The sequence below is a fragment of the Hyphomonas sp. TMED31 genome (assembly GCF_002172815.1).
GTDB lineage: Bacteria > Pseudomonadota > Alphaproteobacteria > Caulobacterales > Hyphomonadaceae > Hyphomonas > Hyphomonas atlantica.
The window spans coordinates 1-48,752 of record NZ_NHCK01000010.1; the positions used below are offsets into that span (position 1 = coordinate 1).

37 protein-coding genes are annotated in these 48,752 nt (G+C 56.3%); 25 read left to right on the plus strand and 12 right to left on the minus strand.

Features of this window, described 5'->3' with window-relative positions; genetic code table 11:
• Positions 1-130: 130 nt before the first annotated feature.
• The 3 genes from phnE to CBB91_RS01245 all read right to left on the minus strand — a co-directional run bounded on the left by phnE (position 131) and on the right by CBB91_RS01245 (position 2,881).
• Complete coding sequence (gene phnE / locus CBB91_RS01235) at positions 131-1,144, minus strand: phosphonate ABC transporter, permease protein PhnE (protein WP_273011263.1); 1,014 nt, start codon at positions 1,142-1,144, stop codon at positions 131-133.
• Positions 1,145-1,918 (minus strand): phosphonate ABC transporter ATP-binding protein, encoded by a 774-nt coding sequence (locus CBB91_RS01240; RefSeq protein WP_273011266.1) that lies wholly within the window; start codon positions 1,916-1,918, stop codon positions 1,145-1,147.
• A gap of 27 nt (positions 1,919-1,945) precedes the next feature.
• The gene (locus CBB91_RS01245; protein WP_273011269.1) at positions 1,946-2,881 is read right to left on the minus strand and encodes a phosphate/phosphite/phosphonate ABC transporter substrate-binding protein; all 936 of its coding nucleotides are present in this window, start codon (positions 2,879-2,881) and stop codon (positions 1,946-1,948) included.
• Positions 2,882-3,044: 163 nt separating this feature from the next.
• Here CBB91_RS01245 and CBB91_RS01250 point away from each other — a divergent pair, with 163 nt between their 5' ends.
• Positions 3,045-3,947 carry a MurR/RpiR family transcriptional regulator gene (locus tag CBB91_RS01250; protein ID WP_345906696.1) on the plus strand — a complete coding sequence of 301 codons (903 nt, stop codon included), beginning with the start codon at positions 3,045-3,047 and terminating at the stop codon, positions 3,945-3,947.
• Here the strand turns inward: CBB91_RS01250 and CBB91_RS01255 are convergent.
• A complete protein-coding gene (locus CBB91_RS01255; RefSeq protein ID WP_273011275.1) occupies positions 3,944-4,720 on the minus strand; it encodes an HAD family hydrolase in 777 nt (258 codons plus the stop codon). The two genes, CBB91_RS01250 and CBB91_RS01255, sit on opposite strands and share 4 nt — an antisense overlap.
• 259 nt (positions 4,721-4,979) lie before the next feature.
• Between CBB91_RS01255 and CBB91_RS01260 the strand changes: the two genes are divergently transcribed.
• Together CBB91_RS01260 and CBB91_RS01265 are read left to right on the plus strand one after the other, a co-directional pair.
• Positions 4,980-7,601, plus strand: a complete 2,622-nt coding sequence (locus tag CBB91_RS01260) for a TonB-dependent receptor plug domain-containing protein (RefSeq protein WP_273011277.1) — start codon at positions 4,980-4,982, stop codon at positions 7,599-7,601.
• A gap of 127 nt (positions 7,602-7,728) precedes the next feature.
• Positions 7,729-9,261 carry an alkaline phosphatase D family protein gene (locus CBB91_RS01265; protein ID WP_273011280.1) on the plus strand — a complete coding sequence of 511 codons (1,533 nt, stop codon included), beginning with the start codon at positions 7,729-7,731 and terminating at the stop codon, positions 9,259-9,261.
• 63 nt (positions 9,262-9,324) lie between these two features.
• Here the strand turns inward: CBB91_RS01265 and CBB91_RS01270 are convergent, their stop codons facing one another.
• The 3 genes from CBB91_RS01270 to CBB91_RS01280 form a co-directional block, all read right to left on the minus strand.
• A complete protein-coding gene (locus CBB91_RS01270) occupies positions 9,325-10,710 on the minus strand; it encodes a sulfatase (protein ID WP_345906697.1) in 1,386 nt (461 codons plus the stop codon).
• Positions 10,711-10,822: 112 nt separating this feature from the next.
• Positions 10,823-13,108 (minus strand): TonB-dependent receptor, encoded by a 2,286-nt coding sequence (locus CBB91_RS01275; RefSeq protein WP_273011286.1) that lies wholly within the window; start codon positions 13,106-13,108, stop codon positions 10,823-10,825.
• Positions 13,109-13,236: 128 nt separating this feature from the next.
• Positions 13,237-13,893, minus strand: a complete 657-nt coding sequence (locus CBB91_RS01280; RefSeq protein ID WP_273011288.1) for a TetR/AcrR family transcriptional regulator — start codon at positions 13,891-13,893, stop codon at positions 13,237-13,239.
• Between the two features lie 188 nt (positions 13,894-14,081).
• On the opposite strand from CBB91_RS01280, the gene CBB91_RS01285 reads away from it, so the two are divergent.
• The 3 genes from CBB91_RS01285 (at position 14,082) to CBB91_RS01295 (ending at position 19,046) form a co-directional block, all read left to right on the plus strand.
• The gene (locus CBB91_RS01285) at positions 14,082-15,017 is read left to right on the plus strand and encodes a formylglycine-generating enzyme family protein (protein WP_345906700.1); all 936 of its coding nucleotides are present in this window, start codon (positions 14,082-14,084) and stop codon (positions 15,015-15,017) included.
• 153 nt (positions 15,018-15,170) lie between these two features.
• Entirely contained in the window at positions 15,171-17,414 is a 2,244-nt protein-coding gene (locus tag CBB91_RS01290) for a glycoside hydrolase family 3 C-terminal domain-containing protein (protein WP_273011293.1), read from the plus strand.
• 21 nt (positions 17,415-17,435) lie between these two features.
• Positions 17,436-19,046 (plus strand): sulfatase, encoded by a 1,611-nt coding sequence (locus CBB91_RS01295; RefSeq protein WP_273011295.1) that lies wholly within the window; start codon positions 17,436-17,438, stop codon positions 19,044-19,046.
• Between the two features lie 134 nt (positions 19,047-19,180).
• On the opposite strand, the gene CBB91_RS01300 is transcribed toward CBB91_RS01295, so the two are convergent.
• Both CBB91_RS01300 and CBB91_RS01305 read right to left on the minus strand, forming a co-directional pair.
• A complete protein-coding gene (locus tag CBB91_RS01300; protein WP_035554652.1) occupies positions 19,181-21,952 on the minus strand; it encodes a bifunctional aconitate hydratase 2/2-methylisocitrate dehydratase in 2,772 nt (923 codons plus the stop codon).
• A 331-nt stretch (positions 21,953-22,283) separates the two neighbouring features.
• Positions 22,284-23,699, minus strand: a complete 1,416-nt coding sequence (locus tag CBB91_RS01305; protein WP_273011297.1) for an amidohydrolase family protein — start codon at positions 23,697-23,699, stop codon at positions 22,284-22,286.
• 153 nt (positions 23,700-23,852) lie between these two features.
• Here CBB91_RS01305 and CBB91_RS01310 point away from each other — a divergent pair, with 153 nt between their 5' ends.
• Positions 23,853-24,800: a DMT family transporter gene (locus CBB91_RS01310; protein ID WP_273011298.1), complete on the plus strand. Its 948-nt coding sequence runs from the start codon at positions 23,853-23,855 to the stop codon at positions 24,798-24,800.
• A gap of 10 nt (positions 24,801-24,810) precedes the next feature.
• On the opposite strand, the gene CBB91_RS01315 is transcribed toward CBB91_RS01310, so the two are convergent.
• Entirely contained in the window at positions 24,811-25,404 is a 594-nt protein-coding gene (locus CBB91_RS01315) for a malonic semialdehyde reductase (protein ID WP_199285773.1), read from the minus strand.
• Between the two features lie 295 nt (positions 25,405-25,699).
• On the opposite strand from CBB91_RS01315, the gene CBB91_RS01320 reads away from it, so the two are divergent.
• From CBB91_RS01320 to CBB91_RS01330, 3 genes are read left to right on the plus strand one after another with little or no spacing between them, the layout of a single operon-like run.
• Positions 25,700-27,106 carry a peptidase M20 gene (locus tag CBB91_RS01320; RefSeq protein WP_273011299.1) on the plus strand — a complete coding sequence of 469 codons (1,407 nt, stop codon included), beginning with the start codon at positions 25,700-25,702 and terminating at the stop codon, positions 27,104-27,106.
• Positions 27,103-28,455, plus strand: coding sequence for an MFS transporter (locus tag CBB91_RS01325; RefSeq protein ID WP_051602863.1), 1,353 nt, complete (start codon positions 27,103-27,105; stop codon positions 28,453-28,455). Before CBB91_RS01320 ends, CBB91_RS01325 begins: the two co-directional genes overlap by 4 nt.
• Positions 28,456-28,514: 59 nt before the next feature.
• Positions 28,515-29,540 (plus strand): bile acid:sodium symporter family protein, encoded by a 1,026-nt coding sequence (locus CBB91_RS01330; RefSeq protein WP_273011303.1) that lies wholly within the window; start codon positions 28,515-28,517, stop codon positions 29,538-29,540.
• Between the two features lie 25 nt (positions 29,541-29,565).
• Here the strand turns inward: CBB91_RS01330 and CBB91_RS01335 are convergent, their stop codons facing one another.
• Positions 29,566-30,366 (minus strand): class III extradiol ring-cleavage dioxygenase, encoded by an 801-nt coding sequence (locus tag CBB91_RS01335; protein WP_345906698.1) that lies wholly within the window; start codon positions 30,364-30,366, stop codon positions 29,566-29,568.
• A 228-nt stretch (positions 30,367-30,594) separates the two neighbouring features.
• On the opposite strand from CBB91_RS01335, the gene CBB91_RS01340 reads away from it, so the two are divergent.
• The 15 genes from CBB91_RS01340 to CBB91_RS01410 all read left to right on the plus strand — a co-directional run bounded on the left by CBB91_RS01340 (position 30,595) and on the right by CBB91_RS01410 (position 48,352).
• On the plus strand, positions 30,595-31,686 hold the full coding sequence (locus tag CBB91_RS01340; protein ID WP_273011307.1) for an acetamidase/formamidase family protein: 1,092 nt from the start codon (positions 30,595-30,597) through the stop codon (positions 31,684-31,686).
• A gap of 198 nt (positions 31,687-31,884) precedes the next feature.
• The gene (locus tag CBB91_RS01345; protein WP_273011309.1) at positions 31,885-34,227 is read left to right on the plus strand and encodes an acetamidase/formamidase family protein; all 2,343 of its coding nucleotides are present in this window, start codon (positions 31,885-31,887) and stop codon (positions 34,225-34,227) included.
• Positions 34,228-34,331: 104 nt separating this feature from the next.
• On the plus strand, positions 34,332-35,537 hold the full coding sequence (locus CBB91_RS01350) for an SRPBCC family protein (RefSeq protein ID WP_273011312.1): 1,206 nt from the start codon (positions 34,332-34,334) through the stop codon (positions 35,535-35,537).
• A gap of 101 nt (positions 35,538-35,638) precedes the next feature.
• Positions 35,639-36,589, plus strand: a complete 951-nt coding sequence (locus CBB91_RS01355) for a helix-turn-helix domain-containing protein (RefSeq protein WP_051602864.1) — start codon at positions 35,639-35,641, stop codon at positions 36,587-36,589.
• Between the two features lie 51 nt (positions 36,590-36,640).
• Positions 36,641-37,132 carry a VOC family protein gene (locus CBB91_RS01360; RefSeq protein WP_345906699.1) on the plus strand — a complete coding sequence of 164 codons (492 nt, stop codon included), beginning with the start codon at positions 36,641-36,643 and terminating at the stop codon, positions 37,130-37,132.
• A complete protein-coding gene (locus CBB91_RS01365) occupies positions 37,129-38,418 on the plus strand; it encodes an MFS transporter (protein WP_273011315.1) in 1,290 nt (429 codons plus the stop codon). Before CBB91_RS01360 ends, CBB91_RS01365 begins: the two co-directional genes overlap by 4 nt.
• The gene (locus CBB91_RS01370) at positions 38,418-39,350 is read left to right on the plus strand and encodes a ribokinase (RefSeq protein WP_273011317.1); all 933 of its coding nucleotides are present in this window, start codon (positions 38,418-38,420) and stop codon (positions 39,348-39,350) included. The genes CBB91_RS01365 and CBB91_RS01370 overlap by 1 nt, the downstream gene beginning before the upstream one ends.
• Positions 39,347-40,180, plus strand: coding sequence for an oxidoreductase (locus CBB91_RS01375; RefSeq protein WP_273011320.1), 834 nt, complete (start codon positions 39,347-39,349; stop codon positions 40,178-40,180). Before CBB91_RS01370 ends, CBB91_RS01375 begins: the two co-directional genes overlap by 4 nt.
• Positions 40,181-40,300: 120 nt before the next feature.
• Positions 40,301-41,380, plus strand: a complete 1,080-nt coding sequence (locus tag CBB91_RS01380) for a TauD/TfdA family dioxygenase (protein WP_288145207.1) — start codon at positions 40,301-40,303, stop codon at positions 41,378-41,380.
• Positions 41,381-41,404: 24 nt separating this feature from the next.
• Positions 41,405-41,719: a 2Fe-2S iron-sulfur cluster-binding protein gene (locus CBB91_RS01385; RefSeq protein ID WP_273011326.1), complete on the plus strand. Its 315-nt coding sequence runs from the start codon at positions 41,405-41,407 to the stop codon at positions 41,717-41,719.
• A gap of 112 nt (positions 41,720-41,831) precedes the next feature.
• A complete protein-coding gene (locus CBB91_RS01390) occupies positions 41,832-42,950 on the plus strand; it encodes an LLM class flavin-dependent oxidoreductase (protein WP_035554677.1) in 1,119 nt (372 codons plus the stop codon).
• Positions 42,951-43,613 (plus strand): isochorismatase family cysteine hydrolase, encoded by a 663-nt coding sequence (locus tag CBB91_RS01395; protein WP_273011329.1) that lies wholly within the window; start codon positions 42,951-42,953, stop codon positions 43,611-43,613.
• 129 nt (positions 43,614-43,742) lie between these two features.
• Complete coding sequence (locus CBB91_RS01400) at positions 43,743-44,993, plus strand: MFS transporter (protein WP_273011332.1); 1,251 nt, start codon at positions 43,743-43,745, stop codon at positions 44,991-44,993.
• A 212-nt stretch (positions 44,994-45,205) separates the two neighbouring features.
• Positions 45,206-47,479 carry a TonB-dependent receptor gene (locus CBB91_RS01405; protein ID WP_273011334.1) on the plus strand — a complete coding sequence of 758 codons (2,274 nt, stop codon included), beginning with the start codon at positions 45,206-45,208 and terminating at the stop codon, positions 47,477-47,479.
• A gap of 36 nt (positions 47,480-47,515) precedes the next feature.
• Positions 47,516-48,352: a TauD/TfdA family dioxygenase gene (locus tag CBB91_RS01410; protein WP_035554683.1), complete on the plus strand. Its 837-nt coding sequence runs from the start codon at positions 47,516-47,518 to the stop codon at positions 48,350-48,352.
• A 19-nt stretch (positions 48,353-48,371) separates the two neighbouring features.
• Here CBB91_RS01410 and CBB91_RS01415 read toward each other — a convergent pair.
• On the minus strand, positions 48,372-48,752 hold a 381-nt coding region (locus CBB91_RS01415), incomplete at its 5' end, for a DUF2083 domain-containing protein (RefSeq protein WP_273011338.1).

The following is a 48,752-nucleotide window of genomic DNA, read 5'->3' on the forward strand; positions in this document are numbered from 1 at the left end:
AGGGGAAGGCGGCAATTGCGCGATTGGGCCATTCGATCGATGAAATCACACAGAGCATGCGAATTGTTCCCATTGTTTGTGAAGTGCCAGGCCCTATTCAACGAGGTCAGGCGAGGTGGCAGGCGTGGAGTTAGACCAAGCGTTTTCGGAAGCGTGCCGAGATGATGTCAAGCGCGACGACAGTCAGAAAGATCACAAGAAGAATCGTTCCGACTCGGTCGTATTGGAACATATCGAACCGGCCCTTGAGCTCTTGACCGATCCCTCCCGCGCCCACCAGGCCGATAACTGTAGCCATCCGTATGTTTCGGTCGAGTATGTAGAGAGACANGCCGATATAGCTCGGCAACACNTGNGGCAGCACNGCGATTCTCAGAATTGTGAACGTTCCCGCTCCGGCGGCCTTCATGGCGTTCTGAGGGCTNACATTCGCTGCCTCGACGTCCTCGGCGTAGAACTTTCCAAGGAACCCAATACTGTGGAANGTTAGCGCCAGAATTCCGGCGATTGGGCCGAAGCCAAANGCGAGNACAAGAAACAGTGCACTGATGAGTTCAGGTATCGAACGAAGGAACGAGACAAAACCTCTTGCGCATGCATAGACGAGAGGGTGGGGAGAGTAGTTCGATGATCCAAGCCAGGCGAGCGGAAGGCTAAATATAATGGCGATCAGGCTTGCCCATATGGCAATCTCGATTGTTTCCAGCATTTTGCCCAGAACAAAGACGAGGTATCCAATTGGTTGGACAAGAAAACGTTGCTCTTCAGTGATGATGCTCATCTGAAGAGTATCCGGATCAAGGGTTGTTGTCTCTACGTACTCTGTCTCTATGCGGGCCCAAAACGGGAGAGCGTTCGCGTCAAAATCTTCGACCAGATCGAGTGGTCTTTTTTCCGATATGGCGATCGGAAACATATCGCGCGTCACACTTTCCACGCCGCGACCAATCTGTGATCCTTCAGAAAGACCTGCCAGCTCCAGCGAGAAACTGCCTATCTCGATAGCCATACGGTCCAATTGAACCCGTTCTGCCGAAAGGCAGGCCACAAAAAGTATGGCGAGCAGGCCGACAACCGATTTCCATCCGAAAGGTTGCCTGAGACGCCAATCTGGTACGGAAGTCCTTGTGGTCATCATCGACATCTAGGCGATCTCCAGCTGTCGTTCAGGTGCGCTGGCTTCGATGTCGAAAATCGAACGGATCGTATCGTGTGTGAGCGCGTCCGGCGGTCCGTCGAAAACAATGNGTCCATGCTTGAGGCCAATGATGCGGTCCGCATATGCTCGCGCGAGATCAATCTGGTGCAGGGAGCAGAGTACGGACGCGCCGCGTTCATTTGCTGCATTCTTCAGCAAGCTCATGACTTCGGCAGAGGATCTGGGGTCAAGGCTCGCAACCGGTTCGTCGGCCAAGATAAGACGTGGATCTGAGATGAGCGCACGCGCGATACCTACTCTTTGCTTCTGACCGCCAGATAGCTTGTCCGTGGTACGATTGGCATGCGCTTCGGTAAGTCCCACGCGCTCCAACAAAGCGCATGCTTTTTGTTGTGTTGTGCGAGAGTAGAGTTGAAGCGCGACGCGCCACCAACTGACCGAAGGGGCGGTGCCCGACATGACATTTTGCGCAGCGGTCAAACGGTCTGACAGCCCAAAATCCTGGTGCACCATTCCCATGTCTTGCAAGCGCTTTCGTGAAAGTGGTGTGCCGTGCAGCCGAATATCTCCGGCATCCAGCGGTGTCAGGCCAGCAATACACTTTAGCAGCGTAGACTTTCCCGATCCCGAGGCCCCTAACAGGACGCAGAAAGATCCTGGTTGGATGGCGAGATTGAAATNGGAGAGAACATTGGTGCCAGTCTCGTACGATTTGAATACACCTGAGAGGGCGAGCGCCGGGGTGACTTGTTCTGTCATTTGAATTCCAGGTTTGGAGACAGGCGNTTAGCCGCGTTTTGCGGAATCGGCCTTGCGCAATAGTGCCGCCATGTAATCGTCGTTCAGAAACGACGTGGCGTCGACGACGCTATCGAACAGTGCTTCTCCCGTCTCTACGTTATATCGGTCCACGCGTTTGCCGCCATATCCGCGAATGGCTTCCGGATTGATATCTTTGTTCGTGTGGACATTGCCAATCGCCTGCTTGAGTTTCATTTTGATGTCGCTGGGAAGTTGAGTGTGCATTGCGATCGGCGGATTTGGAATGGGNGCGGACTTTGCAAGTATCTTGAAGCCGCGCGCGTCCAGGCCACCCTGGTTTACCGCGCGCTCGAATGAAATGAAGGANGCACCTGCGGCGTCTACGTGTCCGTTNTTTAGTGCTAGCAGGCTGTTNGTATGACTTCCGGTAATTCGAATGCTCGACAAGTCNCTGAGCGGATCAATATTGACCTTNCGAAGCATNGCGAGCGGGTAGGAAAAACTGCTGGCCGAGTGGCTGGACCCGAGCGCGATGGAGTGTTCCTTGAGGTCTGCTGTTTGTTCGAAATCCGAGTCTGCTGAAACGAACAGTCCCGCGAAATAGGTCGAAGAACCGTTTCTCTCTTCGACCGCGAGCAACTCGGCGCAGCCGCGGTCCCTCGCTTCGATGTAGGAGGCGGGGCCAAACCAGGCGATGTCTGTCAGTCCGGCGCACATTCCTTCAATCACGGCGGCATAACTTTGCCCCGTACTGACTTGAAATTGCAANCCGCTTGACTGCGTGATGGCGTCGAACAATGGCTGAAAATCTGCCTTTGTCCCATCCTCGGTCCCGCCATCGGCAGGGATCAGCATGACTCGGATTGGCTTTTTGTGACTTCCAATTTGGTCAGCTTGCGCTGTGACGGGCAGTATGAAGACAATACAGAGGAGCGTGAAGATNGCGGGTAGACTACGCATCTCGATAACCCAATTCTCGCTTGGTGAGGCGCGTTCAGACCGCGCGAAGTTGATGTNGGATTGAGTAGCAGTCCGACATGACATTGGTGTTACGGAATTCATATATCTTTGATAAAATTTGAGTAGTATTCAACTCAAACGCTAACGATCTCGAGGAATGCGCATGGCGCAGAGCAAAACAAAACGTAAATCGGCCCCTAAGAAGCGTTCCGATGTCGCGATAGTGGACAATGTGATGACTCGTATCCGGGTCAGGCATCCGTCNCTGGGTCCGAGTACGCGGTCCATTGCTGACTATGTNTTGGAAAANCCTAGAAAAGTGGTCGGNATGTCTGTCACCGAACTTGCTGAGGCGACGGGGGCGAGTGATGGGAGTGTAATCAATTTCTGTCGTCAGCTGGATTTGTCCGGGTTTCAGCAGTTGAAACTGAGCCTGGCGCAGGAAGTTGTGCAGCCGGTTCAGTTCATTCATGANGACCTGCAGCCGGGCGATGATACGGGCACGGTTTGCCGCAAGATGTTTCATGCGGGCGTGCAGGCGTTGAAGGATACGATGTCGATCCTTGATGCGGATGCGGTNTCGGCGGCGGTCGACATCATACGATCTGCGAAANGGGTCGAAATCTATGGAATAGGGTCTTCCGCACCGATTGCCGAGGATGCCCAGTATCGCATGTTGCGCATCGGCCTGGACGCGCGCGTCGTGGTGGACAGNCATGTTCAGGCGATCAGCGCATCCCGCACCGGTCCCGANGTGGCCGTNTTGACCATCTCCCATTCGGGGTCGACGCATGAAACNNTGGCGGCGACACGCCTGGCGAAGGATGCGGGGGCGAAGACGATNATNGTGACGAATTTCTCAAGCTCGCCATTGCAGGCATATGCAGATGTGAAGCTGTTCACGATGGCGCGGGAAACCAAGTTCCGCACCGAGGCCATGACCAGCCGCATCGCGCAATTGTGCGTGCTGGATGCCCTGATCGCAGCGCTGGCACTGGCTGATTATGACCGTGCGACCGACACATTGCGCAAGACCTTCGACGTGTTGTCGCTGAAGCGGTTCTAGCGCGCATCGACGCCCATCAATGCCTCGAACACATCCGGTGACCGGGCGGAGGTGAGGATCGCCTGCATGCCAAGGGCCCTCGCGCCAGCGATGTCGGTCGCGGGATTGTCCCCCAGCATGGTGACCTTCTCTGGTGGCAGGCNGAGCGCGCGGCAACCTTCGTGAAACATNAGCGGCGAGGGCTTGCCAACGATGTCGATTTTTGTCGCGTCCAGTTCCACACAGGCGCGAATGGCCGCGAGAAGTGAGCCGGTTTCGGGTTTCAGGCCGCCATCCTGAGCCGGGTGAGTCAGGTCCGGATTGGCAACGATGAGGTGGGCGCCCTTCGCGAGCGCGTTCACCGCGCGCTCCAGCCGGCGGTAAGTAAAGCGCCGATCTCTCAACAGGACCACGACATTGGCGTCTTCCTGTGTGAGGCCCAATCCGAGCTTCCTGGCGACTCCGCGCATGTGTGGATCCCCGAGGACCATAGTGTCGCCTTTGTCGAATTGTGTCGCGCGATGTAGCGCCTCGATGCCGGCAAGTCGTATTTTGTCGCGCGGGAGTCGTATTTCGTCGCGCTCCAGAATCTCCTGGAAGTCTTCCTGCGTGCAGGTTGAGTTGTTGGACACGATGGCGACGCGATCCTGATGAGCGCGGAGGAAGGCTGCTGCTTCCGGGGTGAGCGTGTTGCCAAGNGCGCANCAGCCGTCCCAGTCGACGAGATACCCGGCGGTGGTCTTGCTGATATTGATTATTTCCTGAAGGCGCGAGGCAGCATTCTCGTAGGCCATAGTCAACTCCGGTGACGGCATGATTGTGATGAGTTTTCCTCAATTATAAAACCATCACGATGTAAATATCATTCATACAATGTTTTCTTAATCTTCATGTAAGTGTCGCGTTGCGGCTCTAGAGCAGCCTCGTGGCAGAGAGCGCCCACCAGCGCCCGGCCACAACCCGCCGATGGTGGCGGTCCCTGGGGTTAGATGAGAGAGACCAGCGATGAGAATTGAGACAAGCAGAAGTTTGAGAGTGGGGTTGAGTGCCCTGATGGCGACGGCAGCGATTCCCGCTGCACTGGCGCAAGAATCTGAGACGGGGGAGAACTCCCGCCGCCTTGAAACCATCCGCGTTGAAGGTCAGGCCGTTGATGCCTCCGTATCCGATATCGCCGTCGATTTTGCCGAGTTCGGAACGCAGGTTCAGCTGATCAGCTCCGACGAAATCGAGACCGGCGGCTTCACCAATTTCGGTGAACTTGCATCGGGCCTGATCCGTGGAGCGAATATCGGTTATTCGCCGGATGAAGGCGAATTTACCATCCGTATCGATGGCGGTACTGATCGCGACACGCTTCTCCTCGTGGATGGCGCGCCTTTCTTTGATCGCTCTTCGCCACTGGAAGACCTTTGGCCAGCCACGGCAATCGATCCGCGCATGATCGAAAGTGTTGAAGTTTATCGTGGCGGCAACAGCCTGTATTTCGGATCAAATGGTGGTCTTGGTGTCGTCAGCGTGAAGACGAAGCGTCCGGATGGCACACTGAAGGGTGAGTTCGGTGTCTATGCCGGTTCGTTCAAGACGCGCGAGTATTACGGCAATATGTCCTTCCCGCTAGACAAGGATGGCAAGCATTCCGTTCTGGTTTACGGGCGTTCCTACGAAACCGACGCGCACGAACTGTTCGATGAGTCCGCCTATAGCGACAANGTGCTGGCACTCGGCGGNCGCCACGAATTCCCTTACAGCTTCAACAGCCTCGGCATCAAATACCTCTGGGACATCGCCCCAGAGACCGAGTTGCTGCTGGGCGCATCCTACACCACGATCGATTTCCGGGACTCCTTCCCGCAAAGCACTGTNTTCCAGCCGAACTTCACNGAGTTCCCGATCTATACAGGTGAGTTCAAGCATCGCTTCAGTGACAAGCTGAAGCTGAATGTTGAGGCCCACTATCAGGACCCNCAGCTGAANAATAACGAGATNGACGCGCAAATCTGTCAGATCCCGCGCCTGCAAGACTTGCCGGCCGACATTCAGACGCTTGCCGCNGATCAAGGGATCNCAGGCTTCTCGACAGCATCTGCGTTTGAAAGCTTCGCTGCCGGTATTCCTGGCCTCTCCGCCGGGTGTGTCACCAATCCTGTCGGCAGTGCAGGTGGCGCATCGGATGATAACTGGAATGGCGGTAGCTCATTCTACATCAATCAGGANCCGGACAGCCCATTCTACGGTCAGCCNTATGGNACCCATGANAACCCGTTCCCGATTGGNGCGCCGATGGGATACGTCATCCAGTCCACGGCTGGCTTCGGCGATGGCGGCCTGACAAAGGGCTTCGGTACCACGGACCAGCGNGAATCNGGNTATGTCGANTACGGCATCAATGCNCGCGCGACCTATACNGTGAACGAGTACCTTGAAATCGTGGCCGGTATCCAGAACACCAGCTACACGGATAATTCCGACGACTCCTTCGGTGTTCGTGATGTGACGCTGACCAGCACAGGCATCTATGGTGACCTGCGTGTCTCCATGCCGGTACTGGACGGCTTCAGCGGCTCATTCGCGGCCCGTCAGGACTTCAACGACAATTTCGATGATCAGGCCGTCTGGAAAGTTGGTCTGCGTCAGGATTTCGGCCGTGGCATTTATGCTCGCGGGTCGGGTGGTACATCCTACAGCCTTCCCAAGATTGACGAGATCGGGGCGTTTGGTGCCGGGTCCAACATCAACCCGGGCCTGCAGCCGCAGGAAGTCAACGCATTCAACATCGGTGCAGGTATCGACGGCGAAATCTTTGGCGGCACGTACAATGTCGAGATCGGTTACTTCGAAACGGAGATCAAGAATTTGTTCTCCAGCCGGGCCGTCGGCGCGGTATGTTTTGAGTATGCCAATGATGTCGCCAATCCGCTGTTCAACAATCTGATCAACGATACGGCGACCATTGAGCGGAACCGCAACAACATTGTTGCGCCCGATGAGTTCTGCGGAACCGCAGCCGCGGGCCTGAGCGATCCGGGTGAAACGGTTGCAGTGAATACGATCCGCCAGCAGGACATTGAGGGCATCACCCTGGATGTCGCCTTCGACTTCGACAAGTGGCAGGCAGATTTCAGCTTCACTGACATGGAATCGCTCGAGCCGAACCCGGTCTACGGCGTTTCGGCACGCCTTGACGGCACAACCACCGATCTNGGCTTTGTCGTGCCGGGGCGGGCAGGGAGCGCTGAGTTCCGTCAGTCGTCCGAGCGTCCGGAGTGGACATTGTCTGGTCTGGTCTCCTACACACCAACCGACCGCTGGATCTTGTCACTCAACCCACGCTGGCAGGGGCCGGAATGGGCTTATGCCGGAACCAGCCTTGCCCGCATGGTGGACGAGGATGGCAACCGTGTCGTGGAAGACCTGAACTTCGGTGATTACTTTGTCCTCAACGGATCGGTTCAGTACTTCATGGGTGATGAGAAGCAGCACCGCTTCCTGATCCGCGGCGTGAACCTTCTGGGTGAAGATTACTTCGAACGTGCNTCAGGCGGATCTGGCTATAGCCGTGATCGCGCGGTCGTGCGTGGGGAAATCGGACCGAACGACAGCGCTTATTACCGCCAGTACGGATGGAATGGTAAGCCGCGTTCCTTCTGGATCCAGTACGAGTATTCGTTCTAACCATTCGATGGCCGGACCCCGCGAGGGCGGGGTCCATGTCCANCCCCGATCGAATGGTTCTGGTCACCGGCGAAATAGTCCCCTGCCGGTGACCACCCCTTTTCGAACTCAGATGAAAGGAAGTGCCATGTTTTCCCGTAGACTGTTTCTGGCGTCGTCTGGCGCTGCNCTCTGGTTGCCCAAGATGGCGGTCGCGCAAGGCGGCAAGCCTCATTTCACATTGGGGGTGGCATCCGGTTCGCCGCGCCCCAACAGCGTCATCCTCTGGACGCGCCTGGCCCCGGAGCCCCTGCAGGGGGGCGGTATGCCGGTTGGCTCCGCACAAGTGCGCTANCGTGTGTGCTCAGATGAAGCCATGCGAAACACGTTGCAGGATGGTGTGGCAGAGACATCTGATGCCAAGGGGCATTCGGTGCATGTGCGNATTGAAGGCCTGAAGCCGGGTCGGGAATACTTCTATCAGTTCTATTATGGCGATGAGGAAAGCCCGGTCGGCCGTACACGCACCTCAAGCCCCGACGATGCGTCTGCCAAGATCGCGCTGGCCTATTGCCAGCACTATGAAACGGGTCGCTATGCGGCCTATCGCGACATGGCNGACTGGTTGCCCGACTGTGTGATTCATACGGGTGACTATATNTATGAAGGCGGCGTCAGTCCGCTTGGCGCGAAGATGCGCGATGTCGGCGGNGGCGAGCGCCGTCTGTTCGAGATTGTCCGCCAGCATGATGGCAACGAGATCACGTCGCTGTGGGATTATCGCAATCGTTATGCGCTCTATCGGTCAGACCCGCATCTCCAGGCGGCCCATGCCTGTGCGCCNTGGATCGTCGCGATGGACGATCATGAGGTCGACAATAACTGGGCGGCACAGATTCCGCAGGACCCGGAAAAGCANACGCCGCTGGAGTTTCAGGTCCGGAANTACATGGCGTTCAAGGCGTATTATGAGCANATGCCGATTGAGCAGCCGCCAATCCTGCGCAACATGGAACCGGCCTTGCAGATGTATGGCAAGTACGTGTTCGGGCCGGCGCAGGTTCACTTGCTGGACACGCGGCAATTCCGGTCAGACCAGCCGTGTGGCGACGGGCGCAAGCCCTATTGCGCGGANGCGCTCGATCCGTCCCGGACCATGCTGGGCAAGACTCAGGAGGCGTGGCTGACACAAGAGCTGAAGCGGTCCGATGCGCCATTCAACGTNATNGCNACGCAGATCTGGTACACGTCCTATCGCTACAATGCGCCACCCGAGGGAGCCGTGACCAATCTCGATTCCTGGGACGGATACCCGGCAGCCCGGGAGCGGTTGAACTCGGTTCTGGCCAATGATGTGTCCAACCCCGTGTTCCTGACCGGGGATTGGCACACGGCCATGGCGTCCACCATTCACGAGGACCCGTTCGATACGGCCTCAAAACGCATTGGCCACGAACTGGTCGGAGGGCCGATCTCGTCCTACTGCCCGTGGGCCCGTGANATGGAAATCATGCGCGACGCCAATCCGCACGTGGCGCACCTGAANGGGAAGCAGCNNGGCTATCTGCGCGCGACCTTCACGAAGGACAATTGCCGCGGCGAGTTCCGGGTAGTGGAAGATTCCGGGCGTGCGGACTCTCCGGTTTCGACGGATATCGACATCCGCACCAGCGATATGTGACGGGCATGATTGAGCTGAGGCTGGAGTGAGCGTCTAACGCGATCATTCCAGCCTCANCTTACTTTATTCGTCGCCGAATTGAGGGCCGTGCAGCGCACCGGGCGGTGGCATCATGGGATTTGGNTCCCTGTGCAGCTCNGCCGTGGCCTCTGTCATCTCGGTGATTTTCTCCAGGAGTTCTGCCACGACCTCCGGGTTTCGGCTCGCCATCGAATAGCGNTCNGCNGGGTCGATTTTCATNTCAAAGAGCAGCGGCTCCAACCATTTCAGATANGGGTTGTTGCGAAACTCTACCGGATAGTTCCGATAGAACGCTTTCACGACGAGNCGATAATCTNCNTTCCGTGCAGCAACAATGTCGTTGCCGTCAAAGAAGAACAAGACATCATGAGGCGTTGCTGCTCCGGCTTCGAGAACGGGGAGGATGTCGCGTCCATCGATGGTCCGGTCCGTTGGGGCGGTTGCTCCAGTCGCTGTGGCGATCGTCGGGAGGAGATCAATCGACATCGCCATTTCGCTGGTTTCCGAGCCCGCTGGCAGTCTGTCGGGCCAACGAACCAGCATGGGAACCTGGAAACCACCCAGATACGTGCCTCCCTTCCGGTCGCGTAAATCTCCTGAGCTTCCTTCAAACCACGGGCCATTGTCGCTGGTGAAGAAGATCAGGGTGTTATCTTCAATCTCCAGACGTTCGAGCGTATCGAGAATGTCTCCAACAGCATCATCAATCGTCTCTACAACGTCGCCATAAGTTCCGGCCTCGGACCGACCGGCATTTGCCGGCGGGTGGAACAGGGGAATGTGCGGAAAGGATTCTGCATAATACAGAAAGAACGGCTCATCCGCATTTTGCTCAATAAAATCGACCGCTGCGTCAGCATACCTGGCAGTCAGGGTCGTCTGATCCACGGGGCTTTCGATACGCTTTGTCCCGTCAAAAAGATCAAAGGGGAACATGTCGTTCGAGTAGGCAACGCCATAGAAATCATCAAAGCCTTGATTGGTTGGCCAGTGTTCCAATTGGTGGCCTAGATGCCACTTGCCAACCATGCCTGTTGCGTAGCCAGCTTCGCCGAGCATTTCCGCCAAGGTGACTTCACCTGGCTCCATGCCATCATCGAACTGAGCGCGGAAAACATGCTGTGCACCTGTGCGAATCGGATAGCGGCCGGTCATCAAGGCGGCGCGAGACGGCGTGCAAACGGCGGCGCCTGCATAAAAGGACGTCATCTTCACGCCTTCCGTCGCAAGCCGATCAATATTGGGGGTCTTTATCAATTCAGCCCCATAGGAAGACAGGTCTCCATAACCGAGATCGTCCGCCATTATCACGATGATGTTCGGACGGGATTGGGCCTCAGGGGCAGTCATTGTCATTTCAGTGTCTGCAGTTGCGCATCCGGCAAGCATCCCCGCGGCAAGGGTAACCAGAAAGGCTTTGGCGGTCATGGCGTGTCTCTTCCTTTTTATCTCTCATCGTTTTCCGGATCATAGCTGGCACTGCCGAATTTGGCAGCACCAGCTATTCCCGGACAGCAGCATATGGGGGAGGATGGCTGCCCTAGAAATTCGCGCCGAAGCGGATGCCCGCATAGCGCTGATGGTCTCTCGGAACAGTCTGGAAGACTGCATTTCCGAAGAGATTGAACGGTGTGATGGAGGTTACGTAGAACTCGTCAAATACGTTGTTGACGAATAGGGATGCCTGATACCGACCAGACTTGTCGGTGATGCCGATAGACGCGTTTATGATGGCGCGCGAGTCTGCCTGGGCGATTGGGGCTTGGCTGAGACCGAAATTCATTTCGTCCTGCCAATAGCCGCTGGCCTGAACATAACCGTCAAAAGGCAGGCTTTCGAACGGTACGGTGTGGCGACCATAGAACGTTACCCGGAAGTCTGGCGAGTATGGAAGTTCACCGCCAGACACGTCCTGAACGCCGCCGACACACCCCTGTGCTGCGGTCTGTCCGGCATAGCAAGGCGCGCCGGGGAATTCGTCAATCTTGGCGTCGATCCAGGCCAGGCCGATATTCAGATCAAGCAGGTCTGTAGGTGACGCGGCAAACTCAGCCTCAAGCCCTTGCGTGGATACGACACCCGCATTGGTCAGTTCAAAGGTGATGTCGCCCGGGCGTTGGGCCTGCGCCTGGAAATTCTTGTACTCGGTGTGGAAGGCCGCAAAGTTGGCGCTGAGATTTCCGTCCGAAGACACAAATTTCAGGCCCGCTTCGAATGCATCGGATTCTTCCGGTTTCACCGGGTCAGCGTCGGGAACAGTACCGAAGGCCACTGTATAGGCGCCGCCCTTGTATCCCCGCGAATAGCTGACATAGCCATTGAGAAGCTCTGAGAACGTATGGCGAAGTCCGATGTTTCCGACGACAGCGGTATCTTCGATGCTTCCATTGAAGTCAGCATAGGTTCCGAGCGGCCCGCCAAATGGGAAGTCTCCCGGTTGAAGGACGTTGGCCGGATCACGGAAGGCATCCCATGAAATTTCCTCGTTGAGCACGCGCACGCCACCAAACAGAGAAGTTTGATCGTTGAAGTAATAGTTGCCGCTTGCGAACACAGCGAGGTTCTGTGTTTCAACGTTTCCAAAGAATTCAGCGGACTGAGCGAGGCTGAAGGATGGCAGTGCGATCTCCAGGCGACGCTCGAAAAAGCGGTCTGCATTCAGGAAATAGGCAAATCCGCCGACAATGAAGTCCACCTTGCCCATCACAGGTGACGATAGGCGAACCTCCTGGCTGAACTGATCCAGATTGGTAATCCCGCGATTGAGATCGAATGTCAGCAAATTGCCAACTTCCGGATCTTCCAGCGCCAAGCCATCAACATCGAGATTATTCTCGAAATCCCACTCACGATAGGCGGTGATGGACGTCAGCGTGAAGTCATTGTCGAAATCATACTCGACTTTTGCCGAGATGCCGCTTTGTTCAGACAGGCTGTAATTGCGGCCATTGATGTTCACGGCGGTATTTTCGACCCCGGGAACAACTGGGGCAATCGCGGCAATATAGGCGGGGTCTTCGCTTCCGAGCACCGTCAAGGAGGGCGTCGATTCCAGCTCCCGATATTCGGCGATGAAGCTCAGCAGCAATTTGTCTGTCGGTTCCGCTTCCAGCTTTCCGCGAATGCCCCAGGATTCGTAGCCATCCAGACGCTCGCCTGTCGCAACATTTCGTGTGTGTCCGGCGTATTCTTTCGTGAATCCGGAAAGGCGGAATCCGACAGTGTCGGAGATGGGGCCGGATACCGTTCCGCGGACGGCATAGGATGTATCCTCTTCTGCGATCTCTGTATCAAAAGCACCAGTCAGCGTGTCAGAAGGGCCACGAGTCGTAACCGACACAACACCCGCGGACGCGTTCTTCCCGAACAATGTGCTTTGTGGGCCGCGCAGAACTTCAACGCGCTGAACGTCGATCAGATCCTGAAAGCCCTGGCCGGCGCGTGCCATGACGACTTCGTCCACCACAACCGAAACGGAGGGTTCAACCGCAGCAGAGAAAACCGATGTCCCAACACCGCGAATGCTCAGCGAGCTGTTGGTTTCGTTGCTACCTTTGTTGAAGGTGAGGCTGGGGGTCAGGTCGGTCAGCGCTTCGACGGATCCCGTTCCTGTAGAATTCAGGACTTCATCCGAGAGGACGGAGACAGCGACAGGAACTTCCTGCAAGGTCTGCTCTCTCTTTGTCGCCGTGACAGTGACCGTTGACAATTTGCGCTCCGACTCTGCGCCCGCATCCTGAGCATGGGCGACAGACGTGATTGCGCCAATGCTGATCAAGCTGGCGACGCTAACGCAAGACATAAGTGTGGTGGTAATTCTGGACATTCCTTTATCCTCCCTGGAGCAGCGCTGATGGCCGAATTCTTCCAATCGGTAAAATTCAGTGGGCGCGCACCAAAGTCAACAGAAAACTTTCCAAAGGGTAAGTTTTGTTGTGAGGCGTGTCTCGAAAACTATGCGTTCAGATAATCCGCGGCGGACTCACGGAAGATCATCTGGAAGACGGCTTCCGTCTGGTTTGCGATCATCTCCTCGCTCTTCATGTCGACTTTGAAGGCCAGTTTGGCTTCGGGCGCGAGGACGAAGGCGAGTTGTGACATGCCAACGAGTGAGTAGAGAAACGATGTGACGGACATGTGGGGGATGACGCCCCGATCCATCATGCTCTGGCACAGGGGTACGAAATTGCCGTGCCCCGTTTCCACGAAATTCTTCACCATCCATTTCAGGCGTTCTCCGCCGCGAACAGTTTCTGCGATCGTGATACGCGCGTGCTCCGGGTGGCGGGCGCAGTATCTGACATAGCGGGCAATCATGATCTTGAACCGGAGGACAGGATCTTCCGGTTCCGGCTCTTCAAAGGTGAAGGCTTCCTGATCCAGCCTATGAAACATGTTCTCGACGGCGGCTCGCCAGAGTTTGTCCTTGCCGCCGAAATGATAGGTGATCATGGGGTGGGTGGTGCCGGCCAGTTCCGCGATGTCTCTGATCTTGGCCGCGCTAAAGCCCTCAGCAGCGAAGACTTTCAGGGCGGCATCAAGGATGTTGGCGCGCGTCTCGAAAGAGCGTTCCTGTTGAGGCTCCCTTACTTTATCACGTGTCTTTGGCATGGGATTTCCTGAGTTCGAGACGGGATATTCTTCCAATTGGTAGTTTATCAGGGTAGTAAGCCTGCATGTCCAGTCATCAGCTTCATGAGAATCGTCGGCGTCCGCGTATTGGTCGCCTCGCGCGCGGCCGGACCACTGCGGTGTGCGCATTGGTCGGGTTGGGCGTTTTCGTTTCCGTGCAGAGCAGCGTGTTCGGCCCGGCGGCCAGCGCTGAGTCGTCGCCTACATCGTGTCAGCCGACGCAATCCAGGGTCTGGATCGACGGCGGGAGCTTCGTGATGGGCAGCAACAACACCTATCGTGAAGAAGGCCGCGCACGGGCGGTCTATGTGGATGGTTTCTGGATTGACTCGACAGAAGTGACGACGGGCGAGTTCCAGGAATTTGTGGATGCAACGGGGTATGTAACCGTTGCGGAGCGGCCATACTATGATGGTGAGACACCGTCAGGCGAGCCGATGAAGGTGTCGGAACCCGGCGGGGCCGTATTCGTTTCCGATCCCGGAAAGATGGTGGGGCATGCGAATTGGTGGGCCTGGGTGCCATCGGCCAGCTGGCGCCAGCCGCAAGGGCCAGATGCCAACCAGGCCGACACGGATATTCCAGTCACCCAGGTCGCATTCGAAGATGCCGCGGCGTTCGCCAAATGGGCGGGTGGGCGCCTGCCGACAGAAGCCGAGTGGGAGTTTGCAGCGCTTGGCGGGCGGGCAAATGATACGTACTCTCCAGACACGCCACAACAGGCCAATACCTGGCAGGGCATTTTTCCGGTTATGAATACCGCTGATGATGGTTTTGAAGGAATCGCGCCCGTGGGGTGTTTTGAGCCGAATGGCCACGGCCTCTACGACATGCTCGGCAATGTCTGGGAGTGGACTACAGATTGGTATGCGCCCGCGCATGGGGATGAACACTCAAACCCCAAGGGTCCGACCAAAGATGCGAGCGGCGACCCGGCGAACCCCGGCGTGCCGTCCCGTGTGATCAAAGGGGGAAGTTTTCTGTGTGCTGAAAACTATTGCCGCCGTTACAGGCCTGCTGCGCGCCACCCACAGGAAACCGGCCTTGGCACGAACCATATCGGGTTCCGTGTCGTTTACGACGATCCATCGCCAAGCGAGTAGGGTCTTCCAAATTTCGTAGCGGACTTCTCAAAACGCGCTTGACAGAAATTTACCGGCGTGAAAATTTACCAACTGGAAAAATAATCCATGACGTAAACCAAAGGGAGGCATTCTGGCCGCTTTCACGATGAAGGCTGCCGTTTGTGCAACGATATGACGCCAACAAAACAGACGCTTCTGACAAGCGCTTCATTCATGTTCCTCGTGGCAGGCTGTGCCAGCGCCGAGCTGGTTGAAAAACCGAACCTGAACCCGGATGCATTGGAGCGGGCCGAAGACATCAATGCGCAAATGACGGATGAGGAGCGCGTGACGCTGACACTTGGTCATCTCGCCATGCCATTCTTCGATAGTCCGCCGCCAGAGGAAGCTCGACCTGGTGCGGGCTATATTCCAGGTATCCCTCGCCTCGGTGTGCCAGCCTTGTACGAAACTGATGCCAGTCATGGCGTGACTTGGCTCGGCGGCTCAAGAGGCAGTGGCGGCACCGCATTACCGTCCGGTATTGCCCAGGGAGCGACGTGGAATACGGATTTGATTGAAACAGGCGGCCAGATGATTGGCGGCGAGGCGCATGCGAAGGGGTTCAATGTCTTGCTCGCGGGAGGCATCAATCTGATGCGTGACCCGAGGAATGGTCGCACATTCGAGTATATGGGCGAAGATCCCCTTCATTCCGCGCTGCTGGGCGCGGCAGCGGTCCGGGGTATTCAATCGCAGAATGTTGTTTCTACACTGAAGCATTATGCAATCAATCCCCAAGAGACCGGGCGACATTTCATGAATGTCGTAATCGACGAGGGAGAGCTGCGCGAAAGTGATTTGCTGGCATTCGAGATCGCAATCGAGGAATCCGGTGCCGGATCACTTATGTGCGCTTACAATCGCCTGAATGGCCCGCTGAGCTGCGGTAGTGAGTTTCTGCTGACCAAGGTCTTGCGGGAAGACTGGGATTACAAAGGGTTCGTCATGTCTGATTGGGGGGCGGTTGAGGCGTTGGACTTTGCACTCGCCGGTCTCGACCAGCAATCCGGTGCGGCGCTCGACGAGGGTCTGTTCATGGGAGAACCTTTGCTGGAGGCCGCAAAGACCGACCCCGCCTACAAGAAACGTCTTGGCGAGATGGCCACCAATATCCTGTATGCCATCTATGACAACGGGCTGGATCGATCCCCGCCTGTCATCAAGGATGTTGATCGCGATACCAGTGAAGCCGTTGCTCTGGCTGCCGCGGAAGAAGCCATAGTTCTGTTGAAGAATGCAAACTCGGCTCTTCCGCTGTCGAAGGGAATGTCTTCTGTTGCGGTGATCGGTGGACTGGCAGACGCCGGAACGCCTGTGGGTGGTGGCTCCTCCCGTGTGCATAGTGATGAAGGTCCCTCTGCTACGATTCCGTTCTTGCCGATCGAAGGCGGGCCGTTCGGAGCGTTCCTGGGAGAAGAGTACAATCATGCCTCTCCTCTGAAGGCGATCCGGGAAGCGCTGCCGGATGCAAAAGTCTCCTATCGGGATGGACGTTATCCTGAGGACGCGGCCGTTATTGCGGCGTCTGCAGATGTCGCCATTGTTTTTGCCACCCAATACCAGACGGAAGGATACGATGTTCCGACTCTGTCGCTGCCGAACAACCAGGATGAGCTGATCGCCGCAGTTGCCGCCGCAAATCCAAACACGATTGTCGTGCTCGAAACAGGCGGGCCGGTTCTTATGCCTTGGCTTGACGACGTGGCAGGCGTTATTGAGGCCTGGTATCCGGGCGCCAAAGGCGGGGAAGCAATCTCGAACGTTTTGTTTGGCGACGTCAATCCATCGGGCCATTTGCCGGTCACATTCCCCGCGTCTACGGAGCAGTTGCCGCGTCCGGAACTGGACGGGCTCTACACTGTGCCGTTGAGCATGTTTGGTCGGGGAGAGCCCGGCGCAGAACTGAATGTTGACTACAATATCGAAGGGTCCGACATTGGCTATCGCTGGTTTGCACGGAAAAATCTGACGCCACTATTCCCCTTCGGATATGGTCTCAGCTATTCTGAATTCGCGTTGGGCGATCTCGACATTTCCGGGCCAGCCCATGCACTGACCGCCAGCTTTAGCCTGAGCAACACGGGTGATGTTGCCGGAGCCGACGTCGCACAGCTCTATCTCACCGCCGTTAATGGTGCGACACGTCAGCGACTGGTCGGCTTTGCCAAGAAAGATCTCGAGCCGGGCGAGGCAGTCGAAGTCGCTCTGGACATTGATCCGCGTCTGATGGCGGAATGGGAAAATGATGCCTGGGTTGTTGAAGCCGGTGTGTACGAGTTCGCATTGGGCAATGACGCCGGCGACCTGTTGTCACCAGTGTCTGTGGATGTGCGCGGTTTTGAAATCGCACCTGATGGTAAGACTATTCGCTAAACTGCGATCTGGAGGTTTGCTATGAGAAAGCTTATTTCATTCTTGCTTGCCGGCTCGTGTCTCGCTGCTTGCGCGTCGCTTGATAGTGACGCGCAGGCGGTTGAGACGGAATTGCCTGCAAAGCGTCCAAATTTCATTGTGGTGCTGACAGATGACCAGCGCTATGACGCGCTGGGAATTCTGAACCCTGATCTCAACACCCCGAACATGGACAGGCTGGCGCGAGAAGGCATTCATTTCCAAAATGCTTTCGTAACCACATCGCTTTGTTCGCCCAGTCGGGCTGCTTTGCTGACCGGGCGGCCGATGCGGGAGCATGGCGTGGTCGACAATAATTCCGACCTGGCCCCGGAACTCGATACCTTCCCGCAAGCGCTTCAGCGCGCGGGCTATGACACGGCCTTGTTCGGCAAGTGGCATATGGGCGGCGAGGATTCGTCACCGCGACCCGGTTTTGACCGATGGGTCAGCTTTCCGGGACAGGGATATTACTATCCACGTGGCATGTTCGGAGAAGTCCCATATCTCAATGTCGATGGAGAACATGTCGATCAGAAAGGCTACATCACAGACGAGCTCACCGATTATGCGCTGGACTGGCTCAATGGCCGGGAAGGCGACGAAGACCCGTTCATGGTCTATCTGAGCCACAAGGCTGTGCATGCTTTCTTCGAGCCAGCAGAACGCCATGACGGCATGTATTCCGATATGAATATTGTGGATGTCACGCCCTCCGAAGAGGAGATGACCTCAGAGCCGATGTGGGTGCAGAACCAGCGCAACAGCTGGCATGGCGTGGACTATCCTTACCATTCGCAACTCTCCCTTACGGACTACAAGCGCGATTATCTAGAAACATTGACGGCAGTCGATGAGAGTTTGGGCGAACTGATCCAATGGGTTGAGGAGAGCGGTGAGGCCGACAACACCTATATTGTGTTCCTGTCAGACAATGGGTTCATGTTTGGTGAGCATGGTTTGATCGACAAACGCAATGCGTTCGAGGAATCCATGCGTATTCCGCTGCTGGTCTGGGGACCGGGAAATGTGCGGACTGGCGTTACNGAGACAGCATCGGTTTCNATGCTGGATATCGCGCCCACGCTGATNGAGCTTGCTGGCGCGCAAACGGATGCGCCGCTGAAAGGCCAGAGCATCGTTCCGCTTCTTACGTCGGAAGTTGAGAGCTGGGACGATGAANTGATCTACGAATACTTTTGGGAGTTCAATTATCCGCATACGCCAACGCAGTTCGCCATTCGGGACGGGCGTTGGAAATACATTCGACTTCACGGTGTCTGGGATACGGACGCGTTGTATGATCTCGAGAATGATCCCGGTGAAACAAACAATCTGATCAATGAACCGGAGTTCCTTGAGGTGCGCCTGGACTTGCAACAGCGTTTGCACGCGGCGATAGAGCGAGGTGACGGCAAAGGCGAAGTGCCGTTTACCTACAAGTTCAATCAGGGCGCAGTATTCCGCTCTGACAAGGGGCCGGAAGCGGCAGAGTTTCCTGATCGCTGGGTCCGGGGGCAGGGCGATCCCGAGCGGTTGGAGCATGTCTTGCCCGATAGTGTGGACAAGGCAGCGAAGCTCAAGGGGATCAACAAGGCGCTGGAAGCGAACTAGGATCAACCATAATTGACCTGATAGCAGTGAACGACGTTCTTGTGCGCTGGCGACCGCGGGAATTGCAGCGGCTTTCGGAAAAGCAAAAGGGGGCGAAGTTTCCTTCGCCCCCTTCCTTGCATTCGTCTTGTGGCCTAGTGCACCGGAGGCGCGTACGATGTCAGGTTGATGCCATCTACGGCCGCGATGTACTCGTCGATAGTCGGCGTACGGCCGAGGATGGATGAGAGGACAACGACGGGCGTTGAAGCCAGCAGGGATTCACCTTTTTTCTCGTCGGAGTCGCGCACAACACGTCCCTGGAACAGGCGTGTGGACGTGGCCATGACGGTGTCGCCCGGCTCGGCCTTTTCCTGGTTACCCATGCAGAGGTTACACCCAGGGCGCTCGAGATAGAGAATGTTCTCATATTTCTTGCGCGCGGTGTCTTTCGGGTTGGCGTCGTCGAACACGAAGCCGGAATACCGCTCCAGAACCTCCCAGTCGCCTTCTTCCTTGAGTTCATCAACGATGTTGTAGGTTGGCGGAGCAACAACGAGTGGCGCGTTGAACTCAACCGAGCCGTTCTGCTTTTCGATATTGCGCAGCATCTGGGCGAGGATCTTCATGTCACCCTTGTGCACCATACAGGAGCCGACGAATCCGAGGTCCACTTTGCGGTTTCCACCATAGTATGAGACCGGACGAATGGTGTCGTGAGTGTAGCGCTTGGACACGTCCTCATTGTTGACGTCCGGGTCCGCAATCATTGGCTCGTTGATGGCGTCGAGGTCTACAACGAACTCAGCGAAGTATTTCGCATTTTCGTCTGGAACCAGTGGTGGGGTTTCGCCGGACTTGATCCCGGCAATCCGAGCTTCGGCCAGATCGATCAGGCCCTGAAGGACCTTCTTGTCATTGTCCATGCCCTTGTCGATCATGATCTGGATACGGTGTTTCGCGATCTCCAAAGATTCCACAAGCGTGTCCGGCTCGGAAATACAGATCGACGCCTTGGCCTTCATTTCGGCAGTCCAGTCAGTGAACGTGAATGCCTGATCGGACAGTAGGGTGCCGATATGCACCTCGATGATGCGCCCCTGGAACACGTTCTCGCCATTGAAGTGGTCGAGCATCTGCGCCTGCGTGGCATGCACCACGTCACGGAAATCCATATGGTCCTTCAGCGTGCCCTTGAACGTCACCTTGACCGATTGCGGGATCGGCATGGTCGCTTCACCCGTTGCGAGCGCGAGTGCGACCGTTCCGGAGTCAGCGCCGAAGGCAACGCCCTTGGACATGCGGGTATGGGAATCGCCGCCGATGATGACCGCACGATCATCAACCGTGATATCGTTCAGAACCTTGTGGATCACGTCCGTCATGGCGGGGTAGACGCCCTTTGGATCACGCGCGGTGATGAGGCCGAACTTGTTCATGAAGCTCATCAGTTTCGGGATGTTCTGACGAGCTTTCTGATCCCATACGGATGCTGTGTGACAGCCGGACTGATATGCGCCATCCACGCTTGGTGAGATCACCGTCGCGGCCATCATTTCTAGTTCCTGGGCCGTCATCAGGCCTGTCGTATCCTGTGAGCCGACGATGTTCACCTTGACGCGAACGTCTGACCCCGCGTGAAGAACCTTACCGGGCGCGACACCGACCGCGTTCCGGTTGAAGATCTTTTCGACGGCGGTGAGGCCTTGCCCCTCGTGATGGATCTCTTTGGATTCCGCATAGACGGCCGGGGCTTCAACGCCGAGGATTTCAGCGGCAGTCGTTTGAAGCTTCTTCCCGAAAACCACGGCATAAGAGCCGCCTGCTTTCATGAACTCCACTTTCTGTGGCGTCAGAGCGTTCGAAATGTCGACGAGCTCTTTGCTGCCGTCTTCATTGTAGAGTTTCTTGGTTTTCGTGTTGATCGTCAGGACTGTGCCATTGTCGACGGAATAGAGCTGTTCGAGAACAGGTTCGCCATCTTCATCCAGAACCGGCCCACCATTGTGGTTCAGCTTCTTGGCCCAGTTCTGCAGGTCCACACCGATGCCGCCGGTCACGCCAACAGTCGTGTAGAAAATCGGGGAAATACCGTTCGTGCCGCCGACAACTGGCGCGATATTGATGAATGGAACGTAGGGGCTGGCTTGCTTGCCTGTCCAGAGCGCCACATTGTTGACGCCGGACATGCGGGACGAACCAACGCCCATCGTGCCTTTTTCGGCGACCAACATGACGCGCTTGTCGGGGTGCTGAGCCTGAAGCTCTTTGAGGGCGGCTTGCTGTTCCTTGTTGTGCTCGAACATGCACTGGCCATGCAGTTCGCGGTCAGAACGGGAGTGGGCATCCGCGCCCGGCGAGAGCAGGTCAGTCGAGACATCGCCTACGGCGACGATGAAGGTGACGACTTTGATTTCTTCTTCGATGTCAGGAAGGTTCGTGAAAAACTCAGCCTTGGCATAGCTTTCAAGAATTTCGGTCGCCAGGGCGTTGCCACTCTTGTGGGCGGCTTCAAGGCGGTCTGTGTCTGCTTCGTACAGGAAGACCTGGGATTTGAGGACGTCCGCTGCCGCGCGTGCGATCGCCTGATCGTCGCCCAGCGCCAGATCAATAAGCACCTCAATTGAGGGGCCGCCCTTCATGTGCGAGAGCAATTCGAAGGCGAATTCTGGTGAAATCTCTTCAACCTTATGGGTCCCAAGGATGATTTCTTTCAGGAACCGGGATTTGGCGCCCGCCGCGCTGGTTGTGCCGGGGAGCACGTTGTAGATGAAGAAGTTCAGGGAGTCGGCGCGATGTTCGTGAGCGGGATCAAGGATCTGAGCAACAAGTGCATCTACGAGCTCGGCGTCTTCGATAGGTTTTGGATGCAGACCCTGAATTTTCCGGGTTTCGATTTCATCAAGGTAAGTTGTGTAGATATTCATATTTTTCCCGGCGCTATGTTATTGATTTCAGCTAGAATACTGGCTCAAGCAGTATCATAGCCGGCCGGTTCTTCGCTTTTGTGAAGATGTACTATTTTAGTCAGTTTTCCCTTGCAAGACATTTCCTGCTGAGCATCGGCTCTCCTTTGAGAGGCGTTCTCAAACGGCTGTACTTTTGGCGCCGTTTTTGAATGAATCCCTTGATCCAAGCGCCGCGCGCTATTCGTTCGTCTCCGAACGATCAGGGATTGGTGGAAATTGACGGCCTTTGAGTACGGCGAGAGACGCAGGGGAAGAGAAATCTAGCTGACTTGACCACGCCGCGTGACGCTCAGATGACTGGCCAGGCGGGTGTGCTCTTCCTGTCGAGACGCGCGACCAGAGTGTCGCTTGCCTGCTGGATCTCGGAATAGAGTTTNTCTTCGTCNATCAGNGTGGATCGGTAATTGTCGATTACNCGAACGCCGTTTANCCANACACTATGAACGCCTCGCCCATCAGCGGCGTAGACAAGTTGGTTCACCGGATCAATGAGCGGGCTCCATTCTGGTCGCTTGCGGTNGTGAAGAACAAAATCTGCTTTCTTGCCTACTTCCAGCGAGCCAATCTGGTCAGACATCTGGGCGGCTTTGGCACCGTTAATGGTCGCCATTTCCAGAATTTGGGTGGCAGGGAAAAGGTTCGGATTTCGGCGACTGTCCTTGAAGATGCCCGCGGAGCAGAACATCGCCCGCATCAAGTCGGACGAGTTGCCGTTATTGGCGCCATCCGTGCCAAGCAGAATGTTGACGCCCTTTTCTGACATCTCGGGGAACAGGCCAGTTGCCGTCGCGCCATATCCGCCTTTCATCGCTGTCATCGGGCAATGTGTGACGCTTGTTTCCGTTTGGGCCAGCAGGTCCACTTCGTGCGCATCCAGATGAACGGCATGTGTGAGGGACAGGTGTGGGCCCAGTGCGTCCAAATTGGCGAGGTGTTCAATTGCGCGCGCACCGGCAGTTTCCAGATAATAGTTCGGATCAGCCGGGTCGGCGCTCATATGGGCTGTGACACCAACATGTGCATCTTGGGCGAGATGGGTCGCTTCGCGCCATAATTCATCAGTTGCCGTATTGTGCCCGACCAGACACGGCGCTGCGGCCAGAAGTGTGTCTTCAGTGGCAGGGTATCGGTCTTGCTGGGCCACCATCTTGGCGACGGCGGTTTTTGTGAGTTCGGACTGGTCATCATTTGGATCGAACGCGCGATCCTGCAGCCACTGCCCAAGCCTGCCGCGGATGCCAGTTTCGTTCAACGCTTGCACCGTGGCGTCAAGATCGAGAATTGTGCCGGCCTCGACGAAGCAGGTTGTGCCGGTGCGGAGCATTTCCAGCGCCGCGAGTTTGGCTGAGAGTTGTTCGTCCTGCGGCGTTTGGGAGAGATAGGTTGGGATAAGCCAACCAAATACGTTTTCCTGCCAATCGGTATTGTCGGGAACCAGGCCGCGCGTAATGGGCTCGCCCGTAACATGCACATGGCCATTCACAAGGCCCGGCGTGATCACAAATTTGTCCGTGCCGTCGATGACCGTGTCGGCGCGGAAGTTCTGGAGAATATCCGGAGATGGTCCAACGCCGGTGATCCTGTCGCCTTTCACCGCGATGGCGCCGTCACGAAAGATGCGCCGTTCCTCATCCATGGTGACAATCCAGACATGCTTGATGATCAAGTCAGCAGATGCAGGCGAGTTTGGCTGATTGGTATCCATCGCGTTCTCCGACCGTTCGAGGAGCTGGTTCTCTTGCGACCGATGTTAAACGCGTTTGAGGCGCTGCAATTGACGCCAGGCGAAGGAATTCCTGACAGCCTATAATCTTTGATGCAGACAAGTAACTGGCCGCGCTGGGGCAAGACCCGTGGGATGACTTGCATCATCCTGAGGCGGATAAGTTGCCCTGATCCAGATAAAGTGAACATCGTGAACAGCCAGACAAATGACCTATCGAGAGGCGTCACACTGGCGCTTGTTTCATTCTCTCTGTTTGCAACAAAGGATGCCGTGGTTCGTTTTCTAGGCGGCCAGGTTCCGCCATTCATGCTGGGATTTCTTGGGTGCCTGCTATGCTTGGTGATGGCACCCCTCGTGCGCGGGCGCGGAGAACGACTGATCCACATCATCCAGCCGAGGCGCCCGAAACTGTGGATTCTGCGCGGCATGATTCAGACTGTCGGCATCATAGCTGGCATCATCGCATTCACTGAATTGCCTATGGTTGAGGCGTTTTCGCTGGTCTTCCTCATGCCGGTCATGATTTCGCTGATGTCGATCGTGTTTCTGAACGAGAAGGTGACACGGTCGACCTGGCTTACGATATTCGTCTGCTTCGTTGGCACCTTGATTGTGCTGCGTCCGGGCATGCGGGAGCTTACGATCGGGCATCTCGCTGCGTTCGTGCTGACCATATGTTCGTCGTCGGTTTTCGTGATCCTTCGCCACATAAAGCATGACGAGCACACGATCTCCCATTTCGGTGCCGCCACGCTTCTTCCGATGGTCTTGTGCGGGATCATGATCATTCCCGACTTTCGGCTTCCTGACCTTTCGCTTTGGCTGCCTATCGCAGTTTATGGTGTTTTCATTGCGCTGGGAAATCTGACGATCATGTTTGCGTCCAGATATGCACCAGCCAACCTTCTGGGCCCGATGCAATATTCACAAGTCGTCTGGGCTGTGGGCTATGGTGTATTCCTCTTTCATGACCCGATCGACGCGCCGACTGTTTTTGGGCTCGTCCTGATCATCGTGGCAGGTGTCTGGAAGTACACGCCGCTTGCCGGAATGCTACGCACTTCGCGAACGCCCGCGTGAACCTGTTTCGTTAGGCGATCTGACACGCATCTTCGAAAGAGAGGCGCGGCAGTCTCGGGTGCAGGTTCGAAGGCTCCCCATATCCGATATTGACCAGAAAGTTCGATTTGACGTTCGTGCCGCTGAAGAAGGCTTTGTCCAGTCCTTGCGGGTCAAAGCCTGACATGGGGCCGCAATCAAAACCCAGGCTGCGTGCGGCCAGAATCAGGTAGGCGCCTTGCAGGCTGCTGTTTCTGAAGGCGGTTTCAAGCTTGATGTCTTCTGGAGCGAACCATTTCGCGGCGGCGGGGAAATGCGGGAACAGCTCCGGTATCCTGTCCGCGAAATCCAGATCATGCGCCACGATGACTGTCAGTGGAGCCGACATTGTTTTTTCCAGATTGCCAGAAGAGAGAAAGGGTTTGAGCTTGTCTTTTCCCTCGCTGGTCCGAATGAAAACGAACCTTGCCGGCGAAGCGTTTGAAGACGTCGGGCCCAGTTTTGCGAGTTCGTAGATGCGTTTGCAGTCCTCGTCCGAAATCGGCTTGTCCTGCCAGTCTGAGAAGGTGCGAGCCTCAAGGAAAAGTTGCTCAAGGGCGCCGCGGCCCAGTTCTGCTTTGGTCAAATTCATGTCTATCTCGCATATCAGGCTGCGAATGCAGCGGCGGTTGGGTGCTGGTATGCAATGTGATCGCGGTCGCTGCGCGTTTCTTTGCGGCTACGGCCCTAATTCTTGCGGACGTCGGCAGTGCCAGATATCTGCGGTTGCGACCAGTTGTGCGCGCTTGTTGCGGCGGGCTGCTCAAATATCCATCTGAAGCGGGCAAGAAACTGTGCGGCGCAGATCAAGACTTGCTGCGGCTTGAAATGATTTCTTTTCTGGCAGAGTAGAACGACCCCCGAACGGATCAGGTACCAGCGTGACAGAAGCAAGCCCGGCATTCCCAAATCTGCCCCCTGTCGCGTATGAAGTGACACCGGAAGAACGCAAGGCCATCGAAGCGGCCATCGACAAGGATGAGTTGACGCGCACCGCCTTGGAGCTTGGCAACATCGACAGCCCCTCAATGCAGGAAGCATCTGCCGCTGAGTACGTGTTTGATTGGCTGACCCGTGAAGGCTTCGCGCCAAGAAAAGTAGGGGCGACGCCGGAGCGTCCAAACATTATCGCCACATATGGAGGCAAGGGGGACGGGAAAAGCCTGCTCTTTACGGCCCACCTCGATACCGAGAGCCCGACCTGGGACCCTGATCTGGATGCGCAGAAATTCAGGCCTGAAACGCTGGCGAACCCGGAATGGAACCAGTGCTGGCTGCAGGATGGCGCATTTCACGGATTTCCAATCTCGAATGATCGGGGGCCAATGGTGTGCTTCCTGATGGCGGCAAAGGCCCTGAAAGCCTGCGGTATAGACTTGTCAGGGCGCCTTTACCTGACCGCATCGCCCGGAGAGATAGGCCCCGAGCCGATCGAAGAGGCGCGGGGCGTTCAGTACATGGGCAAGGAAATCGGCACGCACTACGCCTTCTATCACGGCGGGGTGGCGCCAGATTACGCCATTGCCGCGGAGGGCTGCGACTTCGGGCTGACCTGGGTCGCATGCGGTTACGCCGTCTTCCGAATCCAGCTTTTCGGGGAAGGGGTATTCACTCCACTTCTCGACAATCCGGAGCGTGCGTCTGATCATCCGAACCCGATCTACCGGTTGGGCGATGCGATCCAGTCGTTACTGGACTGGGGACGAGTGTACGAACAAGAGAATATCTATTCGTCCGATGGCGGCGTTGCAAAGCCGAAAACCCAGATATCTTCGGTACGCGGGGGAGTGCCCTATGCGTTCGGAGCTGGCACCGAAATTTGCTCTTTGTATCTTGAGGTCGGCTTGCCGCCGCATGTTGAAGTCGGTCAGGTCTTCAGAAGCTTGCAGGCTCATTTGCGAAAACAGGGACTCGGCGAATTCGATATTGAGCCGGTGGTCGTGCGGCATGGATTTGCTGCCGACGAGACGCGCGTGGGGCCATTGGTGGCCGCTGTGGATGCCGCCACTCGGGACACGCTTGGCGAGCCATTGCAACTTGCCCACCCGGTCTATTCCAGCATGTGGCGCGACCACAACGTTTTCAACATGAACCGTATTCCAGCCGTGACAACCGGGTTCCCCCGTTGGCGCCCGACCCCGGAGGACATGGTCAAAAGCACGTTGATTTACGCGCTGACAGCCCTGTCACTCTGTGGCCGGGCGTCAGAATCCGAAGGGGGCGAGATGACTTCCCGGTCTGATGTGTATGGAGACAACCCCTTCGCCAAGCAGGAGCAGGCAGAATGATCAAAGCCGCAATCCCGTTCAAGGCAGGCAGCCAACTGGTCGCGATGAGTTCTCTGGAGCTGCTGCTGGCCGCGGCGACATATTCATCCCTGGGGGTCGTACTGCCATTCATGGTGATGGATCTTGAATGGAGCTGGTCGCAAGCCGGGCTCGGTTTCACCGTGCTTGGCGCCGTCACCGGGCTCGCCTCATCCGTTCCGCCATTTCTCATTCGTAGGATCGGCGTACGAAACACCATTCTCCTTGGAGGAGTGCTCGCCAGTCTCGGCTTGTATCTGCTTCATGGCGTCGACAATCTCATCCAGTACTATCTGGCGGCGGCAATTTGCGGTCTGGCCTATCCGATGATGGCGTCAATCCCGACGACTTTCATGGTCAGTCGTCTGTTCAAGCGCCAGTCCACCGCGCTTGGAGTGGCCGCAACCATCAGCGGCCTGGGCACAGTGGTGGGGCCGCTCATGGTCTTGGGAGTGCTTGCCCTGAAAGGGCAGACCTGGCGAAATTACTGGGAATACCAGGCGCTTGCGATTTTGGCTGCGGCGATACTCTGTGCCGTTATCATAGGTCTCGAACGGAGTTTCCGCCGACCTGCCAAAGAGGAGCTTGAAGTTCCAGAGGTGGAGGATCCCGCTCCGGTCATCATGCCTGACCAGGCGGACTCTCCAGCTTCGCGGTTTGGGCGGAATATTTACCGCACCACCAAGGACTGGCCCGCCAAGCTGGCGATGCAGACCACGCAGTTCAAAATCCTGGCAGCCGCTTATTGCCTCAACATGATGTGTCTCGTCACAGTCACGAGTCTGTCGGTGGGCCATTTGATCGAGCGCGGCGTTTCCGAAACCGTGGCCGGGGGAATGCTGAGCATTGAGGCATTGATTGCCGTGCTCATCCGAGGGTTTTCGGGCGCGTTGGGAGATATTTTCGATCCGAAGCATCTGGCGACGTTTGCGCTGTTCGCGACGATGATCGGGTGCGCTGTGCTCGCGCTGACAACCGATCATGTGATGCTGTTGCTGTATGCGTTCGGGACGGGGATTGGATTTGGCACCACCCAGTTGGCGTGTACCGTTTTGCTGCTCAATTATTTCGGGAGAAAGTACAATCTCGAACTTTTCTCCGCCATGTGTGTGACGGGGGCGATTTCCGCGCTGGGCCCGGTGATCGGAGGGGTCATCCGCGATGTATCCGGCAGTTTCTCTCTTATCTTCCTGATCCTTTCTGTCCTGTCCGCGCTTGTCTTCATGTTCGTTCTGTTCATGAAGCCGCCATATCCGGCGGAAGCGCAAGAGGGGCAGGTTGATGTGCCTGCGGACGCGAATGACGTGCCATATCGTCAACCCGCGGAGTAGCGATCCAGATATTTGGCCAACTCAAATTCGGGTGTGATGAGCCCGATTGCGGAGAACTTATGTCCCCTCACCCTGAAGCGTCAGACCCGAACCCGCCAAAGGGGATGCCGCGTTCTGGCTGGGTCAAATGGTTGAAGCCGGACCCGTATGCGTTGGTGCTGCTTGGCGTCGTCGTGACCGCGAGCATTCTTCCATGTCGCGGCGATGTGGCGATCGGATTCGAATGGTTGACGAAGGGGGCGATTTTCCTCCTCTTCTTCATGCACGGTGCGAAACTGTCACGCGAAGCCATTCTTGGCGGAATTGGCGCGTGGCGGCTACATGGCCTTGTCCTGACAAGCACATTCGTTCTTTTTCCGCTGCTTGGCCTGGCGGTCAGCTGTCTGCCCGATATGCTGATCAGTCCCAGCGTAAAAATGGGCTTNCTGTTCCTGACCATTCTGCCGTCNACGGTGCAATCGTCTATCGCATTCACATCAATGGCTCGNGGAAACGTCGCTGCGGCAGTCTGCACGGCGTCTCTATCCAACATGCTNGGCGTTTTCATCACGCCCTTGCTCGCGGGCTTGCTCATGCGTTCGGAGTTGCAATCGGGTGGCGGGGACNTGCTGGGCGTCATGCGCTCGATCATGCTGACGCTTTTNGCNCCCTTNATNATCGGACANCTCAGCCGTCCTCTNATNGGNCGNTGGATAGACCGGAACAAGGCGATTCTGTCGAAGCTGGACCGCGGAGCTATCCTCTTGGTTGTCTACACGGCGTTTAGCGCGGCGGTGGTGGAGGGTATCTGGCAGAGAGTGTCCGCCTTGGATATCGCAACGATCTTGCTCGTGAGTGCGGTTGTCCTGACAGTCGTGCTGTTGGTGACGCGCAGGACGGCTCAAACGACAGGACTGTCAAAGGAGGACGAAATCACCCTTGTCATGTGCGGATCAAAGAAGAGCCTGGCGAGTGGAGTGCCGATGGCAGCGGCGATGTTTGCACCGGCGCAGGTAGGAGTCATAATCCTGCCTCTGATGATATTTCACCAGCTGCAACTGATTGTTTGCGCGATTATCGCTCGTAACTATGGAGAGCGAGACTAGGCCCTCAGTCCGGCGAATGGCCGGGTCAGCCGAACTGGAAGGCGGAGACTGTGGCATTCATCACATTGTCCGAGAAAATCTTGCGCCCAGCATCATCGCGGGCTGCGCCGGCCGCAATCATTAGCGGAATGAAGTGTTCTTCCCTCGGGTGAGAATTGCGTGCCTGGGGGGCTGACAGCCAATTGCTAAGGCGATTCCATCGCGCGTCTCCTGAATCGGATTCGATTGTGTTCGTCAGCCAGTGGTCAAATTCTTCTGACGGGGCGGTTGCCGCGGGTGTCCGGAACGCGCGCATATTGTGGTAACTCATGCCGCTGCCGATAATCAGCACACCTTCATCTCTGAGGGCAGAAAGCGCCTCGCCAAGGATAAGATGTTTTTCCGGCGACAGATCCTTGGTGAGCGACAATGTTAGGATTGGGATGTCTGCATCTGGAAATGCCACCAGAAGCGGCACGAACACGCCATGGTCAAAGCCGCGATCCGTGTTGCGCGGCTCCGGCAACCCTTGTTGCGTGATGAGCTGTGACACTCGCTTTGCCAGTTCGGGGGCGCCCGGGGCCGGATAGTTCAATTCGTAAGTGTGCGGTGGAAAGCCGTAATAATCAAAGATCATGTCGGGTTTCGACGCTGTCGAGAGCGTGAACTCGTCCTCTTCCCAATGCGCCGAAATCACCAGAAGCGCCTTTGGCTTTTCGGGCAGACTTTCCGGAATACTCTTCAGCCATGCAGCGGTCTGGTCCCACGTATCGGCAGGGCCACCCATCAGACTCCAGTCCATGAAGAAGCAGGGACCTCCGCCATGCGGAATGAACAAGGTGGGCATTCTGGTGGACGGTGTCTCTGGCATAGTCTGTTCCCGATACTGATCCAAAAGGGATTGGTAGGCGACATGGTGACGATTGTCTTGTTGGTGGACGACCGCAAACTTGAACCTGCTCTCCATTTGAGGGGGGTGACAAGCATGCGCAACTAGTTGGGCGCATTTGAACAAGACCAGGTGCCGGCCTTGCAGCCAGATTTCGTACACGGCGTTTGGTTCAAGGAGTTAGGTATGGCGTTGATTGAAGACACCCGGAAAAGCAAGGTTCAGGTCCAGCCCGAAAATCTGCATCATCTGAAGGCGACGCCTGAAACGGTTCACTGGGGATACTTCCATCCAAACATAAAGCCAGCCTTGCACGTCAAGAGCGGCGACCTCATTCAGGCCGAAGCAATTACGCACCATGCGGGCGACGCGCCGGATCTGATGATGGATGAAACCGTCAAGGCAATCTGGGAAGGGGTGAAGCCAGAAGACCGCGCTCCCGGTGTGCATATCATGACCGGGCCGATCTATGTCGAAGGTGCTGAACCAGGCGATATGCTGGAAGTTCGGTATTTTCGCATGGTACCAAGATGCAATTATGGCTCGAATCTTGCCGCCAATTGGGGGCATCTCTACCAGGAGTTCGGCGAGAAAGAGCGCGTAACAATCTACGAGCTAGACCCGAATTCCAATACGGCTCATGCGCTGTACGCCTATGATTTTGAAGGCAAGTATCTGATTCCGGGGACAATCACGCATTGCCCTGATTGTGACAAGGAGCCCGCCCTGACCGGCGTTCGCGTGCCCGCCCGGCCCCATCTTGGAACGGCTGGGGTGGCACCGGCCGTTGATGAACGCGTCAGCACCATTCCGCCGGGGCTTCATGGCGGCAATATTGACAATTGGCGCATCGGCGCAGGCGCGACGATGTATTATCCCGTGCAGGTAAAGGGTGGCCTGTTCTCGATTGGCGACCCACACGTCAGCCAGGGAGANGGCGAGATCAGTGGCACAGCCATCGAGGCATCGTTGGACGTTTTGTTCCAGATTGTCTTGCGCAAGGATTTCAAATTCCCTTCCCCCTTGCTTGAGACGCCGGACCACTGGATCGTGCACGGGTTCGATGAAGACCTGAACAAGGCGATGAAGAATGCGTCGCTGGATATGCTCCACCTGCTTACCGAGCATCAGGATCTCAGCCGCAATGATGCCTATTCCCTGATGAGCGTCGCGACGGATTTCGGGATCACGCAAGTCGTCGATGGGACGCAGGGAATTCACGTTAAGATTGATCGCAACATCTTCCCGGAGAAGGGCGTCGTGAAAGATCCGGATTGATCCTGCGCGTCGGTGACCCCTGTCAGCCCGGCCAAAATGGGCGTGATCGGCGGCGGAATGGGTAGATGCTGCTCAAAAGTCAGGCAGCGTCACCTGTGTCCTGCAGTGTGAGATGCAGGTTTCATTGACCGCTGTAGTGGCGGTCCGAGGATCAGCATTGGGTGAGGACTGAGAGCGAGAGCGGAACGGAGCCAGTCNGTGCAGTTTACAACCAATGCGTATCCGAAGGAGCAGCGGAAGGACGCTTGGCACTTCGCGTTACAGCGATTTTCCATGGAGCTTCTGGAGCATGAGGGAGAGCTGTATGGCGAATTGGTCAGCTATCGAAGTGCTCAGGATTTCACATTTGTCCGCATCACGTCCACGGAACACGTCATCCGCCTGGACCTGTCGCAGGGCCCCTCCCANTTCTGGTTGATCATGCTGCTGGAAGGTGACCTCGTCGCCAAAACGGAAACCAACTCCATCGATGTCTCCGAGGGCGATATCGTTTATGGAATTGGCGATCTGGATGTCACGCTCGATTTCAANCGCGACAATCGCTTCTTGATGGTTCAGGTGCCGGTCACGCATCCGGCACTGCGTCTGCGTTCAAAGCCGCAAGCTGACATCTCCAATCTTGTCTCTGAAACAGGCGTTGGGCGCATGTTGTCAGGATTGTTGCGATCTGTCGCCGACACGATCATGGATGTCGACGATGACCAGATGCGTCCCATTGAGGTGGCGCTGCCTGAATTCATTTCCACGGCGCTTATGAGCGAAGCTTCTACCAAGGAGTTNGGCGGCGCGGCCGGCGTCCGGGCGGCGTTGCTGGAGCGAATTTTCCAGACCATCGAGATGCGTTTAAGTGATCCTGACCTGAACCTTCATCAGGTCGCCAAGGAACACAATATCTCACCGCGCTACCTTCAGAAATTGTTCGAATCTGTTGGGGATAGTTTCGGTCATTTTGTGAAACTCNGGCGGNTGGAGCGGTGCCGGCTGGACCTTCGTAGCCCGTTACATGCACAGCGTTCCATCTCGGACATCTTGTTCCAGTGGGGCTTCAACGATAGCGCGTCTTTCAGCCGAGCGTTTCGAGAACAGTACGGGATGAGCCCGCGGGAGTATCGCAGGGCGCCGCAAGAGGAAGAAGCGCAAGCCGAAGCCCCGCAACGGGGACGGCCGCCGACAGCGAAAGATCAGGCGATCGAATCCCAGGCTGACGAGATGCTGGATGACATCGAACAGGAANCTTCNGACGTATCGGATCNGCCNCGCGTTCCGGTCCAGCATGGAGCCCGGCATCACTATTTGCCNGTTACGCCTGAAACCATTCACTGGGGGCATTTCAGCAGTTCGCTGAAGCCAGTCCTGACCGTGGAATCCGGGGATTATGTGACGGTTGAAACCCTGACGCATCATGCGAATGACGACCATGAGCGTATGGTCATGGGAGACCCGGCGATTGAGGATATCTATCGCTGGACTCCGGAGGGTAAAACCATCAACCGNCGAGGGGCGGGCGCNCTGGATTCGTCTTNCTCAACAGGNCGCGGCGCGGGNGAGGGCTTTGGTGTNCATATCTGCACTGGCCCGATTGAGATCGCGGGGGCAGAGCCGAATGACATTGTCGAGATCCGTATTCTGGAACTGAAGCCNCGGACCAGCGGGAACCCGAAATATGCGGGGCAGTCATTCGGCAGCAATGCTGCAGCGTATTGGGGATTTCAGTATAATGATCTTCTGACGGAACCGAAACAACGCGAAGTCATTACCATTTATGAAGTCGAGAGCGAGATGGGGCGGTCCTGTGCACGTGCNGTCTACAATTATCGCTGGACCCCTCAGACAGATCCGTTTGGTATTGTGCATGAATTGTACGATTATCCCGGCTTGCCTGTGGACACGAGCACGATCAAGAAAAACTATGATGTCCTGCGCAACATCGAGATTCCGGTGCGTCCGCATTTTGGNGTGATTGGTGTTGCTCCGCCGCAATCCAAACTGGTCGACTCCATTCCGCCAGGCAATTTCGGAGGNAATCTCGACAATTGGCGTATTGCGCCGGGGTCCAGCCTGTTTCTGCCTGTCGGCGTTGCGGGTGCGCTGTTGTCNCTCGGTGATCCGCATGCGTCGCAAGGAGACTCGGAGCTGTGTGGGACGGCAATCGAGTGTTCAATGACAGCGCTTATCCAGCCTATTCTGCATCGGGCGAGCGACAAGAGAGGGCATATCCGGGATCTCGATTATCCTCTTCTGGAAACCCNGGACGAATGGGTGATCTTCGGCTTTAGCCATCCGAACTATCTCAAAGAGCTCGGGGCATCTGCACAGAGCGACATCTATAAGAAGTCTTCAATTGANCTGGCCATGCGGGATGCGTTCCGCAAAGCGCGTCGTTTCCTGATGACCGCACGCGACCTTGATGANGATGAGGCGATCTCGCTGCTCTCTGTCGGCGTGGATTTCGGGATTACTCAGGTCGTCAATGGGAACTGGGGAGTCCATGCCATTATCCGCAAGGAATTGTTCACGGCGTANGGGCGTGNTTCNCGNTGATGCGGNNAAAANCGNGAGCCCAACAAGTTCTTGTGCGCGCAGAGACAAGAATGGACGGGCCGCCAATGACAGGGTGATGCTGACAAGAAGAGGACATTCAGGGCATGCCGATCACCATCACCGAAGAGTTCATCCAGTCTCTGGCATCTTCAAAAGGAGATGTTCTCGAAGCTGAAACGCTTCCGCCAGAATGCTATACGGACGCCAATTTCTACGAGTTTGAGAAGGAAGCCCTCTTTACGCATGACTGGTTGTGTGTCGGCCGGGAAGAATGGGTGAAAGAGCCGGGCGACTATTTCACCACCTCCACCGTAAACGAACCAATTGTCGTGGCCAGAAATCGCAAAGGCGAATTGAAGGCAATGTCGTCTGTTTGCCAGCACCGCGCGATGCTGGTTGCCGAAGGTAGCGGAAATGCGCGTGGATTTGTTTGCCCCTATCATCATTGGAGCTACTCGCTGGATGGTGATCTGGTCGGCGCGCCGGCGATGAACAAGACTTGCGAATTCGACCGCAAGGCAAATGGGCTTCCGAATTTCAAGGTTGAGGTGTGGGAAGGGTTCATCTTCATCAATTTCGATCAGAATGCTGCGCCACTGGCGCCCCGTCTGACGCATGTTCAGGAAGCGATCAGTGGGTACGACCTGGCCAATGCGGAAGGGCCCCGACCTGACCCGGCGCCACGCCTCATGTGGAACTGGAAAGTCATGTTCGAGAACAACAATGATGGCTATCACGCCAGCCGCCTGCACCACGGCCCGTTGCATGATTTTGTGCCGTCAGAACAGGCAAGTTTCCCCGATGCGCCGAAAGGAGCCGCCGGCTATCTGCGGTTCAACGGTACGCTTCATCCTGACGCGAGCTTTAATCCCACACAGAAGGCGGTATTGCCGGTCTTTCCGGGACTGTCCGATGAAGCCCGAAACCGGATGACGTTTGCAAATATCCCGCCCAGCCTGTCACTGGTCATGACCAGCGACATGGTCATCTATCTGATCATCCGGCCTGACAGNCCNGAAACGCATTACATGGACACGGGCGTNCTNGTTGCGCCTGGGGCCATGGAAGACGAAGCCTATGAGCACAAGATGGAGATGATCATGAATTCGACATCTCATATCATCGCTCAGGATTGGCATGTGGACGAGATGGTTCAACTGGGCCTGCGCTCCCGCTTTGCAAAACGTGGGCGGTATTCCTGGCAAGAAGGCGCGCAAGCGCAATTCAATGAATGGCTTGTCGACCGCTATCTGGCGGAATGGGATAGGCGCGATCCGTCTGCTGTCGGGGCTGCGGTTGCTGCCGAATAGGGCGGAGCAGGCACGTGCACCCTTCAGAACACCCCACGACCTGGCGGTTCCAGACACGATCAGTGCCTGCCGCGCAGAGGAATGCGGCCTGGGCCAACGCCATGCGGCGGTTGCGACTGCCTTTCGTGTCAGATCCGGAAGGGCAACCGATTGACGGGCGTATGACCATTCAGTCTTCGGCGCTGGGCTTGCAATTCGCACGCATCGAGTCTGGACGCCAGGTCATTGATGGGCGTGAGTTGGAGCAGGGCGCGGGCATATGGTTGCTTGTCCTGCTGAAAGGAAATGCGCGCTTCAGTTCTGACGGCGTGGCTGTAGACGTGACGCAGAATATGATCGTGTACGGCGCGACGCGACACGACTCCCGTCTGGAAGTGAGTGAAGATAATGCGATCCTGTTTGTGCGCATTCCGGATGTGGCGTTGGGTGGCCGACTGATTGCGCCAACCCATTACAAATCCGGCACAATTGACGGCAGCGTTGGTGTTGGACGAATGCTGCTGGGCATGCTTCTCGTCATGGCCGATGAGCTTGGCGACATCTCGACTCAGGACCTGCCCCCGGTTGAGCTTGCCTTGATCGAGTTGCTGACGAGCAAGCTGCTTGAAATTGCAGACACGCGATCGCTTGGTGGCGCGCAGGGCGCAAGAGCGGCCCATCTCCACAGAATCCAGCAGACATTGGAAACCCTCCTGTGGGATCCTGACCTGACGATTGTGAAGGCGGCAGATGAGGTTGGTGTTTCTCCCCGTTATCTGCAACGCCTGTTCGCTGCGGATGGGCACAATTTCAGCGGATATCTCAAGAAGCGTCGACTGGAGCGGTGTCATGCGGATCTGATCAGTCCGCTCCACGCGCAGGAATCTATTTCCGAAGTGGCGTTTCGCTGGGGCTTCAGCAGTTCAGCTCATTTCAGTCGCAGCTTTCGGGAGCAGTTTGGTTTGTCGCCGCGCGAGCATCGGCGGACAGGGCTGGCAAACCGCGCCCAGGATGAGGCTGAGGTCAACAAATTATGGGGCGAGTATCAAGAGTTTGCCCAAGGTCGCGCCTAGCATGACACCATGCATCATTTGATACCGAATAAGTAAGTACAGGGAATTTATATGCCAAATCCAAACACACTCATCTTCGTTGACTTGATGTCGGACGATCCCGTGGCGGCTGGAAAGTTCTATGCCGAAGTCATGGGTTGGGAAGACGACGTCCGGATGGATGGCCAGTACTGCCGCATGGTGCCGGGTGGAAACTTCAAGAATCCGGATGGGTCGGACAGCGAGATCGGCAATTTGCATATCGGGATCGGCAATGTGAAGAACCTGCGCCCTAACCCTGATCCGGCAGGAGTGGATCCCCGGGCGCTATCGGCAGAGACCCGCACATCCCGGCTCTGGGTTTTGGTCAGCGAAGATGACTCGGTTGACCGGATCATGGAGGCGGCGGAGGCGCGCGGAGCAAAGACGCTTTGGCGAAATCATTACTGGAAGGAATTCAATGGCTTCAATGATTCCTTTCAAGACCCGTGGGGCAACCAGATCATTCTTTGGCGCAAGGGCGGAGCAGATCCGGTGATCCCAGAGGGGTATACCAGCGAATGACCGACCTGGCGGGCGCAGACGCTATCGGGCAGCAGGCGGTAGCTCGCAAGACGGGTGTGGTCGTTGCTGCAACGGTGGGGAATATTGTCAGCACAACGCCCGCCGTCAGTGCGGTCTTCAGCCTGTTCCTTGTGCCGATCTCGACAGAGTTTGGTTGGCCACGGTCTGTTGTGTCTGGAGTCCTGCTGCTGACGGCTGTCATGTCGGCGATCATATATCCCATCGCCGGTCGATTGTCTGACAAATGGGGCTCACGGCGCATTATCCTTTTCGGAAGCGCTGTGTTTGCTCCGGCAATTGCGGGATTGGCGCTGGCGAATGGTTCCGTGCTTCAGTTCTACGCCCTGTTTGCGCTTGTCGGCGCTGCGGGGGCCATCCCGTCAACGCCCGCTTATTCCAAGGTGATTTCCGAGTGGTTCGATGAAAAGCGAGGACTGATGCTTGGGGTGGCAGCAGGGTTCGGCAATGGGCTCGGATCGACCTTGATGCCAATTGCGGCCGGGTTGATGCTGGTACAGTTCGGATGGCGTGGCGCCTATATCGGGATTGGCCTGATTGTCTTCTGTCTTGGGTTCCCTGTTCTTTTTGCATTGCTGCGGGACGCGCCTGGCCGGCTGGCGGTGATCCAGAAGGGCGANAGAGGNGCGCGAGNTTCTCCCGCAACGGAGACGCTATCCGGCGTCAGTCTTGGCGAAGCGGCATCCATGNNGACATTCTGGATTCTCATGGCGGCTGTCGCCCTTGGCGCCGGATGCATGACGGCCATTTTCACCCATGTGGTGCCCATGTTGATGGATCGCGGCATTTCCCTTCAATCCGCGACGTTGGCCATCAGTATCTTCGCCTTGGTAACTGCGGGGTGGCAAGTCATGACGGGATACTTCCTGGACCGTTTTTATACGCCAAAAGTAGCGGTGCCCATGTTTGCTGCGGCGATCCTTGGCCTGCTTTGTTTCCAGTATGGAACGGCCCTGCCGACCATCTACATCGGCGCCGCTTTGATGGGCATTGGGCTTGGNGCAGAGTTTGGCTGTCTGTCCTATTTTGTGTCCCGCTATTTCGGGCTTCGCTCATTCGGAACGATCATTGGGGTNTTCTACTCCGTCGTCATAGTCTTCCAGGGAGGGGCGCCGGTCTTGATGGATATCGGCTTTGACGTCACGGGCAGCTATGTGACNTCGGTATGGGTGCTCGCAGGTCTGCTCTTGCTTGGCACTGTCCTGATCNTGTTGCTTCCGGAGTTCAGCAAGAACTCGTCCGCTCACGATCAGGAGGTGATCAGCTGATGGCAGACNTGACNATNTTGGGAAGCGTCAATCTGGATGTTGTGCTTCGTGTTGCCAGCTTGCCAAGGCCGGGGGAAACTGTTTCTGCAACAGGGTCTGATCATTATCTCGGTGGGAAGGGAGCCAACCANGCGGTTGCCGCCGCGCGGTCTGGGGTCAATCTGGAATTCNATGCCTGCCTTGGAGATGATGAGGACGGGGCATGGCTCATTTCNGAGTTGGAGGCACTTTCTGTGCCTTCGGGCGNNATCGAAAAGNTGCCATCCATGCGGAGCGGTCGCGCTTATATCTGCGTGGACGCAGCAGGCGAAAATCACATCGTCGTCGATGCCGGCGCAAATGCTCAGCTCAAGGTCGTTCCGCCAAAGCGGGCCGACGCAAAAGTTGTCTTGTCCCAATTGGAGACGCCAATCGAAACGACACTTGCGTATTGTGCGTCGCTTGCAGGCTCCAATACGACAGCTGTGTTGAATGCGGCGCCAGCGATATTGCGGGCGCGCGATGACTTGTTCCACGTGATGAACATCATCGTGATGAACGAGTCTGAACTCGCATTCTATGCCGAAATTGAGAGCCTTCCGGAAGATATTGAAGATATCACCCGAATTGCCAGGACGCTGCTCTCGCGTGCGGATCAGGTTATCATCGTGACTTGTGGTGCCGCGGGTGCGNTGGCNATCAGTCGCAATCACCTGCACGTAACACCCGCGCGACGCACGAAAGCGCGAGACACAACCGGTTCAGGCGACTGTTTCTGTGGAACCTTGTGCGCGCGACTTGCCATGGGCGACCAACTTGATGCAGCGATGCAATACGCATCCATAGCGGCATCCTTGTCCGTTGAGAAAGATGGCGCCGCCGCATCCATGCCCTCGCGGGAAGATGTTGAGCTGATCATCTTCGAGATGGAGTCGGAGGAGGTTCCTGGATGAAGACCTGGTTGATTACCGGCGTCAGCAAGGGGCTGGGAAAGCAGATCGCTTTGCAAATGCTGGAGCAAGGCGACCGTGTGATCGGCACGGNGCGCTCTGAACAGGATCACGAGGNATTTTCCAGTCAGGCGGGCGGACGCGCCATTGCGCTGCTGCTTGATGTGACTGACTTCGATGAAGTCTTTGAGAAAGTAGCTGAAGCTGAAAGAGAACACGGTCCGATTGATGTGCTTGTGAACAATGCCGGATACGGATTGACTGGAGCCATTGAGGAAACCTCTATTCAGGAAATCAGATCGCTTTTCGACGTAAACGTTCTTGGCGCCATCGCCATGATCCAGGCNGTGCTTCCAGGAATGCGNCGGCGACGCGCGGGGCACATTGTGAATGTTTCCTCCGCCAGCGGGCTNGCNCCGTGGGCAGGAACCGGAATTTACGGCGCAAGCAAGTATGCGCTCGAATGTATTGGTCAGACATTGGCGGACGAGGTTTCGCCACTTGGCATTCATGTGACGAATGTGGCGCCGGGGGGAATGCGCACNGATTTCGCCGGCGGCTCCTTGCGCGCAGTTGAGCCGACTATTCCGGACTACGAAACGACGGCCCATATGGCCCATCAAGTGCTTTCGGAAGGNANGGGNCGGGANCCAAGNNCCCCNGGCAAGATCGCATTGGCNATTTCNCACCTGGTGGAGATGGATGTGCCGCCGCGGCTGCTGCTATTGGGCGCGGATGCGTACAAATACGCGACCGACCATCTCAGAAGCCAGCTTGATGCTATGGATGCGTTCAAAGAGCTCACGCATTCTGTTTCTGCGGAGGCAGTGTGATGCCTTTTTCAGCAATTCAGCGCGCCACAAGAATTCATGTCGCTCGGTGCAAGACCGATGCATCCAGCGTTGATANTCTCAATTNCNAATNTGCTGAATTTCCNGAGCCTGGAGGCCATGATGACGACTGNANCTGTGTGCAAACCTGTGACGACCGCNGCGGCCTGGCGTGGCGATGAGATCAAGGCNGGCGAGGAATGGATCTACCATCTNTCACCTGAGCAGGTNGANGAANTGGAGGACCTCGGAGCCCGGTTTGTTGAGGNGGATCCAGACCTTCGNTTCGTGCAAGCATCTGAGTATCCCCTGACAGCATGCGCCGAAGCGGTGGAAGCCTGGGGCCGTGATGTCGATACAGGGCGGGGTTTCGTTCTGGTGCGGGGATTGCGAACGCATTTGTATTCGGATGCCCTGTCTTCGGCGATCTATTACATTCTCGGCCTGCACATGGGAGATCCGATCCGTCAGAACGAGATGGGAGACTTGATCGACCATATCTACGCGACATCCGACAAGACGATGGATGACCCAACGGCGCTCTCATCAAAGGTGCGCGACAAGCTGGTCTATCATTCCGACAGTTCCGACATTGTCGCCCTGATGTGCCTGAGACCCGCAAAGGAAGGGGGCGCATCCTGTCTGGTGTCAGGTGCCGAGATCTATAATGAAATTCTGCGTCGCCGGCCCGACCTTGCGCCATTGCTGCTGGAGCCGTTTCATTGGGACTGGCGGCGGCAAGACCATAATGCCCCGGCCAACACGTACACATCGCCGGTGATCAGCATCGAAGAAGGTGTGTTCAGCATGTATGCGGGCTCGCTCTATATTCTGACGGCGCAGGAGTATCCGGGGGTGCCGAAGCTGACGGATGCGCAAAAGGAAGTGCTCGCGCTGTTTGACGAAATTACCTACGAGCCAGGCATGGCGATCGATATGGATTTCCGCCCCGGTGATATTCAATGGCTATCCAACTACGCCGCACTTCATTCTCGTACGGAGTTCTTTGATCATCCTGAACCGCAACGCAAACGCCATCTTTTGCGCTTGTGGCTCAGCCGGGATGCAGGGCGACCAGTTGTGGAGGGCTTTGGCAAGAATGGTGTTGTGCAGGTCAGGGAAAAACCTCGGGAAGGTGTCGATGATGAAGTGATCGGCAAATTCCATGTCGCGGACGCGGCCGTGCCCAGAATGATTTCCTGATCAAGCCACAGAAGAAGACGCTGAATGCCTGAACTGAAAGTGATCAAGCGCTCCGGAGAAGAGGTCGTCATAGAGGCAACCGCTGGCCATAGCGTAATGGAGGCAATATCTGCTTCTGGCGCCGAAGATATCGCTGCGATTTGCGGGGGTGCCTGCGCGTGCGCAACCTGTCATGTCTTCGTGGGGGATGAGTTTCTGGATCGCACGGGGGCGGCATCCGAACCGGAAAAGGAGTTGCTCGATTTCTCCGACAATGCACGGCCCCAATCCCGGCTATCATGCCAGATCATCATGACGGATGAGCTGTCGGGTTTGTGCGTGAAAGTTGCGCCTGAGTAAATGTGAGCGCCTGTGGAAGATGGTCGCCGATCAATAGTTGAGGCGCGAGAAATCAAGAACCGGATGGCTTGCCTTGGTGATAGTCCGGTATCGAAATGAGGGAATTGAAGACATGTCAGAGCCAGTTTCTCCAACCAAGTTTGACTTGCCATCCGATACCGGAGGCAAGGATCTGGGCATCTTCATGCCGATCGCCAATGGGGGGTGGATCCTGTCGAGAAACAAGCCGGAGCTCGATGGGTCATATGCCTACAACCGCAAAGTCGCGGTTCTGGCAGAAGAGCTGGGATACGACTTCATCATGTCCATGGCAAAGTATCGCGGATATGGCGGCGAAACCAAACAGTGGGATGCGACACTCGACGCGACGGTCACGATGGCAGCGCTGGCAGAAGTCACCAAAACCGTGAAGGTCTGGACCACTGTCCACACGATCCTGCAAAATCCGGGAACGGTCGCGAAAATGATTGCTACGCTGGATCAGGTATCGAACGGACGGGCAGGGCTCAATGTGGTCACGGGTTCCTACAAGGGCGAGTTCTCCCAAATGGGTATGTGGCCGGACGATGTTGACCACGACGCCCGATATGATCTTGCCGACGAGTGGATCAAGGCCATCAAGGGCTTGTGGACCGAGCCTTCTGTCACGATGGATGGCAAGTATTTCCAACTGGATGACTGCGTTTCGAATCCTAAGCCTTCGAAAAAGCCATTCCTTGTTTGTGCGGGTACGTCTGAAAAGGGAATGCGATTCAGCGCGAACGAAATGGACGCGATCTTCTTGTCTGGCGACGTTCCTGAAGTGCTGGCCGCTGCCAGTAACAAGGTGAAAGGCATCGCCGCCGAAATGGGGCGGTACATCCGCACGTACGCGATGATGACCGTTGTCCTCGGCGATACAGATGAAGAGGCTCAAGCGACGGCGCAACACTATCGGGATGGTCTCGATGAAGAAGCCCTGCGCGGTATGATGCGCGCCTACGGGTTCCTGGATGCCGAAATCGGCAAGGAGAATGCGTTCGTGAAAAAGGCCAGATCATCGTTCATGTCGCCGCACGTTGCAGGATCGCCTGATACAGTTGTGGAGCGTCTGTCCCAGCAATTGGAAGTGTCGGGTCTGGATGGCCTCATGCTGATCTTCCCCGACTATATTGAGGGAATGCCGAAATTTGCGGAAGAAGTGCTTCCAAAGTTGCGCGCAAAGTTTCCGTCTCTCGCCGGGGCGGCATAGATGACAGCTTTGCCGTCTGTATCTGACTTACCGCATGTCGGGACCGAGTTGCTCAGCGAGATACTTGATCCTGCACGTACCGCCTTGGTCCTGGTCGATGTTCAGGTGGATTTCGTTTCGCCAGATGGCGTGATCGGGCAGGCGGGCGTTGACCTTCGCCCAGCGCACATCGCAATGGCCCAGATGGCTCGTCTTCGTGAGGCGCTCAAGCAAAAGAGCGGAACCATCTGTTTCCTGAAGGTCGTGACCCGGGATGAAACAGACACGGACGCCTTGAAGAACCTCTATGCTTGGCGCGGCAAGCCGGGCCAGCACGCGATATGCCGTGCGGATGAGGCGGGGTCAGACTATTACCAGCTTGTCCCGGAGGATGGTGATCTCGATATAGCGAAGGTTCTGTTCGATGGGTTTCATGGCACGGAACTCGACGCGGAATTGAAGGCGCGCGGCATTGATACTGTGTTGATGGCGGGCGTGACGACGGATTGCTGTGTCGACCAGACCGCTCGGTCTGCCTTTCATCACAATTTCAACGTCGTCGTCGTTTCTGATGCGTGCGCGGCTTATGAAGAGATACTTCATGTCGGTGCGCTCATGGCATTGGAGAAGAATTGCGCTTTGCTGGCTGATACGCAGACAGTCCTGGACACCCTGGAAGGGTAACCCCAAATCGGAGCACGACCGCTCCGACTGGGCGCAAATACAAACTCGGAGTGCGCACAGCGACAATATTGATCGCCCCCGATGTGAGACCTTTGATGCTTGGTCCCTCACATTGACAGGATGGCGAGCATGTTTCGAAAGTGGTTGGTCTTTGCCATTCTGGTTGGCGGCTTCTTCGTGCTCAATGCCAGCACATTTGCATCACTCGGCGTCGTCCTGTTTGTTATGGCGGACGATCTGGGGTGGAGCTACACGTCCGCCGGATTGGGTTTCACCGTGCTTGGGCTCGCCGTCGGGCTGACAGGGTTTCTGCCGGCCTTTCTGCTTCCGCGTATTGGTGCACGACAGACATTTGCACTCGGCTTCGTCCTGGTCGGTGCCGGGTTTGGTCTGGCGAGCGCGAGCGAAGCGCTGATGACCTTTTTTGCGGCCATGTGCTTTGTCGGAGCGGGATTCTCCCTTGCCGGAAATGTCACGGCGGTGTGGTTGATCGGAGAATGGTTCCCGATCCGAACGGCCCGGATGATCGGCCTGTATCTCATGCTTGGCGGCATTGGCGATATCGTGGGCCCAGGCTTGAGTTACTACGTGGTCGAGTGGACGAGTTGGCGTGCAAACTGGACCATTCTGGCCGGGGTTTGTGGCATGCTGGTAATCCTTGGCGCGCTGGCCATTCCCAAGGACAAGACGTCGTATCGGGAACGGGAGGCCAATGAGGACGCGCTGGAGGGCTCGGCGGCAAGAAGTTCCGAGAACTGGAAAACGGCAGTGTTTCGTCCGCTTTTCCTGGTGATTGCGGCGGCGGTAACCTTCAATCTCGCATGCGTCACGACCGTCCACTCAATGGCTGTCAGTCATTTGAAGTTGATTGGGCTATCGCCTTCCGTTGGGGCACTTGGCCTCAGCTTCATGGCGTTTGTATCCTTGGCATTCAAAGGCCTGGCTGGACCGCTCTGTGAGCGGTTTTCGTCGAAACACTTGCTGGCCGTGAGTATGGCCTTGCAAGCTGTAGGGATTGTGCTGTTTGCGATCGCCATGAGCCCGGCCATCGTTGTGGTGTCTTCCTTGCTGTTTGGCGCGGGGTGGGGGATCACCGTTGTCGCGACGATGGTCGTGCTCATTGAGCGTTTCGGCAGGGTACTGGGTGCCCAATTGCTGGGCGTGTCGCACCAGATTTCCTCGGTTGCCGCCTTTGGTCCCTTGGCAGCTGGACTGGCCGCTGACAAGGTCGGCTCATTCGCGCCAGTTTTCTTCGTGTTCGCAATTGCGCTGGGTCTTTTGGCATTGTTTATCCAGGTTTTGAGGGACCCGGGATTGTCAAAGCTTCAACTCACAGGCACGACACAGGAAACTGGTTCCGCCGATGCTCTCAAAGCGTAAGTCCTTGTGAAGCGTCCGCTGTGGCTGCGAATACAACCTGTTGGTGTGTGTGGAGAGTAAGTTTCGTGTTTCTGGTGGTTCAGCTTTTGCAACTATTTTGGCGCTCCAAATCAAGTCAGGACGAGAACCCCAATCTAGCGTGAGATATCGCAAAGTTTGTGATTTTCTGCAGCTTGAGGGGTAATGTCATGGGTCGGAACAAAAGAAGTTTTATGAAGTGTGGTGCTGCTGTTGCGGCGCTGAGTGTTGCGCTGGTTCACGGTGGTGTCGCATTTGCCGATGATGCGGCGGGTGATGAAGATGACATCCGTAACATGAACCAGATAACAGTGTACGGAGAGAAGCGGGAAACAACTCTTCAGGATGCGCCAATCGCGCTGAGCGCTATCACCGGGGATATCCTGGAGCAGGCGGGCATCACGGATCCGAGCCAGCTGAATGGGTATGTTCCCGGCCTCATGATCACGAAAAGTGGCGGGTCTGAGCGCATCGTCACCATTCGCGGTGTAGGCCAGCAGACTCCAGAGAACTTCGCGACAATTCCGGGTGTGTCGTTTCATGTCGACGGCGCGTTCCTGCCAAATTCCATCGCGCTCAATATGGGGTTCTTTGATGTAGATCGCATCGAAGTCCTTCGCGGCCCGCAGGGCACTGTGTTCGGACAGAGTTCAACCGGTGGGTCGATCAACGTGATCACGAACCAGCCAACGCTTGGAGAGTCGAAGGGCACGTTCAAGGCAACTCTGGGCGACTACAACTACGTTCAGGGATTTGCCTCCTATAATGTGCCGATTGGTGAAACAGCGGCGATCCGCGGGTCAATCCAGCAAACGTCTCATGATGGCTATGCGACGGCCACCAGTATTGATGGCGGTTATGAGCTGGATGACGCTGACAATGAGCATTATCGCCTCGCCGCCTTGTGGGAGCCAACGGACAAGCTGTCCACAACGCTTTCCTATACGCTATACAATGACAAGCATAATGGCGGAGCACTGAAGAATATTGAGGACCCCAATCCTGATATTCGCGAAGTCACGCAGGACTTTCCCGCAAAGTTCAAGCTGAGGTCGGAACTTGCCACGCTCAACGTATCGTACGAGCTTCCTTTCGCGACGCTGAAGTCTGTGACGAGTTATCAGGACATGTCGCATGACCAGTCGTTTGACGCCGATCGCCTCGATCTGGCGACCTATGGCGGCTACGATCATGTTGCGACGTGGGCTACAGAAGCCGAAACCTTCATGGAAGAACTGACAATCAGCTCACTTCCGGAATCCGGAATCGACTGGATTGCAGGCGTATTCTATTCGAACACGGACTCGGCTCAATATGTGGTCGAATATCGGGAGCTTGGCGTCACCTCCATTCCGGGCCTCCCCGTTCTGCCTCGTGACACCACTCCGGCGGAAATTCCTTCAAACCTTGCCTACGAAAACATTTCGACCGTCAATCGTGAGTCGGTTGCTCCGTTCTTCCAGGCGACAATCCCGCTGATGGAAAACCTGAGCGCTACAGTCGGCGCGCGTTACAATGACGACAAGTATGACGGCGAGGGCGCTTCGTACTATTCAACGCCGACCGCCAGTTCGTTCGCAACACAGACTTGGACCGGGAAAGTCGGGCTTGACTACGATATATCCGAAGACTCGATGGTGTATGCGAGCTGGTCACGCGGCTACAAGCCGGGCGGCCTGAATGGCGGAACGTCAGGCGCACTTGTTGTCTCCTCGACATATGATGAAGAGACTGTGGAGGCGATCGAGTTCGGCTCCAAGAACACGTTCCTTGATGGCCGCGCAACGCTCAACGCCTCGGTCTTCTTCAATCAGTATGAAAACATGCAGTTCATCGAAGAGGATCCGATTCCCTATGCCGGGGGCATTGGCAACATTCCTGAAGCTGAAACATATGGTATCGAGCTGGAAGGCAGCTATCTGACCTTCAACGACCAGCTCATGCTTGGCGGCAATATGGCCATGCTAGACGGGGAGGTCACCGCTGACTATGTGGCGCTGGATCGCCGCCTTGCTGACCTCGCCGGAGATGAAGCGGTGAATTCAGGCGCTACATATCCCTGGTCTTATGACTGGTTTCTCGCGCGTCAGTCTGCAGGCGTGCAGGTCGAGGGCAACACCCCGCCAAATCTCGCTGACCTGACATACAATCTGTATGCGGCCTGGTTCCAGCCAATTGGTGATCATGGTGAGCTGACGTCTCGCATCGAGAATGTATATGTTGGAGAGTATGAGGCGCGCATTTTCAACACGGCTGGCGCGGATGATGTGCCATCATACAGCCTCTGGAATGCGTACTTCCAGTATCAGCCGAATGAAGCGCCGTGGTTCGTGTCGGCTTCGATCACGAATATCGGCGATGAAGAGGGTATCTCGGGCCGGTTCGTGGACCCTTACTCAAGCGGAACTGTGAGCAATGAGTATGTCCCTCCGCGGCAATTGCTCGTCACATTCGGATTTGAGTTCTGATCTGAAGCGAAGCCAAACTATTAGAAGGAAATAGACGTGTCCGAATTTGACGGCGACAAGACGTACCAGCATTTCACCGCAAATCGAGTCACGCCCTATATGGGGGCCGAGTTGGATGGTATTGATCTGACCCGGCCCCTCTCACCCAGCCAGGCAGACGAATTGCGAGATGCGCTGGCCAGGTTCCAGGTTATCTTCTTTCGTGACCAGGAAATCAGTCATGACGCGCACAAGGATCTGGGGCGATTGTTTGGGCCTCTCGCGATCCATTCGGCGGTGGCTGGCATCGATGGACATCCAGAGATAGTGGCCATTCATGCCGATGCTGACTCAAAATATGTTGCCGGAGAGAGCTGGCATTCGGATTTGAGTGCAGACGAAGAACCTCCGCTTGGCAGTATCCTTTATCTTCACACCGTTCCGGAAACGGGCGGGGATACGATGTTTTCCAGCATGTACAAAGCCTATGACGCCTTGTCTGAACGGATGAAAACATATCTCGAAGGATTGGAGGCGGTGCATGACGCCAATCCGGTTTATCATGCTCTGTTCAAGGATTATGATAAACGGTATCCGGTTGCGACCCATCCGGTCATTCGCAGGCATCCGGTGACCGGAAAGAAATGTATCTTCGTCAATTCGTCCTACACGACCCATATTGAGGGATTGTCGGATGAGGAGAGCAAGGCGGTTCTAAACTTCCTGTTCGACCACGTGAAGAATCCGAACTTTCAGATACGGTTTCGCTGGAAACCGCACTCCATCGCCTTTTGGGACAACCGTGCCGTCCAGCACCTGGCGGTTTGGGACTATTTCCCGGAAGTCAGATCCGGTTTCCGGGTCACGATCGCGGGTGACAAACCCGTTTCCTAGGGAATGCGATTGTGGTCCGCTAGTCGTGCTCGAAGCTGAAGACAGAGATACCGCGCGATCTTGTATCGAAGACAAGTTTCTTGTTTAGCGGAGCGTGGGCCCTGGATGGGCAATTGTTCCGGTCGCACATATAGCAATTCACCCCAATGGGCGTCGCCTGCATGGCGGGCAGATTGAGTGTCTGCGCATATATCAGGCGTGGCGCGTAAGCGATGTCACACCCAAGGCCGATGGCATACTTGGTTGGCGGTCGGTCAAAGGCGCCTTCCGATCGTGACATCGTGCGGGCGATTGAGAAATAGGTCGTATTATCCGGCATCTGAATGATTTGTGTGCGCACCTGGTCGGGCGTCGCAAAGCAATCATGGATATTCCAGAGCGGGCAGGCGCCACCGAATTT

Excerpts from the sequence above, each read along its gene's own strand:
- CBB91_RS01275 (WP_273011286.1), bottom strand. The coding sequence starts at position 13,108 with ATGTCCAGAATTACCACCACACTTATGTCTTGCGTTAGCGTCGCCAGC.
- CBB91_RS01280 (WP_273011288.1), bottom strand. The coding sequence starts at position 13,893 with ATGCCAAAGACACGTGATAAAGTAAGGGAGCCTCAACAGGAACGCTCT.
- CBB91_RS01290 (WP_273011293.1), top strand. The coding sequence starts at position 15,171 with ATGACGCCAACAAAACAGACGCTTCTGACAAGCGCTTCATTCATGTTC.
- CBB91_RS01300 (WP_035554652.1), bottom strand. The coding sequence starts at position 21,952 with ATGAATATCTACACAACTTACCTTGATGAAATCGAAACCCGGAAAATT.
- CBB91_RS01310 (WP_273011298.1), top strand. The coding sequence starts at position 23,853 with ATGACTTGCATCATCCTGAGGCGGATAAGTTGCCCTGATCCAGATAAA.
- CBB91_RS01325 (WP_051602863.1), top strand. The coding sequence starts at position 27,103 with ATGATCAAAGCCGCAATCCCGTTCAAGGCAGGCAGCCAACTGGTCGCG.
- CBB91_RS01335 (WP_345906698.1), bottom strand. The coding sequence starts at position 30,366 with ATGCCCACCTTGTTCATTCCGCATGGCGGAGGTCCCTGCTTCTTCATG.
- CBB91_RS01355 (WP_051602864.1), top strand. The coding sequence starts at position 35,639 with ATGCGGCGGTTGCGACTGCCTTTCGTGTCAGATCCGGAAGGGCAACCG.
- CBB91_RS01360 (WP_345906699.1), top strand. The coding sequence starts at position 36,641 with ATGCCAAATCCAAACACACTCATCTTCGTTGACTTGATGTCGGACGAT.
- CBB91_RS01385 (WP_273011326.1), top strand. The coding sequence starts at position 41,405 with ATGCCTGAACTGAAAGTGATCAAGCGCTCCGGAGAAGAGGTCGTCATA.
- CBB91_RS01390 (WP_035554677.1), top strand. The coding sequence starts at position 41,832 with ATGTCAGAGCCAGTTTCTCCAACCAAGTTTGACTTGCCATCCGATACC.
- CBB91_RS01395 (WP_273011329.1), top strand. The coding sequence starts at position 42,951 with ATGACAGCTTTGCCGTCTGTATCTGACTTACCGCATGTCGGGACCGAG.
- CBB91_RS01400 (WP_273011332.1), top strand. The coding sequence starts at position 43,743 with ATGTTTCGAAAGTGGTTGGTCTTTGCCATTCTGGTTGGCGGCTTCTTC.
- CBB91_RS01405 (WP_273011334.1), top strand. The coding sequence starts at position 45,206 with ATGAAGTGTGGTGCTGCTGTTGCGGCGCTGAGTGTTGCGCTGGTTCAC.